Source organism: Cocleimonas sp. KMM 6892 (assembly GCF_035798195.1).
GTDB classification, from domain to species: domain Bacteria; phylum Pseudomonadota; class Gammaproteobacteria; order Thiotrichales; family Thiotrichaceae; genus Cocleimonas; species Cocleimonas flava.
In genome coordinates, this window is record NZ_JAPFBV010000001.1 from 980,415 (window position 1) to 1,038,085 (window position 57,671).

Here is a 57,671-nt window from a genome sequence, read left to right on the forward strand (position 1 = left end):
GAAATAAACAGACAACAATTCAATCGATACCTTAGGGGTAAATCGTTTCCTTCTTATAAAAACTATAAAAAGATCTGTGACTTCTTTGGTGTTGAAAGCGAAGAGATTGTTATCGACCCTATCGAATTTCAAAAAATAGCAGGCTTACCCAGCGCTACCGAAAAGAAAGGCGCAGTTCCAGAGCAGTTTGCAAACATCGTTATGCCGTTAATGAAGAATTCGAGTCAGTCTTTAAGTCGTTATGAAGGCTACTATTACCGTTATTTTTATTCTTTTAGTTTTCCCGGATATATTTTTCGCTCATTCTTTAAGCTCTATCAATTAGGTGATTATTACTACATTAAACACATAGAGCTTTCGAGTAAAAATGATGACTTATCCATACCTCGTTTGGTAATAAAATATCATGGCGTTGCTTTTTTTCTGGCCGAAAGAATATTCATCGTTGAATCGGAACCAGCATTGAATTCAACAATATCCGAAGCGATTTTAACGCCAAACTATCGACCGAATAGTCCTTATATGTCTGGCTTGGTAATTTGTGCATCTTCAGGCAGTTCTCATCAGCCCAGCGCAGGCAGAACAGTCTTCGAATTTTTAGGAAAAAACATCAATATCAGAGCAGCGATGAAGCAATGTGATTTATTTCACCATACCGATGAGCGTATCCCAGAAAATATTAAAAAATTAATTAAAAATGAAATTACTGACGCTCAATTTACGTTCCATCCTCAGGATTTTTTGTAATCTATAAAAAAGACAGTTTTTGTAAGCAATAGAAGGAAGTTTTCTTTATTCTCTTCACCAAAATGCATGTTAATAGCGTCAAATGTGACGCTACTTTGCTCCTACTAGCGTCTTCTCGGCTAAGGTGAGTCCCCGCTTTTATTGTTACTCTCTTAGCCTATCAGTAAATATAGTTATATACGGTTTTGCACTGTAGTTATTCAAAGGAGAGAGAATGTCCCAATTTATAAATAATAAAGAAAATATTGTCACGGAAGCTGTAGATGGATTGATCTCCACGTCAGGAGGGGCACTCGCAAGACTCGATGGTTATCCACATATCAAAGTCGTTGTCCGAAACGATTGGGATAAGTCCAAAGTTGCGCTTATTTCTGGCGGCGGTTCAGGGCATGAGCCCGCACATGCTGGCTTAGTTGGTGAGGGTATGCTTACGGCAGCAGTTTGTGGAGAAGTGTTTGCTTCGCCATCGGTAGATGCTGTTTTGTCAGCAATACTGGCAGTGACAGGTTCTGAAGGTTGCCTGCTGATCATCAAAAATTATACGGGAGACCGTTTGAACTTTGGCTTAGCCGCAGCAAGAGCGATCGAAATGGGCTTTAAGGTAAATATGGTTATCGTTGATGATGATATTGCTTTACCCGATCTAGCGAAACCGAGAGGTATTGCCGGAACAGTCTTAGTTCATAAAATCGCTGGGGCGCTGGCAAATGACGGTGGATCTTTAGGCGAGGTAACCAAAGTTGCCGAGAATATTATTGCTGGTACTAAAACCATCGGTATGTCTTTGGACACCTGTACAGTTCCGGGCTCACCAAAAGACCAGCGCATTGAAGACGGTAAAGCTGAATTAGGTCTGGGCATTCATGGCGAGCCAGGTTTTGAAAAATTAGATTATATTGATGCCAAGCAGTCGATTGCAGCAATGGTGAATAAACTAGAGCCTTTGATGAGTGATGAGCCACATGTTGTTTTGCTAAATAATTTGGGTGGTGTTTCTATTTTGGAAATGTCGATACTTGCGCATGAGTTAATTAATTCTTCTATCGGTAAAAAGCTCAAGTTAATTATCGGTCCGGCATCACTTATGACAGCCATTGATATGAGAGGTTTTTCAATTTCGGTGTGTCCGCTTACCGCACAACAAGAGGCGTTATTAAAATCACCCTGTGCGCTTTCTGTGTGGCCAGATTGTAAAGAAATAACGCCTATTGCGATCGTCGATTTACCCGATGGATTAACACCCGTTAGCCATAATCCATCAAAGGATGATGAGACAGCAACGTTAATTACACAATGTTGTGAGATCATGATTGCTGCAGAGGCTGACTTGAATGCACTTGATGCCAAATCAGGTGATGGCGATACAGGTTCTACCGTAGCAGGCGCAGGACGATCTATAATTGATGCGCTTGAGCGCTTGCCGTTAGCAGATCACCCAAAACTATTTAGCGCTATCGGTCAGGAATTGAGCCAAGTCATGGGCGGTTCTTCTGGGGTATTGTTGGCAATATTCTTTACCGCGGTAGGTGATGCTTCCTCCAACGGTGCATCAGTTATTGATGCCTTCAAATCCGGTTTAAATAGGATGCAAGCGATCGGTGGAGCAAACCTCGGTGATCGAACCATGGTTGATGCACTTAGCCCAGCTTTAGATGCTTTGGGTAATGGCTTAGAGGCTGCGGCTATAGCGGCTCGTGAGGGAGCAAATCATACTTCAACAATATTAGTTGCTAAGGCAGGCCGCTCTACTTATGTAAATGAGGAGCAACTGAAAGGAAATATTGATCCCGGTGCTGAAGCGGTTGCAAGGTTGTTTGAAGGGCTTTCTGAAAACAGATAATCAACCTCATAAAAAAAGGCCCCAAAGTAGGGGGGTGTGATTTTAATACCCCTCTATTTCATCAAAAAGTAAAATTAGACCTTTATCGTTTCCAGTTGTTTACCATGACTTTAAACATGTTTATCAAAGGCTTCGACAAAAGCTTCTGCCGATTTGGCAATTTCTGCGACTGATTTCCCGGGCTTATAGAGCGCAGAACCGATGCCAAAACCATCAACACCATAGGATAACCATTCACCCAGATTTTCTGGGTTACAACCACCCACTGCGTATAAGTCAGTTGCTTCTGGTAACACAGCGCGCATTGCTTGAATATTTACCCCGCCGATTGCTGTCGCCGGAAATAATTTCAAGGCATCAGCACCCGCTTTTAGTGCGGCAAAACATTCCGAGGGTGTCAGTACGCCGGGGTATGAACCCATATTCAATTTCTTGGTTTGCTGCACAACATCAATATCAAAGTTAGGTGAAACAATAAAAGTACCGCCAGCCTCTTTGATGCGAATGATGTCATCTTCATTCAACACTGTGCCTGCTCCAATATGCGCACGTTCACCTAAATGTTTAGCCATACGTTCAATCGAATCAAAGGCATTCGGTGAATTTAAAGGTACTTCAATCCAGTCAAAGCCTTTTTCAACCAGCATTTCAGATACGTTTTCTGCCTCGTCGGGGGTGATGCCTCTAAGAATTGCAATTAATTTACGTGACGGTCTAGGTGACATAGTATTTCTCATTGATTGAATAGATTTTTATACACTTGAATCAAACCTTGTAAGGTCATGTCTTGAGCACTGAATATTTCGCTGTTACCACCGATATGGGTTAAAGCCTCTGCATAGAGGGTGACTAAACGATCATCACCAATTAACGCTGTGTTCTGATTGTTCCAGTAGGATTTTGCACCTGCAAGTTCTGCTCCTATCAACAATCCAGATAATCTGGCACGCGCAGATGCCGAGTCCGGTTTACCTAGCAAACCTTGAGCACGAATTCGAAAGCAATCACTTAATAGCTGTTGCGGGTTTTTTAGGGATTCCTCAACTGCTTCTAAAAATGCGGACTGATTCCAGCCTTCTGAAATTAGCTCATGACGCAGAATGGATTGCTTGCTGAGCAATTCGAAAGTCTCACCCGTCATATAGGTGTTAAAACGGTGTATCTGATTATCTTGTAGTTGTACCCATTTACTGTGGGTTCCCGGTAGGCATACCGTATTGAATTTTGAACTTGTATCAGCGATTAGACCTGCGAGTTGCGTTTCTTCTCCTCTCATCACATCTGCGGGAGATTGTTGGCAGACGCCGGGCAGAATGGATACTTTAAGGCGGGAATCTTTCGTTTCAACAGCTTTTAATCCTTCGGATGAAGAAGGCAGACACGGAGTTTGCAGGTAAGGTGCTTCTGCCCATCCCTGTTTGGCACCTGCCATGCCACAAACCAGTATGCTGGTTATTCTATCGGGCACTAGCCAATCATCAATTAGTTTTAGCAAAGCACCTTCAAATTCGTCGGGTGAAAGTTTGCCCGCACCATCATGAGATTGCGCATCACTTAAGATTTGATGCTCGCTGGACATTGCATACGCCCTAAGGTTTGTTGTGCCCCAATCTACTGCAATCCAGTGTGTTTCCATATTCAGTCTCTATCTGCGGTTTTTGCTAAAGCTATCCTCGCCAGACAATATAACGGTGCTTTACTCAATGAGTATAGGATTAAATTCGAACGATGGATCAGAACGATAGAAAAGAAACCTGTGAGTGCATATTTAAAAGAAAAAAGGCCTCTAAAGTAGGGGGGTGTCAATTCAACACTCCTTCCTGCTTTGAGGCCACATTTAGATCTGTTTAGTTAGTTTTTACTAGTTTTTTATTAGCCTCTGACTAACTCATTTTTAGGATCATACAAACCAGCTTCAGTCACAACAGCAGGGTACTTCTCGCCAAGTATTTCTACTTTTACTTCAGTACCTACCTCGGAGAGTTGAGGTTCTACAAACGCATAGGCAATGTTTTTATTAACGCGATGGCCATAGGTGCCAGAGGTGACAGTGCCTGATAATGTCTCACCGTGGTAAATTGAATCACCACTGTGTGCAGGGGCTAAATCACAGTCAATAACAAGCGTGACGAGCTGTTTTTGATTACCTTTTTCTAATTGTGCTTGCAGCGCTTTTTTACCGATAAAGTCCGGCTTATCCATTTTCACAAAGAAGTCTAAGCCCGTTTCCATTGGGTTACGTTCGTAAATAAGGTCTGCTTTCCAATGCAGATAGCCCTTTTCCATGCGCATTGATTCTGTGGCGTAAAGACCGAAGTGTGACAAGTTAAACGTTGTACCTGCCTCATTTAACAGCTTCCAGACTAAATATAATTGCTCATTAGGCACATGCAATTCATAGGCGAGCTCACCGGAGAAACTCACCGTCATTGCCATAACTTTGGCATGACCCAGTGTCATTTCTTTAACATTCAACCAGGGGAAGCCCGCTTTTGACCAATCACATCGCGGTGAAAGCGACTGCAATAAATCGCGTGATTTAGGACCTGCAACGACCAATATAGTATGTGATGCCGCCATTTCGGTAATGGTTACGGAATCAGGTTTGTGCGTGTTCAACCAATCCAGATCATGCCATTCAGCAGCAGCGGCTGAACCATACCAGTAATGCTCTTCATCTAACTTGGCAAGGGTCGCTTCTGTTAGCACATGACCATGTTCATTGAGTAAATAACACAGGCTAATTTTGCCGACTTTTTTCGGAATATTGCTACAGGTGATGCTGTCTAAAAACTCCGTTGCGCCTTCACCTTGAATAGAGAAACGATTAAAACCAGACACTTCCATTAAACCGACATTTGTCGTTAACGCTTCAATTTCTTTAGCCACAACATCTTTCGTCGGGGTGAAGCGATATGAATGCTCATCTTCAAAATCAGGGGTAGGTTTAAAGAATAAAGCGCGCTCCCAACCATTCACCACTCCCCAGGCAACATCTAGCTGATCAAGGACTGGATAAAGAGGCGTTGTACGCGCCAAACGAGAAGCAGGGCGATGCTCGTGTGGTAAGTGATAGTGAAATTCATTCTGGTAATCTTCAATCGCTTTCAAGCAGGTATATTCGGTATTTGCGTATTGTGTAAAACGTCGCGGATCAAGACACCATGCATCCCACTCACATTCACCGTGAACGATTAAGTCAGCTAAGATCTTTCCGTGTCCACCACCTTCGCCGATTCCCGCTCGCAAGCCGATCGCACAGTAAGCGTTTTCTATTCCAGGTATTTTTCCAATCAACGGCATGCCGTCAATAGTGTAGGTAATAGGTCCATTGATGGTGGTATGAATCCCTGCGTTTTGAAGAGCGGGTAAGCGTTCAAAAATACCTTCCATATTTTCAAGGCAGCGATCTAAATCGGGTGGGCATAAGTCTTTAGTGAATGCTGGGTCAATGCCATCCATGCCGAAGGTTTTACACGCTTGTTCGTAAACACCAACCAGCAGGCCATTTTTTTCCTGACGGCTGTAAAAATCATCTAATGGATCACGAATAATCGGTACCTGAAAATCCAGCGCTTCTAATTCTGGAATATTATCGGTAAGGAAGTACATGTGCTCCATCGAAGTCACAGGGTGCTCAACGCCTAACATATTGCCCACTTCATTGACGCGGTAGCCGGTTGCGTTGACAACCTTCTCACAGGTAATGTCGCCGTTTTTGGTGTGAACGATAAATTCGCCCGTGCCGTAACGAGAGCCTTTTTTCGTAATGCCTTCAACGGGATTGCTTCTATAAACAGAAGCTCCAGCGAGGCGTGCTTTTCGTGCCAATGCCAGTGTAATGCCAGATGGATCAATATAGCCATCTAATGGATCCCACCACGCGCCCAGCATTTTGTCAGTGGTCAATAATGGGTGGCGCTCTTTGATTTCTTTTGGGCTGATGTATTCCATCTCAACACCCATGCTTTTCGCCATGCCAATATAGTGTTGATAGGTATCGATATGATCCTGAGTGTAAGCGGTTCGCATGCCGCCGGTGATATCGTAATAGAAGGGAAAATCCTCATCTGCCGCGAGTTCTCGGTACAGGTCGATACTGTGACGTTTCAAACCAATCATGGTTTGATTGCCGCCAAACTGAGTGACTTGCGCCGCTGCATGCCATGTCGAACCTGAAGTCAGTTCATCTCTTTCTACCAGTGCTACGTCTGTCCAGCCTAGCTGGGTAAGATGATACAAGGTAGAGCAACCTGCAATACCTCCGCCGATGACAACCACGCGAGCATGGGATTTAACAGAATTCGACATTTTCTACTCCAGATATAAAAAGTTAAAATTTAAGCCTTCTAAATTTAAGTCATCAATAATGCACAACAAAGCAAGCGTCTGACAATCGAAACGTTATGATCTATAGTTCAGTTAATTTAAACCATAAATGCTTTACTGTATTTCTAGGCTGGACCAACAATGAAACATTCTTTGCCTTCGCTCGATAGTCTTAAAGTCTTTGAATCTGCGGCCAGGCACCTGAGTTTTAGTATCGCAGCGAATGAGTTATGCGTAACCAAAGGTGCTGTCAGTTATCAGATACGTAAACTCGAGGAAGAGTTACAAAGCAGTTTGTTCAAACGCTCCGTGCGCCAAGTCTATCTCACAGATACAGGGCAGGCCTTATATCTGACCACGAAAAAGATTTTCGAAGACCTTGAATCGAGTCTCTCGCGGATTCAGGAAGGCAAGCAGGAAGCAAACGTATCGATTGCCGCAACGACCTATGTCGCTGCGCGCTGGTTGTCAGCGCGTATCGGTCGTTTTAATGATGAATACCCTGATATTAATATTTTTTTACAACACTCGGTAAATTCGGTTGATTTCAAGCTTGATGAAGTCGATCTCGCAATTTTGTGGGGGCCGTGCAAAGGCAAGCTGGATAGAAATCGCTTCGCAGAAATACCGATGTCTTTGTTTCCTGTGATTAGTCCAAAATTATTAGACACACACAATATAAGCCAGCAAACCGGGATTAGTATGGGTGCCATCGTGCAAGGAGCGCTAAGTAATATCCCCTTGCTATGTGAAGACAGCAAACAGGATCACTGGCAGGAGTGGTTAAAAGCCAATAACACGGCTGGTCCTGATCTTAAGCTAAACAACCCTCGCAGAGTGATTAGTGATGCCAATGTGCGGGTGCAGGCAGCAGTCGATGGACAGGGATTGATTTTAGCCGATGATTTAATGTTAAATGAGCTTAATAATGGATTGTTGGTAGCGCCTTTTAAGGAACAATTAACAGGGTATGGTTATGCTTTTTATTCCTCCCCAACACGCATATATGGTGACAATACCATTACCTTTAAACACTGGATGATGCAGCGTATTCAATAATACTATAAATGGCACCCCCCTACTTTGAGGCTGTTTTTTTAGCTTCAAACAAAGAGAATAATTAACATGAGTAAAATTACCTGTGTAGAAGACTTTAGGCAACTCTACAAACGACGTGTTCCGAAAATGTTTTATGACTATGTGGAAGCGGGTTCTTATACAGAATCGACATTCCATAGAAATGAGAATGAGCTAAAGGATGTTTGTATTCGTCAACGGGTAGGCGTGGATATTTCAAATGTCGGCACGTCAACCACTATGGTTGGAGCAGATGCAAAACTACCCGTCGCGTTTGCGCCCGTTGGCATGCTGGGGATCCAGAATGCAGGTGGCGAAATCAAAGTGGCAACAGCGGCTCGTGATTATGGTGTGCCATTCATTTTATCTACCATGTCTATTTGCTCAATCGAGCAAATTCAGGAAGCAACGGGTGCTCCGTTCTGGTTTCAACTTTATGTGGTTAAAGATCGTGAGTTTGTACGAGATTTAATTCATCGCGCCAAGGCCGCTAATTGTTCAGCATTAGTTGTCACCATGGATTTGCCTATGCTGGGTCAACGACATAAAGATGTGAAAAACGAACTATCCATTCGCCCGAACTTCCGCAATATGTTGAATATTATGACCAAGCCAAAATGGGCGTTTGAAATGGCAACCACTCCTTATAAAGGCTTTGGTAATGTGATGGGGCATGCCAAAGGAGTAGATGACTTGAGTAGTCTGCTTGTCTGGGCAAAAGAAATGGTCGATCCAGCGCTTGATTGGGAATACGTCGAATGGATTCGACAGGAATGGGGCGGCAAAATCATACTCAAAGGCATCCTCGATGTTGAAGATGCCCAAATTGCTGCCAGCATGGGGATCGATTCCATTATTGTTTCTAATCATGGTGGACGCCAGTTAGACGGCGCAGGCAGTTCAATCTACTGGCTTCCTCGTATCGCTGATGCGGTGGGCGATAAAATGGAGCTACTTTTTGATTCTGGTGTGCGTACCGGTATGGATATTTTCCGTGCTAAAGCTTTAGGTGCCAGCGGAGTATTACTCGGGCGTTCTATGGTCTATGCATTAGGTGCAATGGGAAGGCCAGGCATCGACCAATTGCTGCAGATTTATGAGAATGAACTGAAGACAACCATGGGGTTAGCGGGCAAAACAAAGATAAGTGATATTCAATCTGATGATGTGTATTCGGTAAGGTATCAATAGTTAAGTTTTACTGTTGTTAAGAAACCTAGGAAAAAAGTGCCTAGCTCTGCATAAATTCTATTTACGTTTTTAAAAAACAAAAACGTAATATCATTCAAAGTAGGGGGGTGATATAAAAAAGGACGTACTTAAGCACGCCCTTCGAATGAGTTCATATACTATTTGTTAGCATTTAGTCATCGGCCTTAATTCTTTCATTTTTAGGATCGTAGTTGCACATTGGAACGATCTTGGCAGGGTAATGCTTACCAAGAATCTGAACGGTTAACCCAGCGTTTTCTGCTTTCTTATCAATCTTTTTAGTCTTGATAAAGGCAAACGCTAAGCTCTTCTGGATACGATTGCCGTAACCACCTGAACTGCACTGTCCTACGATTTCACCGTCTAAGTAAAGTGGTTCAAATCCGTTTTGTGCATCTGTTTTGTTTGCATGAGCCATATCTGAATCAACTTCAATCATCACCATGTCATTTTCAAAGCCAGCTTCTTTTTGCTTAAGCAATATGTCTTTACCTTCGAAGTCTTTATCCATTTTTATGAACCAGCTAAGGCCTGACTCAAGCGCTGTAAATTCTGTATTCATGTCTGGGCCCCACACTGGGTAACCTTTTTCGAATCGCATTGAATCCATTGCACGTAAGCCGAAGTTTTTGATGCCAAACTCTGCGCCTGCTTCGTGTAATGCATCATATAGCTTCTGTGTGTATTCGACTGGGTGATGAAGCTCCCAACCTAATTCGCCCACGAAACTCATGCGTAATGCACGTGTTGGAATACCTGCAACATCAATTTCCTGACCTGTAAACCAGGGGAAGTCTGCATTGCTTAGGCTTACATCTGTTACCTTACTCAAAACCTTACGCGCATTAGGACCTGTAATTAAAAGGCACCCCCCGGCTTTGGTGGTGTTTTTTAAGGTGACTGAGCCATCTTTTGGTAGGCGACTGAATAGCCAATCATCAATAAGAATTTCAAGTGCCGCAGGCGACATCATGTAATAGCTACCGTCTTGTAGCATCGTGATTGAAACTTCCCAGGCAACACCGCCTGAAGGACTGAGCGGATGGGCTAGAACTATTTGGCCCGGTTCAGTAGGGACATGGTTAGGCATGATATTGCTTAAGTAGTCGTATGCGCCATCACCTGATACTTCAAACTTGGTGAATGGAGATAGATCTAGAAGACCGACATTCTCTTGAACGTTTTTACACTCTGCGGCGACAGGATCAAACCAGTTACCTCGGCGGAAGCTATGCTGCTCAACAGGCTCCATACCTTCAGGAGCGAACCAGCTAGGGCGCTCCCAGCCAAAGTAAGCGCCAAATACTGCGTTGTCTGCTTTGTGTGATTCATAGATGGGTGTTTTCTTTTGGCCGCGAACCGCAGGGCGCATCGCGTATTCATTGGCATAACCCAATTGATATTCGTTGGCATAAACTTCAGTACCTTTTGCCACTGTGTATTTGATGTCAGCATAATCACCAAAACGACGCGGATCTAATTCGAACAGGTCGAGTTCTGGTTCGCCATCGACAATCCATTGCGCCATAAAGTGACCAGCACCACCACCTTGTGCAATACCGAAGTTGAAGCCAGTAATAACAAAATAGTTCTCGATGCCATGCACCGGTCCAACTAATGGATGCCCATCTGGTGAGTAAGTGATAGGGCCATTAACAACCGTCTTGATTCCGCCTTCAGCAACCAGCTCAACCTGAGTCATCGCTGTCATCATAATGTCTTCGATTCGGTCCAGATCTGGTGCTAATAATTCCTGACCAAATTCTTTAGGAACACCATCAGTTGCCCATGGAATTCCGTCTGGCTCGTATGGGCCTAAGATGAAACCTTTGCCTTCCTGACGTAAATAATAAGAAACATCTGGATCACGAAGCATTGGTAACATTTCATCACGGCCTTCTAATTCAGGGATTGAATCGGTTACAAGGAACTGGTGTTCCATAGAACACATCGGTAATTCGTGGCCTACCATTTTGGCTAATTCGTTAGCGCGGAAACCGCCTGCATTCACAATGATGCCTGCGTCAATAATGCCTTTAGGCGTAGTCACTTCCCAGCGACCATCTTCTTTCTGTACGATTTTTTCAACAGGATTTTGACGAACAATGGTTGCGTCCGCATCTTTCGCGCCTTTTGCCATTGCGTTTGTCGCACTGGTTGGGTCGATGTGACCGTCGGCTGGGTCCCATAATCCACCCAAAACTCCTTCTGGGTTTAAATAAGGATAGAGCTCAACCAAGCGTTCAACACTGATCATTTCCAGATCAAGTCCAGCGAGTTTTGACATTGCCACTACGCGCTCAAATTCATTCATGCGCTCTTCGGTATGCGCTAATCGTACCGCACCGGTAGGGTGATGATCAACGGGATGACCGGTTTCTTCTTCTAAACGTGCATAAAGCGCAATACTGTGCTGCTGCATTTTCATCACATTAAAGCTATTGCTGAAATGAGGCAGGTTTCCCGCTGCGTGCCAGGTAGAACCAGATGTTAAATCCAGTTTTTCTGTCAGCATGACATCAGTCCAGCCAAGTTTTGTCAGGTGATATAAAGTACTAACGCCAGCAATGCCGCCGCCCATGATTAATACATCTGTCTTATTTTTCATCATTATTCCTTTGGTCTCTGATAGGGATGACTGCTACTTTTTATGTTTTATGAGGGGCGCGCAGTGATTGTGTCCTTCTAGTAAATATGATATTAAGTTATTCGACCAGCAACAAATGATATATAAACCACAAATGTATAAGTTAAACTTATGAAAAGGCTACTCACAAATTCTATACAACTCAACTGGCTAAGAACATTTTCTGTTGCGGGTGAGCATTTAAGCTTTACCTTGGCAGCTGAAGATCTGGCAATGAGCCAATCAGCTGTGAGTCAACAAATCCAGCTACTAGAACATCACTTGAATCAAAAGCTGTTCTACCGGGCTAACAGAAGTATACGTCTCACCGACGCAGGACGCGCATTTTTACCCCTGGTGGAAAGTACCTTGAAACAGCTCAACCAGGGCGCGGCTAAAATATTTTCTCCATCAGATGAAGCGGTTGTTGAGTTTGGTGTGAATACAACCTTCGCCGAGTTATGGCTGGCACCTCGTTTGCAACAGTTTAATTTGATTCATCCGCATATATCGATTCGTCAACATGGCACTAACTGGGCTTCTGATTACCCAATATCAACTTCAGAATTAGAAATCCGTTATGGCAAGGGTGATTGGGATGGCTTTGAATCTATCCCGCTGATTTCACAAAAGATAAGGCCTTATTGCAGCCCTGAAAATGCAAAACAATTGCGTGAGCTCGATGATGTTAATAAGCTGACATTGCTCGATGTTTTGGGCGTGCCTAAAGGCTGGAATAGCTGGTTAGAAATGACTGAGTTGAATGATAGACCCAGACAACCGATGCAATATATGGATAGCTATGTGATGGCCGCTTCACTCGCAGCAAATGGTATGGGAATCTGTTTGATGTATGACGATTTCATGCAGGAAGGCTTTTTAGCGAAGCAATTGGTCGCCCCATTTTTTGAAAGTCTGGATACTGAAAGCGGCTATTTTGTTTGTTATAAAAGTGAAAAGAACTTATCGGAAGCTACTCGATTGTTTAAGGATTGGTTGCTGAGTTACACCTGAGACTGTTAATAGTAGGGGGCTATTTATAAGGCACCTCCACACTTTTAGGCACTTTTTCTATTTTTATCTAAGCCAGATCATTTACCATCGCCTGACGATAATTCTCAGGAACTGGCGTTACCGCATGCGTGTAGTTTTCGTGATCTATACCGACATTAATCGCTGCGCCATCTTTAACCGCAGCAATCATCTCTGGGGTTAATTCAAAGCGCATGAAGTGCACCGCAGAGGTCTTGTCTTCGGTTTCGCGCTCTAAGTCTTCATTGCTAATCGCGAATACTTTGTCGAATCCTTCAACTTGTACCCAGGTTTTACGATCAATGCCGATTAATTGTGACAGTGCTTTAACTCTTTCGGCAACATCGATGTATTCGATCATCATCGTTGCTTTCCAATTAGTACCAGTAGGTAGCATGGCGTTATAGACTTCTAATTCTTCATTGATACCTGCTGCATCAAATACTTTTTCAGCACGTAGGATTTCCTGAATTTGATATTTTAAGGTAGTGGCATCTTCAAAATACAGAGTAACATTTGGACCAACTGGAAGGTTGCGGCTCTTTTTATGCAGCATGGTTGCCGCGCGAATTTCTGGTCGCTGTTCGTGATACTGCTCTAAAGAAAGTAAGTCATCTCTGGTAAGTTTTTGTGTCATTGTACTTTTTATCCGTAATTCTTTCGTTAGTGTTTACAGCCCGTAAGCCATGCGTAACAAAGTAAGTGGGTGTTGTGGTTCAGAATCATCCTTCATGCCATTCGCTATCTGATGTCCTGCCATAGGACAGTCACTACTGTAAAAGTCTGATTCCGACTTTTGGACTTTAGTAATAACCGGGCGACAGATTTTCATCGATTTCTCATGAAATTCTTCTTTGACCGCGTAAGTACCGTCATGACCAGAGCAACGCTCAATCGTTTCTATCGTAGTATCTTGAACCAGTTGTAAAAGGTCTCTGGTTTTTAAACCCATGTTTTGTACACGTAAGTGACAGGCTGCATGGTAGGCAATTTTGCCCAGTGATTTTTTGAAATCTATATTGAGTAGTTCTTCTTTGTGACGCAGCATCAAATATTCAAAGGGATCAAAGATATGCGCTTTAACTTTCTGTACATCCGCATCATCAGGGAACATTAACGGTAATTCTTGTTTGAACATCAAAACACAAGATGGTACGGGAGCGATAATGTCCCAGCCTGCATCAATCTTTTTCACCATCTCAGGGATGTTGATGTTTTTAGCGTGTTCTACAGATTTTAAGTCGCCTAGTTCTAGTTTCGGCATGCCACAGCAGACTTCTTTATCGACTAAGGAAACTGCTATTTGATTGTGATGCAGCACTTTACCCAAATCTTCTAATAGATGTGGTTCATTGCGATTGCCATAACAGGTCGCGAAGATGGCTACTTTGCCTGTAGTTCGGCCCGCTTGTTTAGCATCTGCGTGCGTGCTTTTGCTTTCTTCTACTGTTGATGCCAGTAACTTTCTACCGGTTTTACTGTGATATTTAGGAACAGTAGCATCAGGGTGAATGCCTAGCACTTTCTGTAGCGCCTTTCTGGCCAAGCCATTTTCATTGGCGGCATTAACGATAGTCGAAACAACTGGAATTCCAGCGATGTTTCCGACTTTGTCAGTTGCCGATAAAATCTTATCACGGGTTTTAAAGTCCCCTTTCTTATGCTTAATCGCTTTTGCGCGAAGCATCAGGTGAGGGAAGTCGACATTCCATTCGTGCGGTGGTGTGTAAGGACACTTTGTCATATAACAAAGATCACACAGGTAACATTGATCGACGACTTTTACGAAATCTTTCTTATCGACACCATCGACTTCAAAGGTGTCAGATTCATCGACCAAATCAAATAAAGTGGGGAATGCATCGCATAAGCTGACACAACGGCGACAGCCATGGCAGATATCATAAACCCGCTCAAGTTCTTCATTGAGTAAATCTTCGTTGTAAAAATCTGGATTTTTCCAGTCTAAGGGATGTCGTGTGGGTGCTTCTAAATTGCCTTCACGTGCTGCCATAGTGATTAAATTCCGTTTCTTAATCCAACTTCATACTGAATGTGCTCCCCCTCTTAAGAAATAAGAGAGGGAGGAATCTTCAAAATTAAATGAAGATTAATCGTCTAGATTGTCTAGCGCTTTCTGGAAACGATTAGCGTGTGAACGCTCCGCTTTTCCTAGCGTTTCAAACCAGTCAGCGATTTCGTCAAAGCCTTCTTCACGAGCTTGCTTGGTCATGCCCGGGTACATATCTGTGTACTCATGAGTTTCACCAGCAACCGCTGTTCTTAGGTTGTCAGCAGTAGGACCAAATGGAAGGCCTGTTGCTGGATCGCCCGTTTCTTCTAAATATTCAAGATGGCCATGAGCATGTCCTGTTTCACCTTCAGCAGTTGAACGGAAAACAGTAGCTACATCGTTGTAACCTTCAACGTCAGCTTTTGCTGCAAAGTATAAGTAACGACGGTTTGCCTGAGATTCACCTGCAAAAGCATCTTTCAGGTTTTGCTCAGTCTTGGTTCCTTTAAGAGACATAATTTTTTCTCCTTTGTTGTTATAGAAATTTATAAAAAAAATTTGGTAAGATTTTTTATGAAAGTCGCAGACGCAACTGACTTCTATAATATAGGAAGGATACTAAGATAGGTCTAATTGAATAATTAGAACGTTTTGATTCATGAAAGCGAAGATCAGATAAGCGTAGCTATACCGAGCGCTGCAAGGTAGTTTTTAAATCCGGATAGCGTAATTTAATTTTTAATGATCCAAGCATTTTATCGTTTCTTATCCGTCGAGACTCTTTCATATACGAAACCATCCCTGCGCTTAAGGTTTTTTCTGCCGCTTCCAGACTGATTTGTGGCGGGTGCGGTAAACCAGCAAAATCAGCTACGTTATTAAAATAATCCGTCATGGTGCTCGGGTTGCCATCGGTGACATTGATTATTTCATTGCTAAATTCACAATTCATGGCCGCAACACACGCTTGCGAAAGGTCATCAGCATGGATACGGTTGGTGTAACCCGCTTCATCTGCATTAATCACCGATAAGCCTTTTTTAAGGCGCTCAAGCGGTAACCTTTCCTTGGCGTAAATTCCGGGAACCCTTAAAATTATGAATTCAGAGTCTGTTTTTTTAGACCATGTTTGCAATGTTTGTTCGGCGGATAAGCGTCTTATTGCTCTTTCTGCTTTAGGGTTTACTGCTGTGTTTTCATCAATCCATTCACCTGCACTATCACCATAAACACCTGTGGTACTTATCAAAACGATACGTCGAGGTTTAGCACTGCCTAGGTTTTGGAGAAATTGTTTTAATCGAAGGTCTTCAGTACCCGATGGCGTTGGTGGTGCAAAATAAAAGAGATCGGCTTGATCAAAATTGAAACCATCCAGCGAATAGTGACTATCAAGATCAAGCGCATAAGATTCGATATTAAAGTGCCGGCATTGCTCAACAGATTCGGCAGAAGAAACGATTGCTTTTAGGTTTTGAGCTTGCCGTTGATCTTCAGTAGCTAATAATGCCGCAACGCGTTTACCGATATCACCACAACCGACAATCCAGGTATTTGTTTGAGGGTGTTTTTGGTGTTTTGAAGCAATCTCTGAAGTCATGGAAAAAGACTAGCGTTTAATGGCACCTTATACAATATTCATTTTGGTTGCTACATATCGGAATCTACTTGAAAAACGGGCGTTTTGCCCTCATTATCGATTAAAATATAATCAATTTTAATTGCCCAAATAAATATAAATATTAACTGGAGATTTTCATGGAATTGTTACCCATAGTCATAGTCGTATTCGCCATTATTATGATCATAATGGGCGTCAAGCGTGTTCCTCAAGGGATGGAATATACGGTTGAACGCTTCGGTCGATACACGCGTACCTTGAAGCCAGGCATACAATTTATTATTCCATTTATCGACGGCATCGGTGCCAAAGTCAATATGATGGAACAGGTCGCTGACGTACCTCAGCAAGAAGTTATCACCAAAGATAACGCGATGGTAACAGCAGACGGTGTGGTGTTCTTTCGGGTAATGGATGCGGCTAAATCAGCCTATCGCGTAAATGATATGTATCGTGCGATTTTAAATATCACGATGACAAATATCCGAAGTGTGATGGGCTCGATGGATCTGGATGAGTTGCTATCCAAGCGTGACGAGATTAACTCCAGACTGCTCGTGGTGGTCGATGAAGCGGCAGCAACGTGGGGAATTAAAGTCACACGTATTGAAATTAAAGACATCAACCCACCAATGGACCTTGTCGAGTCGATGGGTCGTCAGATGAAAGCAGAACGTGAAAAACGTGCATTGATACTAGAAGCCGAAGGCACACGTGCCGCACAAATACTGAATGCAGAAGGCATTAAACAATCTGCAATATTAGCCGCAGAAGGTGAGAAAGAAGCATCATTCAGAGAAGCAGAAGCACGTGAACGTTTAGCCGAAGCAGAAGCCAAAGCAACGACCATGGTATCTCAAGCAATCGCCCAAGGTGATGTGCAAGCAATCAACTACTTTGTTGCGCAAAAATACACTGAGGCACTTAAAGACATAGGATCTGCAAACAATTCTAAAATCGTAATGATGCCAATGGAAGCCGCTAGTCTGATGGGATCAATCGCCGGCATCGCAGAAATTACCAAAGAAACGTTTGGTAGCAGTGATAAGAACGGAGAAAAATAATGGAAGGCTTAACCAACGGGCTTTTTGATAATCTTCAATTTTGGCACTGGTGGGTTTTCGCCATTGTACTTGTGATTCTTGAAGTGTTTTCCCCTGCCGCATTTTTTATGTGGATGGGTGCCGCGGCGGGTGTGACTGGCTTAACCTTATTAGCATTGCCGGAAATGAGCTGGCAAATGCAATTTATTATATTTTCAATTGCGAGCATTGCCTCTATTTTAGTGGGACGCACCTTTTTCAGCCGCAAATCAGCAAATACAGACGACCCGACGCTGGGTCAGCTCGAACACGAACTTACTGGTAATGTATACGAAGTTGAAAAAGCCATTATCAATGGTAGTGGGCGCGTAAAAGTCGGCGAATCAACCTGGAAAGCACAGGGACCTGACACTGCAGAAGGTACTTCAGTTAAGGTAGTTGGCGTTAAAGGTGCTGTGCTTCTGGTAGAGCCTGTTTAAGTTAATTGATTAAGCCACCCCCCTACTTATGAGCACTTTTTTTAAAAACAGCTCAAAAGGTGGGGGGGGGGGGTGAGTTATTGCAAGTATGATGCAACTCATTAAACAACAGCCCTCGAGAGAGGGCTGTTGTTTTTGGGGCTTTAATTGATGCAAATTTAGAAATCTATACGAACGCCCGCTACAAATTCATGTGCCGAAACATCGTCTATTTTAAATCCATCGGTAAAAGAATCCGATCCAGTTTTCACATCACCAAATGAAGCATACTGATATTCGCCATAGATCGAAGTGCGCTTAGATAACTTATAGTTTCCACCAATACCAACATTCCAGGAGAGTTCTGTGGAATCCCTGTCTGCATAGGCATCGTAGTAACCGTCGGCTGCTCCGTCAAAGGCATCGAATGCTGCTACACCTGCGCCACCAAGTCGAGCTGAGTAACTGTTGTCAGATACACCTAATCCCGCTTTAATGTATGGTGTGAATAATGTGCTGTTTGGAAAGTCATAAAACCCTTCTACAGTCAGGGCTGTGCTTTCGATGTTACCGTTGAGGATATATTCTTCACCTGCTCGTGCCCCAGTTCCGATATTTTTGTCATTGAAGTCTCCATCGCGGTGAGTAAGACGGCCTTCAATGCGAAACTTTTCACTGAATTTGTAACCGATACCAATGCCAGCAACGCTACTGTCACCAGAATCAAACTTTGCAGGGAAATCTGAATCTGTTGCAATGTTGTTACCTGTCGGTTCAGAATCGCTCGCTTGCTCGCTAACACCAAGCTGTGCCGTTGCATAGAATCCTTCTGCTAAAGCGATTGAAGGAGTGGCTAATGCCACTGCGATGGCTAGCACTAATTGTTTTTTTACCTTGTTCTTTGCTGTGTTCATCAGAGTACCTTTTTATACTGTTTTTTTGATCGTTTAATTAAATGTTTCAAGCAGTTGAATTACTACTGCGAGTTGTGGGATTAAATATATCGTTTACTTATTGTTCTGAGTAGATACAATAAATGTATTTCATAATTCTGGTATTCGGAACAATGATAAATTACCTGCGCCATATGAGTGTGTTTGCGAGTGTGGTGGATGAAGGATCATTTCGTGCTGCAGCGAAAACACTTGGTATAGCACCTTCAAGAGTCAGTGAAACGGTGTCAGATCTTGAGCAATATCTTAACGTTACTCTGATGCATCGAACGACACGCAAACTCTTCCTTACCAATGAGGGAAAGAAGTTTTACGCTTATGCCGCTGAAATCACGAGAAATGCTGAAGCTGGATTAAACGAGCTTAACGTCCTTTCTCAGGAGTCTATTGGTTCGTTGAAAATTGCACTTCCAGCTTTTCTAGCCTCATCAACTATCTCTACCGCGATAGCTGAGTTTGCTCGTCAGCACCCAAAAGTATCTTTAACGTTGACCTATTCAGATCAAGTGATGGATATCTTAGAAGAAGGCCTTGATTTGAGTATTCGGGTAGTTCGAGTAGGCTTATTAGAAGATAGTTCTATGATGTCTCGTAAATTGGGGGAGAGTGGGAGACTTCTTGTTGCTGGTAAGAAATATGCAGAAGGTCGCCAAATACCAAAACACCCATCAGACTTAAAAGACTGGGATTGGTTACGCTTTCAGAGTAGACCTAGTGCTATCGAGTTAATTTCAACTACGGGTGAGTCTGTCACCATTCAAGAAAATGCTTCGATAAGTTTAAACAGTTCTGAAGCTTTAAAGCACTTTACACTCCAAAACCTGGGCGTAACAATTCTACCTGTTCACTTGGTTGTAGATCTTATTGCTTCGGGTGAATTAGTACATGTGCTTCCAGAGTGGAAACTAAGACCACTGGGTTACTATGCTGTGTGGCCAGATAAATCACGTCGAGAAAATCTGACATTACTTTTAGTACGATTCCTTGCCAAAGAAGTCAAAGGTCACCCACTTTGATCCACCCATAAAATAATTTTTATGTTTGTGAATGGGTTTAAATACCTAAAAAAAGTGCCTTAAAGTAGGGGGGTGTCATTAAGATTAGTCTTGTTCGGATTTATTGAGGCTTATCCGGAAAAACCACCAAATGCTCAAATTCCATGATGATTCCCAGCTCTTCTCCGACTTCGTGATTATGATGTGAATGCACCAGCGACAATAGTTGCGTGCCATCTTCCATTTCCAGCGTGAAAAGGTTATTTGCACCTCTGAAAACTCTGGATACTATTTTCGCTTTACGCGGGCTGCAGTCATCATGAACGATGTCATCAGGGCGTACTAATACTTTCACCTTACAACCCGGCTTGCATTCGGGAGGAGAGATGCCTTCCAAAGAGGCGAGCGATGTTTTGATGACATTGCCTTCCATTACTTCGCCATCGATAAACACACCAGAACCGATAAAGTCAGCGACGAATAATGATTCGGGTTCGTGATATAACTCGTAACCACTTCCCCATTGCAGTAACTTGCCCTGATTGATTACACCGATGCTATCTGCCATCGCAAACGCTTCATTTTGATCGTGGGTCACTAATACGGCGGTGATGTTTTCGTGCTTCAGAATGCTGCGGACTTCTCTGGCTAATTCTTCGCGTAGTTCGGCGTCCATGCTGGAGAATGGTTCATCCAGTAATAATAAATCGGGCTTAGGTGCCAAGCCGCGTGCGAGCGCAATACGTTGTTGTTGCCCACCGGATAATTCATGCGGATAACGCGAGCCATAATCTTGCAGATTGATGAGTTCTAGTAATTGTTTAATACGTTCTGATTTATCTTTTTTACTCAAGTGGCGTATGCCAAAGCCAATATTTTCAGCAATAGTCAGATGAGGAAAGAGCGCAAAATCCTGAAACACCATGCCGATATTTCTTTTTTCGGGCGGCATCGTGTAACCGACGTTGCTCACGGTTGTGTCGACTAGTTTTATGCTGCCGTGTGTAATCGGTTCAAAACCAGCTATGGCGCGTAACAAGGTGGTTTTTCCACAACCACTAGGCCCTAGTAGACAGCCAATTTCACCTTTATCTAACTCAAAACTTGCCTGTGTGACAACCTCGTTTTGATCATAAGCAATGGAAACGTTATCTACGTGGAGTATTTTCATTTGTGTTCTCCAGCACGGGAGTGGCTAATGGCGTGGCTTAACAATATCACTGGAATGATTCCAACTAAAACAATCATTAAAGATGGTGCTCCGGCATCGGGTAAACGTTCATCCGCCGCCATTTCATAGGCACGAACCGCTAAGGTATTAAAGTTAAAGGGGCGCATAATCAGCGTTGCGGGTAATTCTTTTAATACATCCACGAATACCAGTAACAAGGCGGTTAATACCGTGCCGCGCATTATCGGCATGTGAATCCGACGAAGCACTCCGAAAGGTGTTAAGCCTAGTGAGCGACCAGCGTCGTCCATGGTTGGTTTAATTTTACCTAAACCAGAATCAATGGCTTGAATGGAAACCGCTAAAAAGCGCACGGTGTAGGCAAATAGCAGCGCAAACAGGGTACCTGAGAATATTAAGCCAGTGGAGATATCAAAGTGCTCTCGCATCCACGCATCAATACTATTATCCAGCCAGGCAAAAGGTACCATCACGCCCACGGCGATAACGGTACCCGGAATGGCGTACCCCATTGAAGCGACATTAACACTGGTGTTAATGACTTTGGTTTTGCGCAGTCGCTTACCGTAACCCAATAACAAGGCAATGCTAACGGCAATCAATGCTGCCAAAGCCGCGAGCATTAAACTATTACCCACCAGCACAAAAAAGGATGCATCGATCACTTCTTCTGCGGTGGTGAATGTCCACACGAATAACTGCAAGGCAGGAATTATAAAGCCCAATAACAGCGGCATAAAACAGGCAAACACGACTAAAGCGGCCATCCAGCCTTTCATTTGATAGCGTTTGATGGTTGAATATTTATTGGTGGAATGATGGAATTTTGCGCGCTTACGTGACCACTTCTCTAGCATTAGCAATGCGAATACAAAGCCTAATAATAACGCCGCTAATTGAGCAGCCGTTCCACCATCGCCCACGCCAAACCAGGTACGAAAAATACCCGTGGTAAACGTTGGGATGCCAAAATATTGAACCGTGCCGTAATCAGCGAGTGTTTCCATTAGCGCCAACGATAAGCCCGTCACAATCGCAGGGCGTGCCAGCGGTAAAGCCACACGATAAAACCCTTGTAGCGGTGAATTACCGAGGGTGCGACTCGCTTCAAGTACCGCGATCGATTGATCCAAAAATGCCGCGCGTGCCATCATATAGACATACGGATAAAGCACTAACGACAGCATTAGGATAGCGCCACCGATTGAGCGTACTTCAGGAAACCAGTAATCCCTTGCACTCCAGCCAAACGTTTCACGCAGTAAGGTCTGAAGAGGGCCCGCAAAATCCAGCATGCCGGTGTAGGTATAAGCGATGATGTAAGCAGGAATTGCTAATGGCAATAATAAAGCCCAGGAAAAAAAACGCCGTCCGGGGAATTCGCACATGCTGGTCAACCAGGCAGTGGTGATACCGATACTCAACACACCAGCAGAAACGCCGACCATAAGAATTAAAGAATTAGTGATGTAATCCTTTAACAGGTAATCGTATAAATGCGTCCAGTTTTCATTAAAAGGCTGAAATAAAAAGCTTGCGACAACCAGAACGGGTAGCGCCATTAATAACGCGATCGTCACAATAGAAACATTCCAACGATTCAGCTTTGGTAAGCGAAATCCTGCTTTGGAAGATGTTTGATTTGTAGACTGATTATTCATTACAGCGTTAAATATTAAGAGTGGCGAGAGTTTAAATTAAATGAGAATTATTCGCAATTAAACCTTGATGAAAACGAGTGAATAACCGGAAAAAGAGATTAAAGGCACCCCCCTACTTTGAGGGGAGTTTTCGTGATGTTGATTATTCTTTTAAAAGGCGCATCAAGCACAGAGTGTACTCGATACACATTTCAAAGGATTTGAAGGCTGTCTTTAGAAACTGACACAACGGCAAATGCGCGATCAGTTTAAAAAGACTTAGGTCGTTAACCTTGCTTCAACAATCTCTCAAGATCAATCAAGGCTGCGTTAGCACGTGATATGTATGACGCCATCACCAAAGAGTGATTGGTCACAAAGCCAAACCCTTTGCCGTTAAGAATCACCGGACTCCAGATAGCTTGCTGAGTACCTTCCAATTCACGAATAATCTGACGCAAACTAATCAGTGCATTTTTGTCTTTTAGCACGTCGTTAAAATCGACTTCAATCGCACGTAAGATATGAATCAGTGCATAGGTCTGACCACGTGCTTCATAAAACACATCATCGATTTTAAACCAGCCCGTTTTAACATAGTTCGATTCTGCATTCGGCGTCGATTGTTTAGCGTTTTTATCGCCAGCCAGTGACGTATCCAGTTGCTCTCTACCCACACTAGAACTCAATTCTTGCGCTAAAGATCCCAGGCGTTTTTTAACTAAGTCTACCCAGTCACCTAAATTGTCAGCACGTGCGTAGAATTGTGCATTGTTTTTTCCTGTACTGGATAATCTTGCAAGATACTTATCCAGTGTTTTAATGCCGTCTCTGTATTGGCTTTCGGCAGGCGGTAAAATCCATAAATTGGTGTCTGTATGAAATTTAGTTGCGGTGTTGATCAAGTCATCATCTTCCTGCGACTGCGATTGTGAACGACTTAAATCGTTTCGTAACGCCAATGCCAGATCACGCGCTTGCACCAGTACACCAAATTCCCAATTAGGCATATTGTCCATGAATACGCCGGGAGGCATGCGATCGTTCTCGAGGAATCCACCGGGTTTGTCGAGTAGGGTTTTCATCAGCTGAGATAATGTTGCGGTCGTGGTAAAGCCAGTTACCATTTCAGCTCCCATTTCATCGGCATAGTTTTGTGCATTGGTATTTACATCAAAGCGAGCGGGTTCGCGGCTCCAGTAAAACATCAGTAAAAATGACAGAATGAGCAGGGTGACAATAAACATTCCTATTGTCCACTTAAGGCCTTTTTCTTTCCAGGTTGAGGGTTTGTATAATGAAAATACTTTTCCAACTGCACCCATGTGAAACTCCAAGATTAAATTAGTGTGAGATGAATCAAATATGCGGCTTTAAGCGCGACTTATCAAGTACACTGTGCGAAGTTCTGGTGAAATCTAATAAATACCTCTTATGAAAACCATTTTTAAAGAATATATCAATGTGGCATTGCAAGTGCGATGGGCATTTTTACTGGTAATGATCGGGATTGTCTCTGCGACGTTCCTAGGGATCTATGTGCCTGTTTTTTATAAAAATATTGCGAATGGTTTTGCCGAGCCTTTTAGCGTAGAAACCAGCGCGATGATGTTGCATAACTTCTGGATGATTGTCCTGTTCTATGCCGGTATATGGCTATCCTGGCGTGTGCTTGAAATCGGTATCGTGCCTGTTGATGGCGGTGGTATGCGCCTGTTGAACAAGCGCTGCTTCAAGGTATTGAAACGTCAGAAATTTCTGTATTTCGAAAATAATTTCTCGGGCAGTTTAATCAAACAGGCAGGACGCTTTTCACGCTCTTATGAAGTGATTGTGGACTGGTTTATTTTCCAGTTTGTGCAAAATGTATTAAGCATCTCGATCGCTTTTATTATCTTCTATCAACACTACCCTGAGTTTGCTTACTATTTTCTGGTATGGGTGATTGGATTCATTATCTGGAGCGTGGGCTTTTCCATCTGGAAATTGAAATACGATAAAGCCGTTGCAGAAAGTGACTCAAAGTTGGGGGGTGCCTATTCTGATGCAATCAGCAATATCTTTATTGTTAAAAGCTTCGCCCTAGAAAAAAGCGAACAAAACAACATCGATGAAAAAGCCGATGTGGTTTATCAAAAAACTAAGATCGCCTGGATATTGATGTTTGTTTCATTTGCGGTTCAAGGCTTTTTGACCATGGGCATCGAGCTAGTACTAGTGTACAAAATGATCGGTAAGTGGGAGCTGGGCCTATTCAATGTCGGCGAATTTGTTTTATTCCAATCGATTCTGTTGATTTTGGTGCAGCGTCTCTGGGAATTTGGACGAAATTTCAGAAACTTTTTCACCGCCTTAGCCGATGCTGCAGAGATGGCTGATGTCTTTAAAAATGATGATTTCGAGCGAGATTCTGCCACCGCCAAAGATTTGAAAATCAGTAACGGTGGCATTCAAATCAAAAACATTAATTTTGCCTATTCAAGCAGTGACAAAAGCCAGGATGGATTGTTCGAAGACTTTTCACTGGATATAAAACCCGGTGAGAAGATTGCCTTAGTGGGGCATTCTGGTTCAGGAAAAACTTCACTGACTAAATTGCTGTTTCGCTTTTTCGAACCACAACAAGGCAAGATTTTATTCGATGGTCAGGATGCCAAAGACTTTACTCTGTCATCATTACGCAATCAGATTTCATTAGTGCCACAACAACCCGAGTTGTTTCACCGAACCGTGCGAGAAAATATTTTACTGGGTGAAGAAGTCAGTGAAGAGGCGTTGATCAAAGCGGCTAAAAACTCTGGTTGCCTGGACTTTATTCAAAGCCTGCCAGAGCAGTTCGAAACAATGGTGGGTGAACGCGGCGTAAAGCTTTCAGGTGGCGAAAAGCAACGCATCGCTTTGGCTCGAGCTTTTCTGGAAGATGCGCCTATCGTGGTGTTGGATGAAGCCACAAGCGCGCTGGATTCCATCACCGAAAAACAAATTCAATCAGCTATCTTTGAGCTAATCGAAGAGAAAACAGCGATTGTGATTGCCCATCGTTTATCTACTATTTTGCGTATGGACCGAATTCTGGTACTCGATAGCGGTAAAATTATTGAGCAAGGGACGCATCAGGAATTACTTGATAAAGGCGGTAAATATGCAACCATGTGGAAGCACCAAAGCGGCGAGTTTCTTAAGCAGAATTAACGCTAAGCTTTTATTTAAATTCTTCTGAAAAATATGCTTTCAAAGTAGGGGGGTGACCAAATGAAAATAGTTGAAGCACAATCTGAAGATATGGGGATAGTCCGTGATTTCTTTTGTGAATATCAGGCTTGGTTAAATGTGGATATTTGTTTTCAGGGGTTCGAAGAGGAATTAGCGAGTTTGCCCGGTCGCTATGCCGCCCCAAAGGGAGCAATTTATTTGGTGTTCGATGATGACGAACCAGTCGCCTGCGCAGCGATAAGACCACGAATCGATAAAGCAGAAACAGAAGCGGAGTTTAAACGTTTGTTTGTGCGAGAATCGCACCGTAAAAAAGGCATAGGCAAAAAGGTGTTTAATGCGGCAATGGAGAGTGCAAAGGCAATGGGTTATGAAACAGTGGTGTTAGAAACCCTACCGATAATGGAATCAGCCAAGCATCTTTATCAACACTATGGTTTTAAACATTGCGCCCCTTATTTTGACGATGCTGACCCAAGCGTTGAATTTTTCCGTTATCAATTTGATTCATCCACATAACGGCTTAGCCACCCCCTACAAAAATATATGAGTAAAAATAAATTATCGTTCGCAGATAAATTACTGCACTGGTTTGATGATCACGGTCGTAAAGATTTACCGTGGCAACAGGATATCAGCCCCTATCGTGTCTGGGTGTCTGAGATTATGTTGCAGCAAACCCAAGTGAAAACGGTCATCCCTTACTTTCACCGCTTTATGACATCGTTTCCTACGGTGACTGCTTTGGCAGATGCCGAGCAGGATGAAGTCTTAAAGCACTGGTCAGGTTTAGGTTATTACGCCCGTGCGCGCAATATGCACGCGGCAGCGATAATGGTAAGGGATGAATTTAATGGTGAGTTTCCGTGTGATATTGAGAATATCCAGCGCTTAAAAGGCATTGGCCGTTCTACCGGCGCGGCAATTTTATCCATTGCCAGTAATCTGCCAGAACCTATCTTGGACGGTAATGTAAAGCGCGTGCTAAGTCGGGTATTTGCGGTGGAAGGCTGGGCAGGAAAATCTGCGGTGTTAAAAGAACTGTGGACGCTTGCCGAACAAACCACACCCAAAACGCGCAACGCTGATTACACTCAGGCCATTATGGACTTGGGTGCAACGCTGTGTACCCGCAGTAAACCACGTTGTGATGATTGCCCGATGAAAAGCGATTGCATTGCGTTTGCTGATAGTCGACAAGCTGAATTGCCTGCTAAAAAGCCGAAGAAAATCATCCCCGAGAAAAAAACGATTATGCTCATCGTTAAAGATGAAGCAGGTGATGTGTTTATGCAGAAGCGTCCTCCGACAGGAATATGGGGCGGACTCTGGTGTTTTCCTCAGTTCGAAACACAGCATGACGCTGAAAACTGGACACAGGAGTTCCTGGGCGAATGGAGCGAAAAAGTGCAACGACACGATGTGCTTAGTCATACGTTTAGTCACTTCAAATTACACATTCAACCCTTGATAATTCAGCTTAAAGCCCCCATTAAAATGAGTGTGATGGAGAAAACAGACAAGCTCTGGTATAACGTCAACACAGAATTCAATGGTGGTCTTGCAGCCCCTGTAAGCACACTTTTAAACACCTTGGTCAGACAGTGATCTGATCAAAAATTTAGAAAAATATAGAAAAATCTAGAAAAATTTGAAGACAAAAACTTAATAAATACGTTACTAGAAATTAAAGGACAGAAACATGGCAAGAATGGTTAATTGCATTAAGCTAGGCAAAGAAGCAGAAGGTTTAGACACACTGACTTACCCGGGTGAGTTAGGACAGAAAATTTATGACAATATCTCAAAAGAAGCATGGCAGGGATGGGTAAACCATCAAACAATGTTACTCAATGAGTATCGTCTATCACCGATCAATCCTAAAGACCGTAAATTTCTTGAAGAAGAAATGGAAAAGTTCTTATTAGGGGAAGGTCCATCGTCAGTCGACAATTTCGTCCCTGAATAGATTTATCGCTAATAGACCCGATTAGATCGGGTTACATTAGACCGGTCATAAAAAACCTCCTGAAAGTGGGGGGGTGACCATAAGAGAATACATAAAATGGCAGCAAACTGGGTTCCAGCAACGGTTATCGAAAACCGAAAATTGACAGATAGGCACTTTGCCCTGATCTTCGACGCTGAGCTATTGCCTTTTAAACCGGGTCAGTTTGCACGCTTGCAAATCGAAGCAGAAAACGATGAAGGTGAATTAGATAAATTTGCTAATCCCTACTCGTTAATCAATACCCCTGATGAAAAATATGCCGAGGTCTATTTCAACACTGTGCCAGAAGGCAAAGTGTCAAATGCCTTGGCAGCTTTAAAACCGGGTGATACTTTAGAAATTGCGCAACCTTGCGTTGGCTTTTTTGTGTTGTCACAAATCCCGGATTGCAAACATCTGTGGATGCTTTCTACAGGCACGGGCGTAGGTCCTTATTTGTCGATGCTGAAAACCGATGAAGCGTGGGAGCGATTTGAAAAAATCACCTTGGTGCATGCGGTTCCTTACGCCAACGAATTGAATTACTCAGAACTCATTGAGCAGTTTGCGGCAGAACAACCCGATCAGTTTCAATTTATTTCTATCGTCAGTCGTGAAGATCATGAAGGATCACTCAAAGGACGCATTCCTGCCTTAATTGAGAACGGTGAACTAGAAGCGAAAGCGGGTTTGGAAATTAACAAGGAAAACTCGCATGTGATGCTGTGTGGGAATAGTGGTTTGTTGAATGATACTAAAGCCGTGTTATTAAAACGTGGTATGGACAGACATTTAAATCACAAACCCGGGCATGTTTCTTCAGAGCAATATTTTTAAGTCAGTTCGGAATTTCCGATTGTTTCGGACACCACGACAACCAGGCTGAAGGAAAAATAAGGCTTTGTGCCGGTGTAAGACCGCAAACATCATTATGTGCCATGAGCTTTAAAGACGGGCGAATAATGGGAATAGCGCTGCTTTTACTCAAATAGAATTCTTCTGCATCTCTAAATTTTTCAAAACGCTTTGTGCCTTTACTATTATTTGCCTCCCGCATTAATGTATCAAAATGACGTTTATCCTCAGCTTGAAAAATTCTAGGCAATTGAGACATGCTGATAAAAAATCCAGAAGGATCGGGCAGAGCAACAAACCATTGGAATATCGATAAATCGTAATTTTCACTCACCCTCATTTTATCAAAACTGTCAGAAGAGGTGGGTTGTTCCAGTTTTAACTTTATGCCAAAGGGAATTAAAATAGGTGTTAAAACCCTCGCCAAGTGGCTCGATTTATTATCTGAGGTAACCAATAAGGTCAATGTTTTGGGCGAGAGAGGGCTAATGTCAATTTCCTGAAGAAGCTTCCTAGCCTTATCATGTCGCTGACTTTTATTGAGCTCATAGTTGGTATTTTTTAACGGCAGATCAGAATAGGCCTTAAGGTTTGGTAACGGGACCAATCTACGTGTTGGTGATCCTTGAACACGACGGGATGCCCGTGAAAAGACCTCTTCGGGCTCTACGATATTCTTAATAGCTTCAACAAGTTTAGGTTCAACACGGTCACGATTTATACTTAATAAATAGACTGCCGTTGAGGGTTGTTCAATCAAGCTGCAATTCTTACTCTCCAAAAAATTACTGATTAATTTTGTATTGCCAGCTGATACGTAAGAAATATGCAGCGCTGTTTTTGGGTCCGTGTAATAACGTAATGCATCTTTTTGTGGTTCGTCTTTTTCTGAGACATAGACATAGTGTATTTTGGGTATTTTTAACTGACTACTTTCAGGATGAGCAGTATTTTTCACTAAATGAATTTCTTTTAAATCCAGGTGGTTGTGCCCGCTGGAATGATAAAAAGTATTCAAGATGGGTTTGTACTGACCGTTAAAAGGAATATCTGTTCTGTTACTCCAGTGGTCTCCGTGTTTTTTTACAAAGTGCGAAGGTACCGGAAATAGTGCAGCGTTTAGCGTGCGTTGATAAAACAACGGGTCAAACGTATCAAACTCAAGTCGGAGCGTATACGGATCTATAACCTGAATGCCTTTGAGTACCTTTGAGGAGCCTTCACTGTATTCTTTTGCACCTGCTAAATTCATCAGCGCGAAGTACAATGCATTTTGGTTTTTTGATGTTTTCAGGACTGATTGCCAGGCGAGCGCAAAATCATTCGCAACAACCGGAGAGCCATCACTCCAGCGTTTAGATGGGTTTAAATAGAAGACGATGGTTTTATCCAACGCATTAATGCGCCAGCGTTTTGCCGCGCCGGGTTCAGGTTCGCCATATTTACCGACTCGAATCAATCCTTCGAAGATATCATTGAGTAATCGATAACACTCTCCGGTTGAGGCGAAAACCGGACTAATGCTTTCACAGCGATGACCTAGTTTGAGCTCTTGTGACTCTTGTGACACAGCTGGCTTAGCCATCATCAACAATGAAAAGCATAGAAGCACAATAAGTTGGTGCAAGGCTCGGGTCACAACTATGGTCGCAATATGTTTATTCAAAAAGACTGTCGCATTAAAAGTGTTATTTATTCGGAGTAAGTAAGGCGTGGGTGCTTCTCAACCCATGTAGCTTGGAGAGAAACGGGTAAAAATATTAACATATACTAATTTATAATCAGCATTTATTTGTCAAATAAAGGTTTTCATGCATACGTATTTGTTAAATTTGACTGAATCATTGTTCTAATGCACAAGAAAGTATCAATGTGATTAGTTTATAAGCAGATTGAAAACCCTTTAAACCAAAGCCACCCCCCTACTTAGGGGCGTTTTTTTATTTACCTAAACGCAGGGTTTTAGAATTCAGGCAGACAGGTCTTAAGGTTTTAATTTATAAATTTTCATCGGTTACTGTTTCTATAAGCACCGTTGAAAACTCTGCCGGTTTTTTTCTGTAGACGACATGATTGCCTTTAAAGGTACGGATTGTCCAGCCTCGCTCTTTAGCCCGTTGCCAGGAAATATCTCGTGAACGCTTCTCGACCGACATCCCTTTTGGGACAAAGGCAAGGTAAGTCGTATCTAATCGTTTTGCCGCAGGGTTTATATAAGATACGGGTTCGGTGTAAGTTTTATATGACTGGATAACGTCTCTTGGGTAAGGTTTGTCAAATTTTAACCAGGGGAAGTGAATCATCCCGTCAATCACTTTATAGCTGGGTTTTAATGGTTTTACATCAATCATCGACATACCATCATCAGGCACCATCGCATCGACAAAAGTCACATGACGAATACGCTGTGGGATACGGTTCATAACGCCTGTTAAAACCATTCCCCCATAACTGTGACCTACCAGAACGATATTATTTAAACGCTCGAAAATAATCATATTCACAATGTCATTGATATGTGTGGTGAGGTTGATTTCTGGGCTAGCTAAATGATACTTATCACCCAGGCCTGTGAGGGTAGGTCTATAAACGATGTGACCTTTTGCGGACAGGTGTTGTGCGACGGTTTTCCAATCCCAGCCGCCACCTGTGGCACCGTGTACGATCACGAACGTGTATTTTTCGTTATTTTCAGGTGCTTTGCTGGAGCTTTCTGTTGCCGGCTGTTGCGCCATTGCGCTGCCAGAAAACAAGCCAATAACTACACAGAAAATAGGAATAGTGATTAACGAAAGAATCACTGAAATGAGTGGAGTGAATAGCTGCTTGCGCGTGATTTTCATATCAACTAACTTAGACAAAGATCTTTAGACATAGGTGTCTTTAATTTTAATGAGTTAGTTTGAAAATAGAAAATTGTTTTTGTGCAAATTAAAACAAATGTCAATACACCCCTCTACTTATAGCGAGTTTTTAGAAAAAGTCGCTATAAGTAGGGGGGTGTATTAAATATAGATGGATGATTATTTACGCTGAAACTTTGCTCATTGATTGGCTAGTGGCAAAATCGAGCATGCGTTGTGTCGATCTAAGTGCCTTTACGCGCACTTCTTCATCAACGAAAATTTCATTATTTCCGTTCTTCAACACTTCTAATAAATTGTGCAGGCCGTTCATAGCCATCCATGGGCAATGTGCACAACTCACACAGGTTGCACCATCACCATGAGTCGGCGCAGGAATGAAAACTTTGCCGGGTGCTTCTTGCTGCATTTTGTAGAAAATCCCTTTGTCGGTGGCAACAATGAATTCCTTATTTGGCATTTCTCTCGCGGCATTGATAATTTGGGTGGTTGAACCAACAACATCAGCCATCGCGATAATTTCTTCGGGAGATTCAGGATGCACCAGAACACCAGCATCAGGATGCTTTTCGATAAGCTCGCCCAATGATCGGGTTTTGAATTCGTCGTGCACGATGCAGGCGCCTTGCCAGCGTAACATCTCAACACCCGAAACTTTCTGAATGTAATTACCGAGGTGTTTGTCAGGTGCCCATAATACTTTTTTACCTTGTTTGCCGAGCCAGCTGACTAAGTCTAAAGCGATACCCGAAGTAACCACATAATCAGCACGTGCTTTTACATCCGCGCTGGTATTGGCATAAACCACAACGGTATGGTCAGGGTGCGCATCACAAAATGGTGCAAAATCTTCAATTGGACAACTAAGGTCCAGAGAACATTCCGCTTCGAGTGTTGGCATTAACACGCGTTTTTCAGGGGTCAGAATTTTTGCCGTTTCACCCATGAAACGAACGCCGGCAACAATTAATGTTTTGGCAGGATGTTCGTTACCAAACTTTGCCATGTCGAGTGAATCAGAAACGTAACCACCGGTTTCTTCTGCAAGTTCTTGCAGTTCTTGATCAACATAGTAATGCGCAACCAAGACGGCATCCTGTTCTTTCAGGAGTTTTTTAATCTCATCTTTGACGGCTTCTTTTTCTTCGGGCGTGTAATGTGGGCTCAAATTTTCGATTTGTGCCGTTACCGGAACTTTAAATTCAGGAATGATGGGTGCTGTAACAGTAGACATGTTTTATACTTTGGGTCTCGAATCCTAGATTTCAACAGTATATCAATCCATGTCAGATAAAAATACCAGTAAACCTTTAGTTCTCGTCGATGGTTCATCGTACTTATTCCGTGCGTTTTACGCATTACCATCGAGCCTTACCAGCCCAGACGGGATGCAAACTAACGCGATTCACGGCGTGTTAAATATGCTCGATAGATTGAGGAAAGATTATCAGCCAGATCACATGGCGGTAATTTTTGATGCGAAGGGTAAAACCTTCCGTAATGACATGTTCCCAGAATATAAAGCCACGCGCCCACCAATGCCGGATGAGTTGCGCGATCAAATCGAGCCGCTACACAAGATTATCGAAGCACAAGGCTACCCGATGATTGTGATGCCAGGTGTTGAGGCTGATGATGTGATCGGCACCATGTCGAAACTGTATGACGGTGATGTAATCATCTCTACCGGCGATAAAGATATGGCGCAATTGGTGGATGACCAGATCAGTTTGATCAACACCATGTCGAATAGCTTCCACGATCGCGCAGGCGTGATTGAAAAATACGGTGTGCCACCAGAACGCATTCGAGATTATTTAGCGTTGATGGGGGATAAGGTCGACAATATTCCGGGTGTACCAAAAGTGGGGCCGAAGACTGCTGTTAAGTGGTTGACCGAATACGATTCTCTCGACGCGATCATGCAAAACGCGGATAAATTTGGTGGCAAGATTGGTGAAAACTTACGTGAGTCATTGGAGTTTTTGCCGTTATCGTATGAATTGGTGACGATTAAATGTGATCTTGAGCTGGATGTATCGCCAGAGTACTTAAGCTTTAACAAAGAAAATAAACAGCTACTGGCCGAGCTTTATCAAAAGTATGGTTTCCGTACGCGTTTAAGCAATTTGCAATCAACCTCAGATACGCCGATTCAGTTAAAACCTGAAGCCGTAGGTTCTAATAGTGATAGCGAAGAAATTGGTATCCCGGAAATAGAAGAGATTAAAGAAGTCGACTATCAAACGATTCTTACTGAAGAACAGTTAGATAGCTGGATTGCAGATTTAAAAGATTCAAAATTATTCGCGTTCGATACTGAAACAACCAGTCTTGCCTATATGGACGCCAGAGTGGTTGGGATGTCATTTTGTATTAAAGCAGGCACAGCGGCTTATTTACCGCTAGCACATGATTATGTGGGAGTGCCTCAGCAACTGAATTTCAATGAAACTTTGGCCAAGCTGAAACCACTGCTAGAAGACCCAACCATTCTTAAAGTCGGTCAAAATCTGAAATATGACCGTTCTGTGTTGCTAAATCACGATATCGAGCTAAAAGGTATCGCGCATGACACCATGCTGGAATCTTATGTTCTGGATTCGGTATCTAATCGCCATGATATGGATACGCTGTGTGAAAAACATCTCGGTCACATCAATGTGAAATTTGAAGACGTTGCGGGTAAAGGTAAAAAACAACTCACGTTTAATCAGATTCAAATCGACGATGTCGTACAAGAAAGTGATGATCCGGATGTTGAGGCGACAGTGACTCGCGGCGCTGCCTATTACGCCGCAGAAGATGCAGATATGACATTGCGCCTGCATAATTTCTTCTGGCCACAATTAAAACCGCGTCAGTCTCAGGAAAAACTGTATCGTGAAATTGAAGTGCCGTTATTAAAAGTGTTGTCCGATATCGAGCGCAACGGTGTATTGGTTAATGCTGAAATGTTGGCTAAGCAAAGCGAAGAATTGACGGTTCGAATGAAAGAGTTGGAACAGGATATTTATGAATCTGCAGGTGGTGAATTCAACTTAGGTTCACCAAAACAAATTCAGGAAATTTTCTTTAATGAAGATAAGCTCAATCTTCCGGTTATTCGTAAAACACCGAAAGGTCAGCCATCAACCGCTGAAGATGTGTTGCAGGAATTGGCGGAAGAGCACGATGTACCACGTTGGTTATTAGAGCATCGTGGTCTGAGCAAGTTGAAATCGACTTATACCGAAAAATTACCATTGGAAATAAACCCTCAAACCGGCAGGGTGCACACCTCTTATCATCAGGCGGTTGCGGCGACAGGTCGTTTGTCATCGAGTAATCCGAACTTGCAGAATATTCCCGTGCGTAATGCGGAAGGTAGACGTATTCGACAGTCGTTTGTGGCACCTGAAGGTTTTAAAATTTTAGCGGCTGATTATTCGCAAATAGAATTACGCATCATGGCGCATTTGTCGGGTGACGATGGTTTGGTAGAGGCGTTCTCGCAAGGTAAAGATATCCACAGAGCGACAGCTGCTGAAATTTTTGAAGTAGGGTTGGATGACGTTCAAACCGAGCAACGTCGTGCAGCAAAAGCCGTCAACTTTGGTCTTATTTACGGTATGTCGGCATTTGGTTTGGCGAAGCAGCTCAAGGTTTCTCGTACTGAGGCTGCTGAATACGTGACTAAATATTTCAAGCGTTATCCGGGTGTTAAACATTATATGGAAGACACCCGCGAAAAAGCCAAAGAGGATGGCTACGTAGAGACACTTTTCGGTCGTCGCCTATACCTACCAGAAATTAATGCTAAAAACGCCATGAGGCGTCAATACGCGGAGCGTACGGCAATTAACGCGCCGATGCAGGGCACAGCCGCAGACATTATTAAAGTTGCGATGATTGGGGTGAATGATTGGTTGCGAGAAGGCACCAGCAATACCACCATGATTATGCAGGTGCATGATGAATTGGTGTTTGAAGTTGCTGAAGATGAAATCGAAGCTGTCCAATCAAAGATTATAGAGCGTATGGTGAATGCCGCTAAACTTGATGTGCCGTTAGTTGTAGATACAGGTCTTGGTATTAACTGGGATGAAGCTCATTAGCGTTTATTGTTAATTATTCAACTTTCACTAAACTTTTTTTAAAAAGTTTGATCTGAACTTAAGATTTGTACGTACAGCTTATATGCATAAATTGTGCTGTTATACCGAATAAATACATTTACTTCTAAATCGAAACTTCTTAAATAAAATAAAGGATGGATAATTACAATGAGAATTAATCATTTCAAAAAAATGCTAGTGATCATGGGTCTTGCTGTTTCAGTATCTGCTTCTGCAGACATCATCAAGAAAGCGAGCGCGCATAGTGTCAAAGAAACTATGGATAAATTTGAAGCACTTGCTAAATCTAAAGGTATGGATATTTTTGCACGCGTTGACCACACTAAGAATGCGGCGGGCGTTGACATGAAAATGAATGAAGCAGAAGTATTGATTTTCGGAAACCCAAAAGGTGGCACTGTGATCATGAAGAAAGATCCTGCTGTATCTCTGGATTTACCACTAAAAGTTGCGGTTTATAAAGATGATGCCGGGAAAGTGTGGTTGAGTTACCGTAATCCGCAAGATCTTGCGAAAGATTATGATGTGGCTGACGTGCCAGTATTGGGAAAAGTTGAAACGGGCCTGGATAAATTAACGACTGCTGTAACTAAGTAGAAAATTTGTAAAAAACGCTCAAAAGTAGGGGGGTGGCTTTTGCTGATTCACCAAGAACCAGAAAAGGCACCCCCCTACTTATAAGCAGTTTTTTTAAGATCTAACGCTTGTCTATCTTCACGTAATCTCTTTTATCTTCACCTGTGTATAACTGGCGAGGTCTGCCAATTTTAGAACCAGGGTCACCCATCATTTCATTCCACTGAGAAATCCAGCCTACCGTTCTTCCTAGAGCGAACAATACGGTGAACATGTTTAATGGAATACCCATTCCGAGGAAGATGATGCCTGAGTAGAAATCAACATTTGGATATAAGTTACGCGACACGAAGTATTCATCTTCCAGCGCAATCTTCTCAAGTTCCATCGCAGTTTCAAGTAGCTTCTTGTGCTCTGGGTTGCTGAAGGTGTTTTCTGCAATCATCTCATGACAGGTTTTTCTAATAATTTTGGCGCGCGGATCGTAATTTTTGTAAACACGATGTCCGAAGCCCATTAATCTGAAACGGTCTTTAGGATCTTTCGCTCTATCAATAAAGTCTGAAATTGGTTTGCCAGACTCATTGATTTCAGTAAGCATTTGAATAACAGCTTCGTTAGCACCACCGTGAGAAGGTCCCCATAGAGAAGCGATTCCGGCTGCAATAACAGCAAATGGGTTAGCTTCAGAACTACCCGCTAAACGAACTGTAGAGGTTGAAGCATTTTGTTCGTGGTCGGCGTGTAAGACCAGAATCATATCCAGTGCTTTTTCCATCAATGGATCAACTGTATACGGCTCTGAAGGCATTGAGAACATCATGTGCAAGAAGTTGGCGCTGTAGCTTAAAGAGTTCTTAGGGTATACAAATGGCATTCCCTTAGAGTAGCGATAACTCCAGGCAGCGATAGTTGGCATCTTTGCGATAAGACGATGAGCCGCATCCATACGATCTTCCTGACTATGTACATCTTCATCTTCATGATAGAAAGAGGATAATGCGCCGACAACACCAACCATGGTAGCCATAGGGTGAGCATCACGTCTGAAGCCTAAGAAGAATGTTTTTAATTGCTCCTGAAGCATCGAACGCGTACGTATTGATTCTTCAAACTCTTCTAATTCTTTTTCGTTAGGTAGTTCGCCGTTTAATAACAGGTAACATGTCTCCAGAAAAGAGCTTTCTTCAGCTAATTGCTCGATAGGGTAACCACGGTATTCGAGGATTCCTTTGTCACCATCAAGATAAGTGATTTTACTTTCACAACTTGCCGTAGACATAAAGCCTGGGTCATAAGTGAAGTAGCCTAATTCTTTATAAAGGCTGCGTACATCCACCGTCATAGGGCCACTAGTAGGCTTGTATAAATCTAACTCAATCTGCTTGCCAGTGCGGTTATCAATTAGCGTTACGCTATCTCTCTTGGACATACTCTTACTTCTCCAATCTCTTATTCGTAGGAAATTATTATATAAATTGTGATATTAATTTTTTTTTAGATTACTTGTTATTTAAATACGGCGACTAAATCACTCTGATCGAGGATTCTCTAACATCAAGATTAATCGAATAACAATTTCACCACGTTTGGTGACAAGTAAATTTTTGATGTTATTAACCATCGTTTAAGGGTAGGAAATAAAACACTATTAGGAAAATGAATAGCTTCAATCGTAAGCATTAAAGATGGCTAGATAAGTGTATACATAAAAAAGGCTCCTATGAAGGAGCCTTTTTATTAATCAATGTAATTATCTACATAGATTAGTCTACGTGAGCAGCACCTGCACCCTGAGGTACACGGATATGTTCAACAAGCTCTTGTACATCTTGTGGTACTTCAGCAGTCATTCTAGAAACAATGTGTGCAACTGCAAAGTTAGCTAATGCGCCAACAGCACCAAATGCATTTGGAGATATTCCAAAGAACCAGTTTTGTTCCATGCCACCCATGAAAGATGTACCAGGGATAAACATGATTCCTTTGTGTTGGAATACATATAGCATCGTTACAATGATACCTGTAAGCATACCAAGGATCGCGCCTGTTCTATTTACTCGCTTAGAGAAAATACCCATCATCAGAGCTGGGAATAGAGACGAAGCTGCAAGTCCAAAGGCTATCGCAACCGTACCAGCCGCAAAATCGGGCGGATGCAATCCGAGATAACCGGCTCCTAGGACGGCGAAGGCCATCGCTATTCGACTGGCGAGTAGCTCGCTTTTCTCAGAGATATTGGGGGTTAGAATACCTTTCAATAAATCATGAGAGATGGATGAAGCAATCGCAAGTAACAATCCGGCAGCAGTTGATAGTGCGGCAGCTAGACCACCAGCAGCAACTAATGCAATAACCCAGTTTGGTAGTTTCGCAATTTCTGGATTAGCAAGTACCATGATGTCACGGTCAACTTTAACCATTTCATTGGTTGCTTTATCAGCAGTGTATTGGATCTTGCCATCACCATTCTTATCTTCAAATGCTAGTAGGCCTGTCTTTTCCCAGTTTTTGAACCACTGAGGACGCTCTGCATAAACAAGGTAATCGCCTTTAGTAGGTTCGATAGTCTGCATCAAGTTAAGACGAGCCATCGCACCAACAGCAGGAGCTACTGTGTATAGTAATGAGATAAATACTAATGCCCAAGCCGCAGATCTTCTTGCGCCTGCAACGTTAGGAACTGTGAAGAAACGAGTGATAACGTGTGGAAGACCAGCAGTACCGAACATCAATGTTAGTGTGTAAACAAACATATTGAGTCTGTTGTCCATTCCAGCAGTTGTATATTCTTTAAAGCCTGTGTCTGTAAGAACGGCGTCAAGTTTATCGAGTAGATAAGTGCCATCTGCCATCGTGCCACCCAAACCAAGCTGTGGTAATGGATTGCCAGTTAGCTGCATAGAGATAAATACCGCAGGAACTGTATAAGCAAAGATAAGAACTACGTACTGAGCAATCTGTGTATAAGTGATACCTTTCATTCCACCCAGTGTTGCGTAGAAGAATACGATCGCCATACCTACGTAAAGACCCGTATCATAATCAAGCTCTAAGAAACGAGAGAAAGCTACTCCGATACCCTTCATCTGTCCGATTACATAAGTAACAGAAGCAAGGATCAAACAAATAATAGCTACAAGACGTGCTGTTCTTGAGTAGAAACGATCACCGATGAATTCAGGTACCGTAAACTTACCGTATTTACGAAGGTAAGGAGCTAGAAGCATCGCTAGTAGTACATAACCACCAGTCCAACCCATTAAGAATACAGAAGCGCCGTATCCGTTAAAGGCGATTAAACCAGCCATACCAATGAAAGATGCCGCTGACATCCAGTCGGCAGCAGTAGCCATACCATTCAGGATTGGGTGAATACCTTTACCTGCAACGTAAAACTCGCCAGTTGATGCAGCGCGTGCCCAAACCGCGATACCTAGGTATAACGCAAACGTTAAGCCTACTACGATATATGTTAGTGTTTGTAATTCCATTTATTAATCCTCTTCCACGCCAAATTTGCGATCTAACGCATTCATACGCCAAGCGTAGAAAAAGACTAGAGCTACAAAAGTATATATTGAACCTTGTTGTGCGAACCAGAAACCTAACTTATATCCACCAAGGCGGATTTCATTAAGTGGTTCAACAAGCATGATGCCAAATAAGTATGAAACAACGAACCAGATAACTAGACAGATCATCACTAGTCTTAAATTGGCCTTCCAATAGGCCTTCGCATTATTTTCACTTTCTTGCGACATAAACTTCTCCTTATAGTCTACTTAAAATCTTGTTAAAGCAGCAACCAATGCTTTAAAGATTCCGGCGAAGATAGCATAACGACCTGTAAAGGTCTTTTATTGGAGATAGAATTATTTTAATGATTAAGATTAGTACTACTTAGTTTATTAATATTATCCCTTAGTCTTTTCATTGTAGCCATTGATCAATAGTTGGTTATTTTCTATACAGTTTCCTCTATGATGATGTTTTGATTTAATACCATAAATTATTAAAAAATCTAGGTATATAAAGACGTAGAGCAGAAGCTGGAAATAGTGATTACCAATAAATCATTTCGTGTTTTTCTAAAGTCGAATATCGTTAAGAAAGAATAACTAAGAAAGAAATAGAACCACAAATATGAAAACATATATTTTAGGATTATCAGCATATTATCATGACAGTGCAGCGGCACTCGTTTGTGATGGAGAGGTTGTGGCTGCTGCGCAAGAAGAACGTTTCACGCGAAAAAAACACGATCCTGCCTTCCCCGCTCATGCGATTAAATATTGTTTAAAAGAAGCTGGTATCACTCATAACGATATCAGCTCGGTGGTTTTTTATGATAAACCATTGTTAAAGTTTGAAAGACTTTTAGAGACTTATTTGTCTTATGCACCAAGCGGATTTCGTTCGTTTTTAACAGCAATGCCAATCTGGCTAAAAGATAAATTATTTTTGAAAAAAACACTTAAAAGAGAACTGTCTTCTGTGTTCTCTATTGGTGAGAATGAAATACCTGAGTTGCTGTTTAATGAGCACCATCAATCTCATGCGGCGTCTGCTTTTTTTCCATCGCCTTATGAGAAAGCGGCAGTTTTATGTCTTGATGGTGTGGGTGAATGGGCCACAACATCCATGTGGATTGGTGATGGAAACGAGTTAACGCCGCAGTGGGAAATCGATTTTCCGCATTCTCTGGGGCTGCTATATTCGGCTTTTACCTATTACACAGGGTTTCGTGTTAACTCTGGTGAATACAAGTTAATGGGTTTGGCGCCTTATGGTGAACCTAAATATGTCGATTTGATTTTAGATAATTTGATCGATCTGAAAGAAGACGGTACGTTTAAATTGAATATGAAATACTTCAATTACGCTACTGGTCTTACGATGACGAATAAAAAGTTCGCTGATTTGTTTGGTGCTCCTGCACGACAGCCCGAAGGTGAACTTACTCAAAAAGAAATGGATATCGCGCGTTCTATTCAGTGGGTCACAGAAGAAGTGGTGCTGCGTTTGGGTAGAAGTGTGCATAAAGAAACCGGTCTGGATTATTTATGCCTTGCTGGTGGAGTTGCACTTAACTGTGTATCTAATGGAAGGTTGCTCCGAGAAGGTCCGTTTAAAGGTATCTGGATTCAACCCGCTGCTGGAGATGCCGGTGGTGCGGTAGGTGCTGCTTTATCTGCTTATCATCAGTATATGGATAAGCCACGGACCTTGCAGTTGCCTGATGCAACAAAAGGTTCTTATCTCGGGCCAAAATTTAGTAATGAACAGATAACAAGCTATTTAGACAAGATAGGAGCCGATTACACGCATGTCGAAGATGATCAATTAATGCCTAAACTTGCTGAAGTTATGCAAGGTGAGAAAGTTGTTGGTTGGTTTCAGGGACGCATGGAATTTGGTCCGCGTTCTTTAGGTGCGCGCTCTATCATTGGTGATGCAAGAAGCACCAAAATGCAAACCGTGATGAATTTAAAAATCAAATATCGTGAGTCCTTCAGACCTTTTGCTCCGGTTGTTAAGTTCGATAAAGTCTCAGAATGGTTTGAACATGAGGGCCCAAGCCCTTATATGTTGATCGTAGCGCCTGTAAAAGAAGATAAGCGAAACGTGATGAGCGCAGAACAAGATAAGCTTTTTGGTATTGATAAACTCAATATCCCGCGATCTCAAATACCAGCGGTTACCCATGTTGATTACTCTGCGCGTGTGCAAACCGTGCATCCGGAGACCAACCCAAGGTTTTACCATCTATTGGATGCTTTTGAAGAAAAGACAGGTTGCCCTGTTCTGGTTAATACTTCATTCAATGTGCGTGGCGAGCCAATTGTGAATACGCCAGAGGATGCATACAGATGCTTTATGCGGACTGAAATGGATTATTTGGTGATGGAAAATATTTTAATAGATAAGACTACTCAGCCAGAATGGAAAGAAGAAGGCGACTGGCGTAATGAGTTCGCTTTGGATTAAAGCAATATTATCGTAACTAAGAATAGACTATAAATATGACCGCAGATACTCAAACAGTGGAAGTGACAAAATCAGATTTAAGAAAATTTGGTTTTATTATGGGAGGGATGATCGCCTTAATGTTTGGCTTATTCTTTCCCTGGGTTTTTGATAAAACCAGCGAAAATTGGCCAATATGGCCATTCATCGTGATGGCTGTTTTCTTTGCTTTGGCAATCGTGATGCCTGAAATTTTACGCCCAGTTAATCATTACTGGTTAAAGATTGGCAATGTTTTAGGGTTTATAAATAGCCGTATTATTTTGGGAGCAATGTTCTATTTAATGATTTTTCCGATTGGCATGATCTTGAAGGTTTTAGGGAAAGACAGCATGGAAAGAAAGTTAGAAGAGAAAGCTGAAACGTATAGAAAAATAACAAAGGTACGAGAAAAGGATCATCTGAAAAAGCCTTTTTAATCTTTGTAGTAATTAATGAATGAGATAGTGATAGGAATTAGACATGTTAGATTTATTGGGTGACTTATGGTCATTTATGCGTGAGCGCAAAAAGTTTTGGTTGGCACCAATTATTTTGGTCATGGTGTTATTGGGCGCGCTATTAGTGCTTGCTCAAGGTTCGGCAATAGCCCCCTTTATTTATACTTTATTCTAATTAAAGCAAAATGAAAATTAACCTGGAGTTTAATAAAGCAGAACGATGAAAAACGTATTCGGAAACTTGATACTACTGTGTGTGAGTCTCTCTATCATGTTTGTAATAGGTGAGGTGGCTAGCCGATATGTTAGCCCTATATCACCTGGTCCAAGCATTTTGGATATGCAGGGAAATAAACAGCGAATCAGTTATGTATCGCCGAATAAGCAGTTTCGAATAATTACTCCTGATTACGATGCGGTCACAAACATTACACCTGATGGCTATCGAGCTCCTGCGAGTAAGGGTAATCCGGAGGTGGTTTTTATCGGGGATTCTTTCACCTATGCTCAAGGGGTGAAAGATCATGAGGCTTTTCCGGCCATTTATTGCAACGCTAAAAACCTTAATTGCGCCAATTTATCGGTGCCTGGTTCCAGTACTTTGTATGAAGTCGATCGACTTGAGTCTTATATAAAGGATAAGGGCTGGCGACCTCAAAAGGTAAATTTCTTCTTTTTTACGGGTAATGATTTTGGTGATAATTTAATCGCTGATGAATTGCGCTCCCAAGGACAAGGCTATGAGCCTGGTGAATTGAATTTAAATCCTGATGCTGAAAACAATAAAGGAACGGTTGAGAAGATTATCGATTTTGGTTTAAAGCATTCAAATTTATTGCGAGTCGCCTATTACAAAGTATTGCCCATTATTCGAAATGATCCTGAAGAAGCTGAAGCGCAGCTAAACAAGTCGCTGAATATTGCTGGTGGGGAGTTTAAACGATTGGATCAACTCAGTAAGGCTTATGGCTTTGAGTATGAGGTTTTTGTGATTTTTCCAGAGCCTGAAATTATTCACAATAAGTATCAGGAATTAGGCAAGAAGTTACAGGCTATTTCACCCAAACCTTTAGTCATATTGGGAGATGTATTTAAAAATAATACTAAAGACTACTTTTTCCCAAGTGATGGTCACTTTAACGTTGAAGGCAATAAAAAGCTTGCGGAGTATTTAATCGCTAGATAATTGGGTATTTTTCGGAAGAAAAAAGTGCCTGTAAGTGGGGAGGTGGCTTTTAAATTTATTGCTAATTAGGGTTTGCTAAATTTGATTAGCTTTTTCCAAAAACATGGCATCGCCATAACTAAAGAAGCGATATTTCTCTGCTACTGCATGCTCATAGGCAGACATGATATTTTCATAGCCACTGAATGCAGAAACTAGCATGAGCAGCGTGGACTCGGGTACATGGAAGTTTGTCACCATCGCATCTACTACGTTAAATTTAAAACCAGGAGTTATAAAGAGTCGTGTATCGCTCGCAAAAGGCTCGAGCTTACCTGTTTCTTTTGCGGCAGATTCTAAGCTGCGCACACTGGTCGTTCCAACAGCAACTACTTTGCCACCTCTGGCTTTGCATGCCGCCACAGCATCACAGGTTTCCTGGGTGACTTCTACCCATTCGGCGTGCATAACATGATCTTCAAGATTGTCGACTCGTACGGGTAAGAAAGTTCCAGCGCCGACGTGAAGCGTAATCTGGGCTGTTTCGACGCCTTTATCTTTTAAAGATTGCAATAATTCATCGGTAAAGTGCAGTCCAGCAGTGGGTGCTGCAACAGCGCCGACTTTATCGGCAAATACTGTTTGGTAGCGTTCTTTGTCTGCTTCTGTGTCTTCTCTTTCAATATAGGGAGGCAGTGGAATATGTCCATATTGATCGAGTAGTTTGAAGATGGATTCTTCGTTCTTAAATTTAATTTCATAGAGTGCATCGTGTCGATCTAGCACTTCTGCATTGATTGCACTTTCTAACAAAAGGCACCCCCCCACTTTAGGGGATTTATTTGCGCGAATATGTGCAAGTGCACGATGATCGTCTAATACTCGTTCAATCAATACTTCTACTTTTCCGCCGCTCTCTTTAAAGCCATTAAGGCGCGCAGGTATTACACGGGTATCGTTGAAGATGAGTAAATCGTTGGGCTGAATCAGGTCAACGATATCTGAAAAGTGTTTGTCATGAACTTCAGCTGGAGTGATTCCAGCATTTAAATGAAGTAAGCGACTAGCCGTTCTATCTTCTAAAGCTTCTTGAGCGATAAGCTCTGGAGGAAGCGAATAACTAAAGTCACTCAGCTGCATTAGAACGAGTCGAACTGATTATTCTTGAGGGCGTTTTTTTACAACGACACCTGCATCACCGCGAATGATTGCTTTGCCATCGACTAAGCAAGAAACTTTCATTTTAACGCGGCCAGTTTTTTCATTGATTTCAGCAACTTCAGCACGTGCTGTTACTTCTTCATCAATAAAAGCAGGCTTGCGGAAGCGCATGTTTAATTCAACAAATATTGCTCCAGGACCCGGTAGGTCGTTACCTAGAACGGCAGAAATCAGAGAAGCTGAAAGAGCTCCATGGGCAATTCGTTTCCCAAACATAGTAGTTGCTGCATACTCAGCATCCATGTGTACTGGATTAAAATCGCCTGAAAGTTCTGCAAAGGCATTGATTTTATCAGCAGAAACGACCATGGTCTTTTCTGCTGCCATCCCGATGGTTAAATCTTCGAGATAGTAGCCTTGTTGATTAGATGTTGTCATAAAGTTTCACTTCTATAAAAGTGGTGCCAGTGGTCGGAATCGAACCGACACTCCCAGAGGGAACAGGATTTTGAATCCAGCGCGTCTACCAATTCCGCCACACTGGCACAGATTCAAGCGCGGAAGTATATCACTTGTTTTAAAAAACAAAAGGGGGAAGTTGAGTTAAATCAACGTGACTTTCCTTTTTCGGATATATCATTCAGTTATAATGTTTAAAAATAGGAGTTAAATATGTTTGGAGAGAATCACGATCTACACCATGAGTTTCCTGAGTACAAAGAAAAAATTCATGAATTAAAAATGAATGATGCGCATTTTCAGCGTTTATTTAAGGAATACGATGAAATTGTTCATCAGATAACACGGGTAGAACAGGAAATCGAAACACCATCAGATGATGTTATCGAAGAAATGAAGAAGCAGCGCCTGCATTTAAAAGATCAATTATTTGCAATGCTCAAAGCTGAAGAATAATTATTTAGAATTGTAAAAATGCAGTAAACAAAAAAGCCGGGCCACTGTTAAGTGACCCGGCTTTTTTATTGCTTAAATTTCTTAATACAGTCTTAATGTAGAATTAAGAGATTGCTTTAAGCAGTGTAGATCCCATTTCAGAAGGGTTAAGTGTCACGTGCGCACCAGCTTCTTCAAGAGCATCAATTTTTGACTGAGCAGTACCTTGACCACCAGAAATGATAGCGCCAGCATGGCCCATACGTTTTCCTGGAGGAGCAGTAACACCTGCGATGAAGCCAACAACTGGCTTAGTCATGTTTTCTTTCATCCATGCAGCACATTCTTCTTCATCAGTACCGCCGATCTCGCCACACATAACAACTGCATGTGTTTCTGGATCATCGTTAAACATCTTCATTACATCAAGGTGCTTCAATCCATTAACTGGATCGCCACCAATACCAACACATGATGACTGGCCAAGGCCAAGTTGTGTTACTTGATGTACTGCTTCATAAGTTAATGTTCCAGAACGAGATACGATTCCGATATTACCTTTCTTATGAATGTAACCAGGCATGATTCCGATCTTAACTTCTTCAGGAGTGATAACACCTGGGCAGTTAGGACCAACAAGAATAGTCTTGCTGTTCATTTTGCGCATACGGTCACGAGTTTTGATCATATCCGCAACTGGGATACCTTCTGTGATACAGATAACCAAATCAAGTTCAGCATCTACCGCTTCGTCGATTGCAGCAGCTGCAAATCTAGGTGGCACATAGATAACAGAAGCATTAACGCCGTGTTCTGCTTTAGCATCAGCTACATTGTTGTATACAGGTACGCCTTGAACTTCCTGGCCTTCTTTGCCTGGCGTAACACCAGCAACAAAACAGTCTCTACCAAATGCATAGTCTAAGCATTGCTTGGTATGGAATTCACCTGTTTTACCTGTGATACCTTGAGTAACAATACGTGTATCTTTGTTTATTAAAATAGACATGTGTGAACTCCTTAAGCTTTAACTGCAGCTACGATTTTCTCTGCTGCATCAGCCATAGTGGTAGCTGTTTGTAATTTAACATCAGACTCATCAAGAATCTGGCGACCTTTTTCAACGTTGGTGCCTTCTAGACGAACTACCAATGGAACTTTCATGTCTACTTGTTTTGCAGCAGCTACAATACCTTCTGCAATAACGTCACACTGCATGATACCACCGAAGATATTAACTAGAATGCCTTCAACATTTTCATTACCAAGCATGATTTTGAATGCTTCAGTAACTTGCTCAGCATTCGCTCCGCCACCTACATCAAGGAAGTTTGCAGGATCGCCACCGTATAATTTGATGATGTCCATGGTTGCCATTGCAAGTCCTGCACCGTTAACCAAACAACCGATATTGCCATCTAGAGAGATGTAAGATAAATCCCATTTAGATGCTTCAATTTCGTTAGCGTCTTCTTCGTCAAGGTCGCGGTAAGCAACGATTTCTGGTTGACGGTAAAGTGCGTTTGAATCGATGTTGAATTTTGCGTCAAGAGCAATAACACGCTTGTCGCCAGTGATAACAAGAGGATTAATCTCTGCAAGTGATGCATCAGATTTAACAAATGCTTCATAAAGACCAGCTAAGAAATCAGCGCCTTCAGAAATTGCTTCAGCAGGCATGCCAATTTTTGCACAAACGTCTTCAGCTTCGGCTCTGTTTAGACCTTCAGTTGGATCAACGTAAATCTTGATGATTTTCTCAGGAGTTTCTTCTGCAACTTCTTCGATACTCATGCCGCCTTCAGAGCTACACATAAGAACAACTTTTTGTGTCTCGCGGTCAACTAAAGCACCTACATAGAGTTCATCCGCAATATCTGCGCCTTCTTCTATATATAGTCGTTTAACTTCTTTTCCTTCTGGACCAGTTTGGTGAGTTACTAACTGCATGCCTAAGATAGCATCAGCGTATTCACGAACTTGCTCCATAGAAGTAGCAACTTTTACTCCGCCGCCCAAGCCTCGTCCACCTGCGTGAATCTGTGCTTTTACGACCCATACTTTGCCGCCCAATTTTTCCGCCGCTGCAACGGCTTCATCAACTGAGAAGCAAGCTATACCACGTGGAGTAGTAACTCCATATTTTCTCAGGATTTCTTTACCCTGATATTCATGTACGTTCATCTTTTTCTCTGATAAGTGAAATGATTAATGCGTGTTATAGCTAAATTATCAGCTAAACACATGGCTTCTATATAACGGCGGCTATCATACAGATAAATGCCGTGAATCGGTAGCAAGCAAACTAATAGAAGGCATAAAGTGATAATATATAAGGGTTTGCTTGTGTATCAGTACTAATAATATCTAGATATACCATTATTATAGCTTTGTTTGAGGGAGCTTATTATTATTTTGAATAATTGCAGGTATAATCGATTTTACTTAAAATTTTTAGAGATATTTCCGTATGGGACGCATTTTTCTTGTTCTCGTTCTGCTGGCAGTCAGCTTGTATGTTGTAAAATACCTTCGAACAAAGCTGGATGAATCACAAAAGAAGATAAAAAAAGACAGCAATACGACCTCTGATAAAAACAAAATGGTCAAATGTCTTAATTGTGGTTTACATATTCCAGAAAAAGAAGCGATAAAAATAGGGGATAAGGTATTTTGCAGTCTGGAGCACGCACAGGAGAAATTGTAGGAAGTATTGGGGGTGTTAGTTCTTCAGAAATAGTTGTATCTACAGATCCTTGGGCACCGATACAGTTATACAGTGTTTATAGGCTGATTCTAGCTGGTATTCTATTGGTTTTAAGTTTAACCGAGGTTTCTGCGGTTCGGATTGGTGGTTACGATGAAGTCGTGTTCTCACAAGCCGTTAATATCTATCTTGGGGTTGCTGTACTAGGTATTTTCCTTGCTCATTTCAGGCAACCTGGTGCAAATTATCAGGTATATCTAAACTCTGTTTCAGACATAGTTTTTCTTTTAATCGTTGCCTATAGCAGCGGTGGTATTACCTCTGGCCTTGGAATTCTTCTTTTATTACCCGTTATTCTGCCAAGTATTTTAAGTCCCGGGCAAATATCTTTATTACTCTCCGCATCAACAGTTATTGCATTATTGGGGTTAGAGACTTATTTGCACTCTCTAAATGTGGATTCAAGCAATGAAATCTTCCACACGGGCGTGCTTTCCCTTTTTATCATGGTTATTTCTTTGGCGGCTGGTAGCTGGTTTGAGAAAGCTTCAAAAACGGCGGAACTGGCTAAACGCCGTGGTATCGATTTAGCGAATCTTTCACAGTTGAATCAATCGATACTCGATCAATTGCAAACCGGAATCATAGTATTAGATCATCAGGCGTGTATAAGGCATTTGAATCCAACAGCGTGGGATATGCTGGGCCAACCCGGGGACTGGAGAGAGAAAACATTAAAGGAATTTGCGCCTGAATTACACTCTCATCTAGATTATTGGCGGCATAATGTTTCTCCCAAAGTCGCGAGTTACGATATAAAGCATTGGAAGTCTACGGAGTTTACTATGCGGCTTTCCCAGTTGGGGATTAAGAATCAGGGCGTTGTATTGATGTATTTGGAAGATACTAGAATGCAACGTGAAAAGCAGCAAGATGTGAAAATGGCTTCTTTAGGTCAATTAACCGCCAATATTGCACATGAAATCCGAAATCCTTTAGGTGCGATTAGTCATGCGGCACAATTACTTTCAGAGTCTCCTGTTTTAGATAAAGCAGATGAAAGAATGATTCAAATTATTCAAGCGAACTCAAAACGCATGAATGGCACCATAGAAAGCGTATTAAATCTCTCACGTAAAAGTAATCCAAAGCGGGAAAACATCAGATTAAAACTCTGGTTAAATGATTTTATCAACGATTTTGTAATGCAATCTTCATTACAAAAGAATCAGGTTAGTCTGTTTTTAGATGTTCCTGATGCTGCTATCCAGTTTGATCCAACACATTTACATCAAGTCATGTGGAACCTGTGCCGTAATGCAGAAAAGTATGCGCGAGATGATGTGTCTGAGTTGCATATAGACATTCAAGGAACGCACCCAAGTCATACCAGAGACATTATGCTGAGCATTATTGATAATGGAAAAGGTGTGCCAGATAAAAATATTGATCGGTTGTTTGAGCCTTTCTTCACTACAAGCTCAAAAGGAGAAGGTACGGGACTTGGTTTATTCATGGCGAGAGAGCTGTGTTTAAGCAATGGCGCCTCGCTCGAATATATTAAGCTACCAGCCGGTGGTAGCTGTTTTAGATTGATTTTTTCACAGTCTAATTTAGAGAACTAATATTTAGATAATTAAAATAAGAATAGATAAAAAGTAAAAATAATAAGTAAAAGAGAAAAATAAGATGACTCAACGTGTACTAGTTATTGATGATGAACCAGATATTCGCGAACTATTAGAACTAACACTGCTTCGAATGGGCTTGGAAACAGCTACTGCCGGAACGGTTAAAGATGGATTGTTGGAAATACAAAATTTCCAGCCTGACTTGTGTTTAACTGATATGAAACTTCCTGATGGAACTGGATTTGATATTGTTAGATATATCCAGAGAGAACATTCACACGTTCCTGTTGCTGTAATCACTGCGTTTGGCAGTATGGAAGGCGCGGTTGAGGCGTTAAAAGCAGGAGCCTATGACTTCGTTTCAAAACCTGTGGACCTCGCTAAATTAAGGGATTTAGTGCAAACGGCTTTGAAGCTTTCGCAAAAAGGCGGACCAGATGCATCCTCAGGAAACGCTGAATACGATGCTGGTTCGAATCCAATTATTGGAGAATCTCCTGCGATAGAGCTGTTAAAGAAGACGATAGCGAAATTAGCGCGAAGTCAGGCTCCAGTATTTATTCATGGTGCTTCAGGTACAGGTAAAGAATTAGTCGCGAAACAAATACACCTGCAAAGCCCACGATCGTCTGGTGCTTTCGTTCCCGTTAACTGTGGTGCGATCCCGGAAAGTTTGATGGAAAGTGAATTTTTCGGTCATAAAAAAGGCAGTTTCACCGGGGCTGTAGAAGATAAGGCTGGATTATTCCAGGCAGCACATCATGGTACTTTATTCCTTGATGAGGTGGCTGATTTACCGCTGAGTATGCAAGTAAAATTGCTACGTGCAATACAGGAAAAAGCAGTAAAGTCAGTAGGTGGTGTGGAAGAAGTATCAATTGACACACGCATTTTAAGTGCGACGCATAAAAATCTCGAAGAAGAAGTCGAAAAAGGTCATTTCAGACAAGATCTGTATTACAGATTAAATGTCATCAAATTAGACGTGCCTTCTTTGGAAGAGCGTGGAAATGATATTCTATTACTGGCTGAGCACTTTTTGAATCTGATTGCTGAAAGGTGGCAATTACCTAAAGCCGCTCTTTCCAATGAGTCGATAAAGGTATTATCTAATTATCCTTTCCCTGGCAATGTGCGTGAATTAGAGAATATTTTAGAGCGCGCTTGTACTTTATCTGATGGTGAATTCATAGAACCAGAAGATCTACAACTGTCTTCAATAGCAACAGATGTAAGATCTGTGGTTAAAAACGAGCCAATTTTAGAGCGATCGCTCGAAAAACCGGACTTTTCGTCAGGGAATGAGAAAGAGCAAATATTACATGCACTAAATCAGACGCGATGGAACAGAACCGCTGCTGCAAAGACGTTGGGGATGACTTTTAGACAGTTGAGATACAGAATTAAAAAATACGATTTAGATCAATTACCTTAGCAATTTGATATAAATCAATAAAAATTAGACGTTTTGTCATTTGTTTACTATTCTTATTTGGCAAGAAACCACCCGCTAAATAAGGAATTATTATATGCCAATAAAAATAACGCTTAATAAAGCAGTATTATTTTCGACACTCCCGTTACTATTTGCATCACAAACAGCATACTCCGCTGGCTTTGCATTAATTGAAAATTCCGCAGCTGGAATGGGCAAAGCTTTTGCAGGAGCCGCAGCGGCAGCTGAAGATGCATCAACAGTATGGTTTAACCCAGCAGGCATGGACTATTTGGGCAAAAGTCTGGACGGAAAATCACTGGTTACTCAAGCTGGACATATCGTTTCAGCAAAAACAAAATACACTGACAAGGGCTCAACAGCACCAGCGGCACTGAATGCACAACTTGGCGGAGTAGATGAGAACAAGAGAATCACTAGTTTCATACCTAATTTATATTATGTGAAGCCAGTAAATGAAAAATTACACTTTGGCCTAGGTATAAATGGTCCTTTTGGTTCTAAAACCGATTACGATAAAGACTGGTATGGTCGATATCAATCTACCTTGACAGATCTTTTGTCTATCAATATTAATCCGGCATTATCATGGAAAGCTAGCGACAAATTAAGTCTGGGGGCTGGAGTTAATGCGCAATATGTAAAACTTACTTCATTGTCAGCAGCTATTGATTCCGCTGGTTTTTGTCGAAGCGCAGCTATCCAAACTGGAAATTCAGACTTATTTAGTGGTTGTAATGCCGTATATCCGAATGCAGCACAACCGGAAACAGATTCTTACAATGAACTCACTGGGGATAGCATTGCATTTGGTTATAATCTCGGTCTCCTCTATCAACCTACAGATAAAACTCGATTGGGCTTAAGTTACCGTTCTAAAGTTAAGCACGATGTTGATGGTGAAGTTAAATTTGATCTAGATCCCGGCTTAACTGCAGTTTCTCTTAATGGGGTTCCTCAACTTCAAGATAGAGATGTAAAAGCATCTGTTGAGCTACCAGATTCCTTGTCTTTCTCTGTTGCGCATAAAGTGAACGATAAACTCGAATTGCTTGGAGATATCACCTGGACTGGGTGGAGCTCGTTTCAAGAGTTAAAAGTAACTGAAGTTGATGGTGTTACTGAAGTTTCAACGACTCCTGAAGAATGGGAAGATGTTTATCGTATTTCTGTCGGTGCAAATTATAAATATAACGAGAAATTAACACTTCGTACTGGTGTTGCTTATGATGAAGAGCCAATTCCTTCAGCAGAATTACGCACACCAAGAATTCCAGGAAATGATCGTACGTGGATTTCGTTTGGCGCAGGTTATAAGTGGAGTAAAAATCTAGATCTTGATTTTGGTTACTCGCATCTATTCTTAAAAGAAACCGCTATTGATAATCCGGGTGAAAATGGATATGCAGTACGTGGTACTTATAAAAGCAGTGTGGACATTCTTAGTGCACAACTTAACTATAAATTTTAAGGGGAGCGTATAATGAGAATATCTACAAAATTAACAGCAACTTTTGCGTCTGTATTATTTTTAACAGCTTGTGGTGGGGGTTCAAATCACGATTTTGATACGCCTATCGAAACGGTTGAAGCTGCTCCACCTAATGGGCCAATTTTTGACCCGGCAGCTGGTAAGTTACCAACGACAAATGATTTATTTTTCCAGGGTTCAGCAGACGGTACTCTAAATATACCGAATACAACTGATAGCCCAGTAATTCCGCAAATCAATACATTGGATGGTTTCTCAACCAGTAACCCAATAATTGCTGACTTTGGAATGGCTCTTGATCAATCTAGCTTGACTGTGGGTGATTCAATTAGAATCTTCCAGGTTTCAAAAGATTTATCGACTGGCGCAGTAACTGGAATAGAGCGTGAAGCAACAGCGGCTGAATTTACGGCTGCTGCGATTGGTGATGGATCTACCTTGGCTTTGATTCCAAATGCCCCAATGGCTGAAAGTACTAGTTTTATGGTTGTACTAACCAACAAAATTAAAGGTGCTGATGGTTCAAATGCAGTGAGTGCAAGTGCGTATATCATTGCAAGAAGTACTGTTCCTTTAACAGGTGGTGATTACAACGATTTAGAACCACTTCGACAGTCTGTTAATAACCATGAAACGGTTGCAAGTGCTTTGGGTGGTGTTGATAAAGACAGTATTGTATTGACCTGGTCTTTCACTACTCAATCAATCACTCCTGTGCTTTCTGCTGTTGAAGCGAGTGCAAAAGCTGAATCATTAATTGTTGTACCTACGGGTCAATCTACCAATGATGTAAACAGCAGTTTAATGGGATCAGCAAATGTCTATGTGGGAACTCTGGATGTTCCTTATTACTTAGAAACACCGTCGGCAGAAAATCCTACAGCACCTCTTACGGGTTACTGGATGGGAGCTGGTGGAAGTTCTCTAACGCGTTTTAATCCGGCACCTGTCGCTAATACAACATTGACTATTCCTGTGATGATGACGATGCCTCAAGGCGAAGCTCCGGTTGAAGGTTTTCCGGTTGTTATTTACCAGCATGGTATAACGAGAAATAGAACAGATGTTTTGGTCTATGCCGATGCAATGGCTAATGCTGGATTTGCAGTAATCGCTATTGATCTACCTATGCATGGGGCATCTAAAACGGTCACAGTTGGCGATGTGGAAGTACCTAATCCATTCCACGCAAGTAATACAGACTTCAATGAGACAGAGCTTTCTTTCGATCTGGATTTTGTTAACAACACAACGGGTGAAGCTGGACCAGATGGTATTATCGATGCCTCAGGTACTCACTTTATAAATCTACAAAGTCTTCTGACGTCACGAGATAATATAAGACAAGGTGTTGCAAACCTTCTTACCTTACGTAAAAGTTTAGGTAATATTGTGAATGGTATGGATGGTTCTACTATCAAAATAGATACCAGTAAAACAGGCTTTGTAGCGCATTCTCTCGGTGGAGTAGTTGGAACGACTTATCTAGGTGTTGAGACTCAGTCATTACCGAGCTCAGTAGTAACAGCAGGTGCGCCAATCAGTAAGATTCTAATTGATTCTGATTCGTTTGGACCTCGTATCGTTGCTGGTCTTGAAGCTCAGGGTGTGACAGGTGATGATCTGACTGCATTCTATCAGGCAGCACAGTGGATTGTGGATTCTACAGATCCAGTTAATTTCTCGAGTAAAGCTGTAGCTAACAATGCTATCCACATGATCAAAGTCATCGATGATGGCACCGTACCTAATTCAAGTACGGATGTTCTCTCAAGCTTAATCGGGGCAAGCGCAGTTAGCTCAACAGTTACTGATATTGCGCCGGGTAATGCAGGTATTGTTACTTTCAATAAAGGAGCACATAGTTCTCCACTTACGCCAGCAGGCCCGAATGGTGCATTAGAGTATCTTGATGTGTTCACTGAAATGCATACTCAATTGGCTACTTTCCAGGGTTCAGGTGGTACAACAATACTCATTAGTAATCCTGAGATTATTGAATAAAGCGTATTTAGCATAGCTTTAAACTAAAAGTCACCCCCCTACTTTGAGGCCTTTATTTAAAAAAAGCCTCCAAAGTAGGGGGGTGACTTTTTTTATTTGGATAGAATATCTTTTAAGCGGACTCTTTCTAGTCCATCACCGTTGGCCATTTGTGCCAGAAATAATTCGGCTGTAGCAATCGCATCTTCCAAAGCGCTATGCGCATTATATCTGGGTAGTCCGTAATCAGCTCTTAGATTGAATAAGCGTAAAGAATTAGGTGAGAATCCTTGAGGGCGCTTATCCTGACGTTTTTGCGCTATTGCTAATGTATCAACAATCAGTAACGGTGGCGTATCGCCATAGATTTCTTTGCAAGCTGTGTTAAAGAAATTTCTTTCTATCTTGTCGTAATGCACTAACAAGACCCGTCCTTTCATTTTTTCTAATAACAATGCCAAGACATCATGTAAATGCTCGCCTGTCATCGCTCGATCATCCGTTATTTTATGGATGACGACACTTTCTGGAGGAATTTCGCGATTCACTTGAATGAAGTGATGGCTGTTTTCGCTCAGCTTTATTTTGCCGTTTTTGATCAGTGTAGAGCCAATGGAGAGAATGGCTTCTTTACTGGCATCTAATCCCGTCGTTTCAAAATCCAGTGCTAGAAATTCAACTTCCGAAGCGGGTAACTTTAAATCTGGAAATGGCGTGGAAAGGTAATCTTTGAGTATCTCATTTTCCACTTTTTCTAAAAGCGCTTGTCTTTTTTTATCTGGATTAGTGAAAAAAGAAAACATTAGCTAAGTCTTTCCATTGCAGTTTGCAAGGTACTGACAATCTCGAAAGAATCCTTAAGGTGTCTGCGCTCTAAAGAAGAAAGCTCTTCCGGTGGCACATGATTATCAGCAATTTTGCCATTTTCAATTTGCATCGCCTGATGCTTAAGTCGAACCGTTGAAATAAATTCAAATGCATCTTTCAAATCGGCTCTACCTTCCTGACTCAAAACGCCTGCTATAGCGGCTTCATCTAATCGTTCTTGAGTATTAATAACGTGAGAGCCTGCTTTTAAGGCATAAACACGTGCAAGGTCGATAATAGGAACAACACCTCTTTTCTTCATATTAAGTGCTTTCTGTTCAGCACCCGTTTTTTCCAGTACAAAATGTCTGAATAAACCTAAGGGTGGTCGATAATGCAAAGCGTTATCCACCATGAGATTGATGAAAAGGTCACTCTTCTTGGTTCGTTTATATACCTTGGTTTGCAATGCTTCGAGTAATTGTTGTTCGCCATGAATGCAGCGTAAATCAAAAAAGATACTGGCATACATAAGTGGTTTTGGTTCGGGTTCATCTATCCACTTTTTGAAGTATGCTAACCAGGTGGAAAAAGGCTGACGCCATTTTTTATTGGTTGCCATGACATCGCCCGGGCAATAAATATAACCGCAGGCATCCAGACCATCAGAAACAAACTTCGCCAGAGCGAGGAAATATTCGTCGTGTTTTTCCTCGACATAATCATCCGATAAGATCAGCGCATTGTCTTGATCAGAATGAGCTGTCTGTTCATTGCGGGCCTGAGACCCAGCAATGATAAATGCGTAAGGTACAGGCGGCGGACCGAGTTTATCTTCGGCCATACGTAATAAACGTTTAGCAATCGATTCGCCTATCGAGCTAATTGAATGTGCGGTATCGTCAGCATTGAGACCGCTATTAACAAGATTTACCAGTGTTGGCGCGAGTTGCTTGCTTAAGCTGGTAAGTTCTTCGACGGACTTTGCTCGATGAATTTCGTTGATCAGGTAAACGGCATTGTTACTTTGCTGGCGAATAATATCTGCCGCAGTAACCATTGATTTGATTATATTGTTTTCTAGTACGGGTATATGGCGAATATTGTTTCTGGCCATTGTTAACAGCGCCTGAGATGCAGTAGCTGTGGAAGGCATGGTTATCAGGTTGCGTGTCATGATGGTATCAACGCTATCTTCCAGATTAAGCCCTTTTGCAACTACCTTGGTACAGAATTCACGGTCTGTAATGATTCCCTGTATGTTGGTCTCACCAGAATTTATCACTAATAACGCACTCACGTGCTCGTTAGTCATTCTATTGGCGGCTTCCCTAATGGTAGTGTTAGATTCTACAATTAACGGCGTAGCGTGCGATAACTCGCTGACACGGGTAGAAATTAGTGAGCTACGCTCGTTGTTGCTGATAGTTTTAATAGCGCTGCGCAGACGCTCGTGTTTTCTTTCAGAGAAATATTCTCTAATCCCTTCTTCTTCTTTTAATAATTTTTT

General features: G+C 42.1%; 48 protein-coding genes, 1 tRNA gene and 1 pseudogene (2 of these 50 cut by a window edge). 25 read left to right on the plus strand and 25 right to left on the minus strand.

The features are described 5' to 3' along the window. Both OO007_RS04425 and OO007_RS04430 read left to right on the plus strand, forming a co-directional pair. Positions 1 to 747 carry the 3' portion of a helix-turn-helix domain-containing protein gene (locus tag OO007_RS04425; protein ID WP_325807888.1) on the plus strand. Its footprint begins 93 nt before the window's first position, so only the last 747 of its 840 coding nucleotides appear in the window; its start codon lies beyond the left edge, outside the window; the stop codon is at positions 745 to 747. Between the two features lie 214 nt (positions 748 to 961). Next, the gene (locus OO007_RS04430; protein WP_325807889.1) at positions 962 to 2,587 is read left to right on the plus strand and encodes a dihydroxyacetone kinase subunit DhaK; all 1,626 of its coding nucleotides are present in this window, start codon (positions 962 to 964) and stop codon (positions 2,585 to 2,587) included. A gap of 110 nt (positions 2,588 to 2,697) precedes the next feature. Here the strand turns inward: OO007_RS04430 and OO007_RS04435 are convergent, their stop codons facing one another. The 3 genes from OO007_RS04435 to OO007_RS04445 all read right to left on the minus strand — a co-directional run bounded on the left by OO007_RS04435 (position 2,698) and on the right by OO007_RS04445 (position 6,898). Next, on the minus strand, positions 2,698 to 3,312 hold the full coding sequence (locus OO007_RS04435; protein WP_325807890.1) for a 2-dehydro-3-deoxy-6-phosphogalactonate aldolase: 615 nt from the start codon (positions 3,310 to 3,312) through the stop codon (positions 2,698 to 2,700). Positions 3,313 to 3,320: 8 nt separating this feature from the next. Continuing rightward, the gene (locus OO007_RS04440; RefSeq protein WP_325807891.1) at positions 3,321 to 4,223 is read right to left on the minus strand and encodes a 2-dehydro-3-deoxygalactonokinase; all 903 of its coding nucleotides are present in this window, start codon (positions 4,221 to 4,223) and stop codon (positions 3,321 to 3,323) included. Positions 4,224 to 4,459: 236 nt separating this feature from the next. Next, positions 4,460 to 6,898: a GcvT family protein gene (locus tag OO007_RS04445; protein WP_325807892.1), complete on the minus strand. Its 2,439-nt coding sequence runs from the start codon at positions 6,896 to 6,898 to the stop codon at positions 4,460 to 4,462. A 159-nt stretch (positions 6,899 to 7,057) separates the two neighbouring features. Here OO007_RS04445 and OO007_RS04450 point away from each other — a divergent pair, with 159 nt between their 5' ends. Further along, on the plus strand, positions 7,058 to 7,975 hold the full coding sequence (locus OO007_RS04450; RefSeq protein WP_325807893.1) for a LysR family transcriptional regulator: 918 nt from the start codon (positions 7,058 to 7,060) through the stop codon (positions 7,973 to 7,975). A gap of 66 nt (positions 7,976 to 8,041) precedes the next feature. After that, on the plus strand, positions 8,042 to 9,184 hold the full coding sequence (locus tag OO007_RS04455; RefSeq protein ID WP_325807894.1) for an alpha-hydroxy acid oxidase: 1,143 nt from the start codon (positions 8,042 to 8,044) through the stop codon (positions 9,182 to 9,184). A 172-nt stretch (positions 9,185 to 9,356) separates the two neighbouring features. On the opposite strand, the gene OO007_RS04460 is transcribed toward OO007_RS04455, so the two are convergent. Further along, positions 9,357 to 11,813, minus strand: coding sequence for a GcvT family protein (locus tag OO007_RS04460; RefSeq protein ID WP_325807895.1), 2,457 nt, complete (start codon positions 11,811 to 11,813; stop codon positions 9,357 to 9,359). A gap of 150 nt (positions 11,814 to 11,963) precedes the next feature. On the opposite strand from OO007_RS04460, the gene OO007_RS04465 reads away from it, so the two are divergent. After that, a complete protein-coding gene (locus tag OO007_RS04465; RefSeq protein WP_131904800.1) occupies positions 11,964 to 12,845 on the plus strand; it encodes a LysR family transcriptional regulator in 882 nt (293 codons plus the stop codon). Positions 12,846 to 12,912: 67 nt separating this feature from the next. On the opposite strand, the gene OO007_RS04470 is transcribed toward OO007_RS04465, so the two are convergent. The 4 genes from OO007_RS04470 to OO007_RS04485 form a co-directional block, all read right to left on the minus strand. Further along, positions 12,913 to 13,500: a DUF3501 family protein gene (locus OO007_RS04470; RefSeq protein ID WP_325807896.1), complete on the minus strand. Its 588-nt coding sequence runs from the start codon at positions 13,498 to 13,500 to the stop codon at positions 12,913 to 12,915. A 33-nt stretch (positions 13,501 to 13,533) separates the two neighbouring features. Further along, the gene (locus OO007_RS04475) at positions 13,534 to 14,877 is read right to left on the minus strand and encodes a heterodisulfide reductase-related iron-sulfur binding cluster (protein WP_131904802.1); all 1,344 of its coding nucleotides are present in this window, start codon (positions 14,875 to 14,877) and stop codon (positions 13,534 to 13,536) included. 96 nt (positions 14,878 to 14,973) lie between these two features. Beyond that, positions 14,974 to 15,393, minus strand: a complete 420-nt coding sequence (locus OO007_RS04480) for a rubrerythrin family protein (protein ID WP_131904803.1) — start codon at positions 15,391 to 15,393, stop codon at positions 14,974 to 14,976. A gap of 169 nt (positions 15,394 to 15,562) precedes the next feature. Further along, positions 15,563 to 16,477, minus strand: a complete 915-nt coding sequence (locus OO007_RS04485; protein ID WP_325807897.1) for an SDR family oxidoreductase — start codon at positions 16,475 to 16,477, stop codon at positions 15,563 to 15,565. Positions 16,478 to 16,635: 158 nt separating this feature from the next. On the opposite strand from OO007_RS04485, the gene OO007_RS04490 reads away from it, so the two are divergent. Further along, on the plus strand, positions 16,636 to 17,562 hold the full coding sequence (locus tag OO007_RS04490; RefSeq protein ID WP_325807898.1) for an SPFH domain-containing protein: 927 nt from the start codon (positions 16,636 to 16,638) through the stop codon (positions 17,560 to 17,562). Next, positions 17,562 to 18,020 (plus strand): NfeD family protein, encoded by a 459-nt coding sequence (locus tag OO007_RS04495; RefSeq protein WP_131904806.1) that lies wholly within the window; start codon positions 17,562 to 17,564, stop codon positions 18,018 to 18,020. The genes OO007_RS04490 and OO007_RS04495 overlap by 1 nt, the downstream gene beginning before the upstream one ends. 158 nt (positions 18,021 to 18,178) lie before the next feature. Here the strand turns inward: OO007_RS04495 and OO007_RS04500 are convergent, their stop codons facing one another. Beyond that, entirely contained in the window at positions 18,179 to 18,913 is a 735-nt protein-coding gene (locus OO007_RS04500; protein WP_325807899.1) for an outer membrane protein, read from the minus strand. A 122-nt stretch (positions 18,914 to 19,035) separates the two neighbouring features. Between OO007_RS04500 and OO007_RS04505 the strand changes: the two genes are divergently transcribed. Further along, on the plus strand, positions 19,036 to 19,968 hold the full coding sequence (locus OO007_RS04505) for a LysR family transcriptional regulator (protein WP_325807900.1): 933 nt from the start codon (positions 19,036 to 19,038) through the stop codon (positions 19,966 to 19,968). A gap of 100 nt (positions 19,969 to 20,068) precedes the next feature. Here the strand turns inward: OO007_RS04505 and OO007_RS04510 are convergent, their stop codons facing one another. The 3 genes from OO007_RS04510 to OO007_RS04520 all read right to left on the minus strand — a co-directional run bounded on the left by OO007_RS04510 (position 20,069) and on the right by OO007_RS04520 (position 24,104). Further along, positions 20,069 to 21,118 (minus strand): ABC transporter ATP-binding protein, encoded by a 1,050-nt coding sequence (locus OO007_RS04510; protein ID WP_131904808.1) that lies wholly within the window; start codon positions 21,116 to 21,118, stop codon positions 20,069 to 20,071. After that, positions 21,115 to 22,800, minus strand: coding sequence for an ABC transporter permease (locus OO007_RS04515; protein WP_131904809.1), 1,686 nt, complete (start codon positions 22,798 to 22,800; stop codon positions 21,115 to 21,117). Before OO007_RS04515 ends, OO007_RS04510 begins: the two co-directional genes overlap by 4 nt. A gap of 266 nt (positions 22,801 to 23,066) precedes the next feature. After that, positions 23,067 to 24,104 (minus strand): DUF2333 family protein, encoded by a 1,038-nt coding sequence (locus tag OO007_RS04520; protein ID WP_325807901.1) that lies wholly within the window; start codon positions 24,102 to 24,104, stop codon positions 23,067 to 23,069. 109 nt (positions 24,105 to 24,213) lie between these two features. On the opposite strand from OO007_RS04520, the gene OO007_RS04525 reads away from it, so the two are divergent. The 5 genes from OO007_RS04525 (at position 24,214) to OO007_RS04545 (ending at position 28,819) form a co-directional block, all read left to right on the plus strand. Next, on the plus strand, positions 24,214 to 25,971 hold the full coding sequence (locus OO007_RS04525; RefSeq protein ID WP_325807902.1) for an ABC transporter ATP-binding protein: 1,758 nt from the start codon (positions 24,214 to 24,216) through the stop codon (positions 25,969 to 25,971). Positions 25,972 to 26,031: 60 nt separating this feature from the next. Next, complete coding sequence (locus tag OO007_RS04530; RefSeq protein ID WP_325807903.1) at positions 26,032 to 26,511, plus strand: GNAT family N-acetyltransferase; 480 nt, start codon at positions 26,032 to 26,034, stop codon at positions 26,509 to 26,511. Between the two features lie 27 nt (positions 26,512 to 26,538). Then, on the plus strand, positions 26,539 to 27,600 hold the full coding sequence (gene mutY, locus OO007_RS04535; protein ID WP_325807904.1) for an A/G-specific adenine glycosylase: 1,062 nt from the start codon (positions 26,539 to 26,541) through the stop codon (positions 27,598 to 27,600). 94 nt (positions 27,601 to 27,694) lie between these two features. After that, positions 27,695 to 27,961, plus strand: coding sequence for an oxidative damage protection protein (locus tag OO007_RS04540; RefSeq protein ID WP_131904814.1), 267 nt, complete (start codon positions 27,695 to 27,697; stop codon positions 27,959 to 27,961). A 96-nt stretch (positions 27,962 to 28,057) separates the two neighbouring features. Then, positions 28,058 to 28,819: a ferredoxin--NADP reductase gene (locus OO007_RS04545; RefSeq protein ID WP_325807905.1), complete on the plus strand. Its 762-nt coding sequence runs from the start codon at positions 28,058 to 28,060 to the stop codon at positions 28,817 to 28,819. Position 28,820: 1 nt separating this feature from the next. On the opposite strand, the gene OO007_RS04550 is transcribed toward OO007_RS04545, so the two are convergent. The 3 genes from OO007_RS04550 to nadA form a co-directional block, all read right to left on the minus strand. Next, on the minus strand, positions 28,821 to 30,503 hold the full coding sequence (locus tag OO007_RS04550; protein ID WP_325807906.1) for an ABC transporter substrate-binding protein: 1,683 nt from the start codon (positions 30,501 to 30,503) through the stop codon (positions 28,821 to 28,823). A gap of 331 nt (positions 30,504 to 30,834) precedes the next feature. After that, positions 30,835 to 31,680 carry an alpha/beta fold hydrolase gene (locus tag OO007_RS04555; protein WP_325807907.1) on the minus strand — a complete coding sequence of 282 codons (846 nt, stop codon included), beginning with the start codon at positions 31,678 to 31,680 and terminating at the stop codon, positions 30,835 to 30,837. A 184-nt stretch (positions 31,681 to 31,864) separates the two neighbouring features. Continuing rightward, positions 31,865 to 32,935, minus strand: a complete 1,071-nt coding sequence (gene nadA / locus OO007_RS04560; RefSeq protein WP_131904817.1) for a quinolinate synthase NadA — start codon at positions 32,933 to 32,935, stop codon at positions 31,865 to 31,867. Between the two features lie 49 nt (positions 32,936 to 32,984). Here nadA and polA point away from each other — a divergent pair, with 49 nt between their 5' ends. Together polA and OO007_RS04570 are read left to right on the plus strand one after the other, a co-directional pair. Continuing rightward, a complete protein-coding gene (gene polA, locus OO007_RS04565; protein ID WP_325807908.1) occupies positions 32,985 to 35,798 on the plus strand; it encodes a DNA polymerase I in 2,814 nt (937 codons plus the stop codon). A gap of 168 nt (positions 35,799 to 35,966) precedes the next feature. Next, positions 35,967 to 36,416, plus strand: a complete 450-nt coding sequence (locus OO007_RS04570) for a DUF302 domain-containing protein (RefSeq protein ID WP_131904819.1) — start codon at positions 35,967 to 35,969, stop codon at positions 36,414 to 36,416. Between the two features lie 100 nt (positions 36,417 to 36,516). Here the strand turns inward: OO007_RS04570 and OO007_RS04575 are convergent, their stop codons facing one another. The 3 genes from OO007_RS04575 to OO007_RS04585 all read right to left on the minus strand — a co-directional run bounded on the left by OO007_RS04575 (position 36,517) and on the right by OO007_RS04585 (position 40,159). Beyond that, on the minus strand, positions 36,517 to 37,827 hold the full coding sequence (locus OO007_RS04575) for a citrate synthase (RefSeq protein WP_131904820.1): 1,311 nt from the start codon (positions 37,825 to 37,827) through the stop codon (positions 36,517 to 36,519). A gap of 334 nt (positions 37,828 to 38,161) precedes the next feature. Beyond that, positions 38,162 to 39,889, minus strand: coding sequence for a sodium:solute symporter family protein (locus tag OO007_RS04580; RefSeq protein ID WP_131904821.1), 1,728 nt, complete (start codon positions 39,887 to 39,889; stop codon positions 38,162 to 38,164). Positions 39,890 to 39,892: 3 nt separating this feature from the next. Beyond that, a complete protein-coding gene (locus OO007_RS04585) occupies positions 39,893 to 40,159 on the minus strand; it encodes a DUF4212 domain-containing protein (RefSeq protein ID WP_131904822.1) in 267 nt (88 codons plus the stop codon). A gap of 382 nt (positions 40,160 to 40,541) precedes the next feature. Between OO007_RS04585 and OO007_RS04590 the strand changes: the two genes are divergently transcribed. The 4 genes from OO007_RS04590 to OO007_RS04605 are packed head-to-tail and all read left to right on the plus strand — an operon-like array spanning position 40,542 to position 44,051. Further along, complete coding sequence (locus OO007_RS04590) at positions 40,542 to 42,386, plus strand: carbamoyltransferase family protein (RefSeq protein WP_325807909.1); 1,845 nt, start codon at positions 40,542 to 40,544, stop codon at positions 42,384 to 42,386. A 35-nt stretch (positions 42,387 to 42,421) separates the two neighbouring features. Then, positions 42,422 to 42,844 carry an SxtJ family membrane protein gene (locus tag OO007_RS04595; protein WP_325807910.1) on the plus strand — a complete coding sequence of 141 codons (423 nt, stop codon included), beginning with the start codon at positions 42,422 to 42,424 and terminating at the stop codon, positions 42,842 to 42,844. A gap of 43 nt (positions 42,845 to 42,887) precedes the next feature. Beyond that, positions 42,888 to 43,040, plus strand: coding sequence for a DUF5989 family protein (locus tag OO007_RS04600; RefSeq protein WP_165874622.1), 153 nt, complete (start codon positions 42,888 to 42,890; stop codon positions 43,038 to 43,040). Positions 43,041 to 43,085: 45 nt separating this feature from the next. Then, positions 43,086 to 44,051 carry an SGNH/GDSL hydrolase family protein gene (locus tag OO007_RS04605; RefSeq protein ID WP_325807911.1) on the plus strand — a complete coding sequence of 322 codons (966 nt, stop codon included), beginning with the start codon at positions 43,086 to 43,088 and terminating at the stop codon, positions 44,049 to 44,051. A 75-nt stretch (positions 44,052 to 44,126) separates the two neighbouring features. On the opposite strand, the gene queA is transcribed toward OO007_RS04605, so the two are convergent. The 3 genes from queA to OO007_RS04620 all read right to left on the minus strand — a co-directional run bounded on the left by queA (position 44,127) and on the right by OO007_RS04620 (position 45,736). Next, positions 44,127 to 45,170: a tRNA preQ1(34) S-adenosylmethionine ribosyltransferase-isomerase QueA gene (queA, locus tag OO007_RS04610; protein ID WP_325807912.1), complete on the minus strand. Its 1,044-nt coding sequence runs from the start codon at positions 45,168 to 45,170 to the stop codon at positions 44,127 to 44,129. A gap of 18 nt (positions 45,171 to 45,188) precedes the next feature. Then, positions 45,189 to 45,629 carry a MaoC family dehydratase gene (locus tag OO007_RS04615; RefSeq protein ID WP_131904827.1) on the minus strand — a complete coding sequence of 147 codons (441 nt, stop codon included), beginning with the start codon at positions 45,627 to 45,629 and terminating at the stop codon, positions 45,189 to 45,191. 21 nt (positions 45,630 to 45,650) lie between these two features. Then, positions 45,651 to 45,736 (minus strand) — tRNA-Leu (locus OO007_RS04620). A 127-nt stretch (positions 45,737 to 45,863) separates the two neighbouring features. Between OO007_RS04620 and OO007_RS04625 the strand changes: the two genes are divergently transcribed. Beyond that, positions 45,864 to 46,106, plus strand: coding sequence for a YdcH family protein (locus OO007_RS04625; protein WP_131904828.1), 243 nt, complete (start codon positions 45,864 to 45,866; stop codon positions 46,104 to 46,106). Between the two features lie 103 nt (positions 46,107 to 46,209). Here the strand turns inward: OO007_RS04625 and sucD are convergent, their stop codons facing one another. Both sucD and sucC read right to left on the minus strand, forming a co-directional pair. Beyond that, a complete protein-coding gene (gene sucD, locus OO007_RS04630) occupies positions 46,210 to 47,094 on the minus strand; it encodes a succinate--CoA ligase subunit alpha (protein ID WP_131904829.1) in 885 nt (294 codons plus the stop codon). Positions 47,095 to 47,105: 11 nt separating this feature from the next. Continuing rightward, a pseudogene (sucC, locus tag OO007_RS04635) lies at positions 47,106 to 48,272 on the minus strand (ADP-forming succinate--CoA ligase subunit beta); the annotation flags it as partial. A gap of 283 nt (positions 48,273 to 48,555) precedes the next feature. Between sucC and OO007_RS04640 the strand changes: the two are divergent. From OO007_RS04640 to OO007_RS04660, 5 genes are all read left to right on the plus strand, one after another. After that, entirely contained in the window at positions 48,556 to 48,792 is a 237-nt protein-coding gene (locus tag OO007_RS04640) for a PP0621 family protein (protein ID WP_131904831.1), read from the plus strand. Beyond that, a complete protein-coding gene (locus OO007_RS04645; RefSeq protein WP_131904832.1) occupies positions 48,759 to 50,417 on the plus strand; it encodes a two-component system sensor histidine kinase NtrB in 1,659 nt (552 codons plus the stop codon). The genes OO007_RS04640 and OO007_RS04645 overlap by 34 nt, the downstream gene beginning before the upstream one ends. A 64-nt stretch (positions 50,418 to 50,481) precedes the next feature. Further along, entirely contained in the window at positions 50,482 to 51,858 is a 1,377-nt protein-coding gene (locus OO007_RS04650; RefSeq protein ID WP_131904833.1) for a sigma-54-dependent transcriptional regulator, read from the plus strand. A 94-nt stretch (positions 51,859 to 51,952) separates the two neighbouring features. Continuing rightward, the gene (locus tag OO007_RS04655; RefSeq protein WP_325807913.1) at positions 51,953 to 53,350 is read left to right on the plus strand and encodes an OmpP1/FadL family transporter; all 1,398 of its coding nucleotides are present in this window, start codon (positions 51,953 to 51,955) and stop codon (positions 53,348 to 53,350) included. Positions 53,351 to 53,362: 12 nt separating this feature from the next. Next, on the plus strand, positions 53,363 to 55,375 hold the full coding sequence (locus tag OO007_RS04660; RefSeq protein WP_325807914.1) for a lipase: 2,013 nt from the start codon (positions 53,363 to 53,365) through the stop codon (positions 55,373 to 55,375). Between the two features lie 92 nt (positions 55,376 to 55,467). Here OO007_RS04660 and OO007_RS04665 read toward each other — a convergent pair whose 3' ends face one another. Both OO007_RS04665 and OO007_RS04670 read right to left on the minus strand, forming a co-directional pair. Then, on the minus strand, positions 55,468 to 56,157 hold the full coding sequence (locus OO007_RS04665) for an exonuclease domain-containing protein (RefSeq protein ID WP_131904836.1): 690 nt from the start codon (positions 56,155 to 56,157) through the stop codon (positions 55,468 to 55,470). Beyond that, on the minus strand, positions 56,157 to 57,671 hold the 3' portion of the coding sequence (locus tag OO007_RS04670; RefSeq protein WP_131904837.1) for a DUF294 nucleotidyltransferase-like domain-containing protein. The gene runs 336 nt beyond the window's last position; 1,515 of the gene's 1,851 nt are visible here — the last part of the coding sequence; its start codon lies off the right edge, out of view; it ends in the stop codon at positions 56,157 to 56,159. Before OO007_RS04670 ends, OO007_RS04665 begins: the two co-directional genes overlap by 1 nt.

What these genes read in the sequence shown, in the direction of transcription:
- OO007_RS04555 (WP_325807907.1), bottom strand. Translation starts at nt 31,680, where the DNA reads ATGAAAATCACGCGCAAGCAGCTATTCACTCCACTCATTTCAGTGATT.
- OO007_RS04435 (WP_325807890.1), bottom strand. Translation starts at nt 3,312, where the DNA reads ATGTCACCTAGACCGTCACGTAAATTAATTGCAATTCTTAGAGGCATC.
- OO007_RS04455 (WP_325807894.1), top strand. Translation starts at nt 8,042, where the DNA reads ATGAGTAAAATTACCTGTGTAGAAGACTTTAGGCAACTCTACAAACGA.
- OO007_RS04480 (WP_131904803.1), bottom strand. Translation starts at nt 15,393, where the DNA reads ATGTCTCTTAAAGGAACCAAGACTGAGCAAAACCTGAAAGATGCTTTT.
- OO007_RS04505 (WP_325807900.1), top strand. Translation starts at nt 19,036, where the DNA reads ATGTATTTCATAATTCTGGTATTCGGAACAATGATAAATTACCTGCGC.
- OO007_RS04580 (WP_131904821.1), bottom strand. Translation starts at nt 39,889, where the DNA reads ATGGAATTACAAACACTAACATATATCGTAGTAGGCTTAACGTTTGCG.
- OO007_RS04590 (WP_325807909.1), top strand. Translation starts at nt 40,542, where the DNA reads ATGAAAACATATATTTTAGGATTATCAGCATATTATCATGACAGTGCA.
- OO007_RS04615 (WP_131904827.1), bottom strand. Translation starts at nt 45,629, where the DNA reads ATGACAACATCTAATCAACAAGGCTACTATCTCGAAGATTTAACCATC.
- nadA (WP_131904817.1), bottom strand. Translation starts at nt 32,935, where the DNA reads ATGTCTACTGTTACAGCACCCATCATTCCTGAATTTAAAGTTCCGGTA.
- OO007_RS04545 (WP_325807905.1), top strand. Translation starts at nt 28,058, where the DNA reads ATGGCAGCAAACTGGGTTCCAGCAACGGTTATCGAAAACCGAAAATTG.
- OO007_RS04490 (WP_325807898.1), top strand. Translation starts at nt 16,636, where the DNA reads ATGGAATTGTTACCCATAGTCATAGTCGTATTCGCCATTATTATGATC.
- OO007_RS04445 (WP_325807892.1), bottom strand. Translation starts at nt 6,898, where the DNA reads ATGTCGAATTCTGTTAAATCCCATGCTCGCGTGGTTGTCATCGGCGGA.
- OO007_RS04530 (WP_325807903.1), top strand. Translation starts at nt 26,032, where the DNA reads ATGAAAATAGTTGAAGCACAATCTGAAGATATGGGGATAGTCCGTGAT.
- OO007_RS04485 (WP_325807897.1), bottom strand. Translation starts at nt 16,477, where the DNA reads ATGACTTCAGAGATTGCTTCAAAACACCAAAAACACCCTCAAACAAAT.
- OO007_RS04475 (WP_131904802.1), bottom strand. Translation starts at nt 14,877, where the DNA reads ATGGCAGCACGTGAAGGCAATTTAGAAGCACCCACACGACATCCCTTA.
- OO007_RS04500 (WP_325807899.1), bottom strand. Translation starts at nt 18,913, where the DNA reads ATGAACACAGCAAAGAACAAGGTAAAAAAACAATTAGTGCTAGCCATC.
- OO007_RS04440 (WP_325807891.1), bottom strand. Translation starts at nt 4,223, where the DNA reads ATGGAAACACACTGGATTGCAGTAGATTGGGGCACAACAAACCTTAGG.
- OO007_RS04665 (WP_131904836.1), bottom strand. Translation starts at nt 56,157, where the DNA reads ATGTTTTCTTTTTTCACTAATCCAGATAAAAAAAGACAAGCGCTTTTA.
- OO007_RS04650 (WP_131904833.1), top strand. Translation starts at nt 50,482, where the DNA reads ATGACTCAACGTGTACTAGTTATTGATGATGAACCAGATATTCGCGAA.
- OO007_RS04525 (WP_325807902.1), top strand. Translation starts at nt 24,214, where the DNA reads ATGAAAACCATTTTTAAAGAATATATCAATGTGGCATTGCAAGTGCGA.
- OO007_RS04660 (WP_325807914.1), top strand. Translation starts at nt 53,363, where the DNA reads ATGAGAATATCTACAAAATTAACAGCAACTTTTGCGTCTGTATTATTT.
- OO007_RS04540 (WP_131904814.1), top strand. Translation starts at nt 27,695, where the DNA reads ATGGCAAGAATGGTTAATTGCATTAAGCTAGGCAAAGAAGCAGAAGGT.
- OO007_RS04640 (WP_131904831.1), top strand. Translation starts at nt 48,556, where the DNA reads ATGGGACGCATTTTTCTTGTTCTCGTTCTGCTGGCAGTCAGCTTGTAT.
- sucD (WP_131904829.1), bottom strand. Translation starts at nt 47,094, where the DNA reads ATGTCTATTTTAATAAACAAAGATACACGTATTGTTACTCAAGGTATC.
- OO007_RS04470 (WP_325807896.1), bottom strand. Translation starts at nt 13,500, where the DNA reads ATGACACAAAAACTTACCAGAGATGACTTACTTTCTTTAGAGCAGTAT.
- OO007_RS04605 (WP_325807911.1), top strand. Translation starts at nt 43,086, where the DNA reads ATGAAAAACGTATTCGGAAACTTGATACTACTGTGTGTGAGTCTCTCT.
- OO007_RS04495 (WP_131904806.1), top strand. Translation starts at nt 17,562, where the DNA reads ATGGAAGGCTTAACCAACGGGCTTTTTGATAATCTTCAATTTTGGCAC.
- queA (WP_325807912.1), bottom strand. Translation starts at nt 45,170, where the DNA reads ATGCAGCTGAGTGACTTTAGTTATTCGCTTCCTCCAGAGCTTATCGCT.
- OO007_RS04595 (WP_325807910.1), top strand. Translation starts at nt 42,422, where the DNA reads ATGACCGCAGATACTCAAACAGTGGAAGTGACAAAATCAGATTTAAGA.
- OO007_RS04600 (WP_165874622.1), top strand. Translation starts at nt 42,888, where the DNA reads ATGTTAGATTTATTGGGTGACTTATGGTCATTTATGCGTGAGCGCAAA.
- polA (WP_325807908.1), top strand. Translation starts at nt 32,985, where the DNA reads ATGTCAGATAAAAATACCAGTAAACCTTTAGTTCTCGTCGATGGTTCA.
- OO007_RS04520 (WP_325807901.1), bottom strand. Translation starts at nt 24,104, where the DNA reads ATGGGTGCAGTTGGAAAAGTATTTTCATTATACAAACCCTCAACCTGG.
- OO007_RS04625 (WP_131904828.1), top strand. Translation starts at nt 45,864, where the DNA reads ATGTTTGGAGAGAATCACGATCTACACCATGAGTTTCCTGAGTACAAA.
- OO007_RS04460 (WP_325807895.1), bottom strand. Translation starts at nt 11,813, where the DNA reads ATGAAAAATAAGACAGATGTATTAATCATGGGCGGCGGCATTGCTGGC.
- OO007_RS04515 (WP_131904809.1), bottom strand. Translation starts at nt 22,800, where the DNA reads ATGAATAATCAGTCTACAAATCAAACATCTTCCAAAGCAGGATTTCGC.
- OO007_RS04510 (WP_131904808.1), bottom strand. Translation starts at nt 21,118, where the DNA reads ATGAAAATACTCCACGTAGATAACGTTTCCATTGCTTATGATCAAAAC.
- mutY (WP_325807904.1), top strand. Translation starts at nt 26,539, where the DNA reads ATGAGTAAAAATAAATTATCGTTCGCAGATAAATTACTGCACTGGTTT.
- OO007_RS04585 (WP_131904822.1), bottom strand. Translation starts at nt 40,159, where the DNA reads ATGTCGCAAGAAAGTGAAAATAATGCGAAGGCCTATTGGAAGGCCAAT.
- OO007_RS04465 (WP_131904800.1), top strand. Translation starts at nt 11,964, where the DNA reads ATGAAAAGGCTACTCACAAATTCTATACAACTCAACTGGCTAAGAACA.
- OO007_RS04570 (WP_131904819.1), top strand. Translation starts at nt 35,967, where the DNA reads ATGAGAATTAATCATTTCAAAAAAATGCTAGTGATCATGGGTCTTGCT.
- OO007_RS04430 (WP_325807889.1), top strand. Translation starts at nt 962, where the DNA reads ATGTCCCAATTTATAAATAATAAAGAAAATATTGTCACGGAAGCTGTA.
- OO007_RS04450 (WP_325807893.1), top strand. Translation starts at nt 7,058, where the DNA reads ATGAAACATTCTTTGCCTTCGCTCGATAGTCTTAAAGTCTTTGAATCT.
- OO007_RS04655 (WP_325807913.1), top strand. Translation starts at nt 51,953, where the DNA reads ATGCCAATAAAAATAACGCTTAATAAAGCAGTATTATTTTCGACACTC.
- OO007_RS04575 (WP_131904820.1), bottom strand. Translation starts at nt 37,827, where the DNA reads ATGTCCAAGAGAGATAGCGTAACGCTAATTGATAACCGCACTGGCAAG.